At 71.9% G+C, this 48,627-nt stretch carries 39 protein-coding genes and 1 riboswitch; of the genes, 21 read left to right on the plus strand and 18 right to left on the minus strand.

All coding sequences use genetic code 11. The features are described from left to right. Positions 1–31 precede the first annotated feature (31 nt). The 6 genes from purH to BV453_RS02290 all read left to right on the plus strand — a co-directional run bounded on the left by purH (position 32) and on the right by BV453_RS02290 (position 8,759). Positions 32–1,639, plus strand: coding sequence for a bifunctional phosphoribosylaminoimidazolecarboxamide formyltransferase/IMP cyclohydrolase (purH, locus tag BV453_RS02265; RefSeq protein ID WP_249520785.1), 1,608 nt, complete (start codon positions 32–34; stop codon positions 1,637–1,639). 144 nt (positions 1,640–1,783) lie between these two features. After that, a complete protein-coding gene (locus tag BV453_RS02270) occupies positions 1,784–3,292 on the plus strand; it encodes a DNA-3-methyladenine glycosylase 2 family protein (RefSeq protein ID WP_085606839.1) in 1,509 nt (502 codons plus the stop codon). Further along, positions 3,289–3,786, plus strand: a complete 498-nt coding sequence (locus tag BV453_RS02275; protein ID WP_249520771.1) for a methylated-DNA--[protein]-cysteine S-methyltransferase — start codon at positions 3,289–3,291, stop codon at positions 3,784–3,786. The genes BV453_RS02270 and BV453_RS02275 overlap by 4 nt, the downstream gene beginning before the upstream one ends. A gap of 306 nt (positions 3,787–4,092) precedes the next feature. Continuing rightward, a complete protein-coding gene (locus BV453_RS02280) occupies positions 4,093–6,039 on the plus strand; it encodes an ABC transporter ATP-binding protein (protein ID WP_249520772.1) in 1,947 nt (648 codons plus the stop codon). Then, on the plus strand, positions 6,036–7,847 hold the full coding sequence (locus BV453_RS02285) for an ABC transporter ATP-binding protein (protein ID WP_060923216.1): 1,812 nt from the start codon (positions 6,036–6,038) through the stop codon (positions 7,845–7,847). The genes BV453_RS02280 and BV453_RS02285 overlap by 4 nt, the downstream gene beginning before the upstream one ends. A gap of 90 nt (positions 7,848–7,937) precedes the next feature. Continuing rightward, positions 7,938–8,759 carry a hypothetical protein gene (locus BV453_RS02290; protein WP_062766286.1) on the plus strand — a complete coding sequence of 274 codons (822 nt, stop codon included), beginning with the start codon at positions 7,938–7,940 and terminating at the stop codon, positions 8,757–8,759. A gap of 85 nt (positions 8,760–8,844) precedes the next feature. Here the strand turns inward: BV453_RS02290 and BV453_RS02295 are convergent, their stop codons facing one another. Then, a complete protein-coding gene (locus BV453_RS02295) occupies positions 8,845–9,303 on the minus strand; it encodes an N-acetyltransferase (RefSeq protein WP_025103788.1) in 459 nt (152 codons plus the stop codon). Positions 9,304–9,456: 153 nt separating this feature from the next. Between BV453_RS02295 and BV453_RS02300 the strand changes: the two genes are divergently transcribed. Continuing rightward, positions 9,457–11,676 carry an NADP-dependent isocitrate dehydrogenase gene (locus tag BV453_RS02300; RefSeq protein WP_249520773.1) on the plus strand — a complete coding sequence of 740 codons (2,220 nt, stop codon included), beginning with the start codon at positions 9,457–9,459 and terminating at the stop codon, positions 11,674–11,676. 85 nt (positions 11,677–11,761) lie between these two features. Here BV453_RS02300 and BV453_RS02305 read toward each other — a convergent pair whose 3' ends face one another. Both BV453_RS02305 and BV453_RS02310 read right to left on the minus strand, forming a co-directional pair. Continuing rightward, positions 11,762–13,249, minus strand: coding sequence for a L,D-transpeptidase family protein (locus BV453_RS02305; protein ID WP_231729407.1), 1,488 nt, complete (start codon positions 13,247–13,249; stop codon positions 11,762–11,764). Positions 13,250–13,364: 115 nt separating this feature from the next. Then, positions 13,365–13,769 (minus strand): RidA family protein, encoded by a 405-nt coding sequence (locus BV453_RS02310; RefSeq protein WP_025103791.1) that lies wholly within the window; start codon positions 13,767–13,769, stop codon positions 13,365–13,367. A 25-nt stretch (positions 13,770–13,794) separates the two neighbouring features. Between BV453_RS02310 and BV453_RS02315 the strand changes: the two genes are divergently transcribed. The 5 genes from BV453_RS02315 to nagB all read left to right on the plus strand — a co-directional run bounded on the left by BV453_RS02315 (position 13,795) and on the right by nagB (position 21,308). Further along, complete coding sequence (locus BV453_RS02315) at positions 13,795–15,012, plus strand: alanine racemase (protein WP_082758484.1); 1,218 nt, start codon at positions 13,795–13,797, stop codon at positions 15,010–15,012. Then, entirely contained in the window at positions 15,003–18,272 is a 3,270-nt protein-coding gene (locus BV453_RS02320; RefSeq protein ID WP_249520774.1) for a family 20 glycosylhydrolase, read from the plus strand. The genes BV453_RS02315 and BV453_RS02320 overlap by 10 nt, the downstream gene beginning before the upstream one ends. A gap of 79 nt (positions 18,273–18,351) precedes the next feature. Next, positions 18,352–19,539 (plus strand): ROK family transcriptional regulator, encoded by a 1,188-nt coding sequence (locus BV453_RS02325; RefSeq protein WP_025103794.1) that lies wholly within the window; start codon positions 18,352–18,354, stop codon positions 19,537–19,539. Between the two features lie 31 nt (positions 19,540–19,570). Then, positions 19,571–20,536: an ROK family protein gene (locus tag BV453_RS02330; RefSeq protein WP_062766292.1), complete on the plus strand. Its 966-nt coding sequence runs from the start codon at positions 19,571–19,573 to the stop codon at positions 20,534–20,536. After that, entirely contained in the window at positions 20,529–21,308 is a 780-nt protein-coding gene (gene nagB, locus BV453_RS02335) for a glucosamine-6-phosphate deaminase (RefSeq protein ID WP_025103796.1), read from the plus strand. Before BV453_RS02330 ends, nagB begins: the two co-directional genes overlap by 8 nt. Positions 21,309–21,317: 9 nt before the next feature. Here nagB and BV453_RS02340 read toward each other — a convergent pair whose 3' ends face one another. From BV453_RS02340 to BV453_RS02370, 6 genes are all read right to left on the minus strand, one after another. Further along, positions 21,318–21,725, minus strand: coding sequence for an NUDIX domain-containing protein (locus tag BV453_RS02340; RefSeq protein ID WP_025103797.1), 408 nt, complete (start codon positions 21,723–21,725; stop codon positions 21,318–21,320). Further along, positions 21,718–23,082 carry an FAD-binding oxidoreductase gene (locus BV453_RS02345; protein ID WP_249520775.1) on the minus strand — a complete coding sequence of 455 codons (1,365 nt, stop codon included), beginning with the start codon at positions 23,080–23,082 and terminating at the stop codon, positions 21,718–21,720. The genes BV453_RS02340 and BV453_RS02345 overlap by 8 nt, the downstream gene beginning before the upstream one ends. 10 nt (positions 23,083–23,092) lie before the next feature. Beyond that, positions 23,093–23,464, minus strand: coding sequence for a YrdB family protein (locus BV453_RS02350; RefSeq protein WP_025103799.1), 372 nt, complete (start codon positions 23,462–23,464; stop codon positions 23,093–23,095). Positions 23,465–23,473: 9 nt separating this feature from the next. Next, on the minus strand, positions 23,474–25,555 hold the full coding sequence (locus BV453_RS16540; protein WP_283398779.1) for a sigma-70 family RNA polymerase sigma factor: 2,082 nt from the start codon (positions 25,553–25,555) through the stop codon (positions 23,474–23,476). 519 nt (positions 25,556–26,074) lie between these two features. Next, the gene (locus BV453_RS02365; RefSeq protein WP_025103801.1) at positions 26,075–27,247 is read right to left on the minus strand and encodes an N-acetylglucosamine-6-phosphate deacetylase; all 1,173 of its coding nucleotides are present in this window, start codon (positions 27,245–27,247) and stop codon (positions 26,075–26,077) included. Continuing rightward, a complete protein-coding gene (locus tag BV453_RS02370) occupies positions 27,244–28,755 on the minus strand; it encodes a family 20 glycosylhydrolase (protein WP_249520776.1) in 1,512 nt (503 codons plus the stop codon). The genes BV453_RS02365 and BV453_RS02370 overlap by 4 nt, the downstream gene beginning before the upstream one ends. A gap of 117 nt (positions 28,756–28,872) precedes the next feature. After that, positions 28,873–28,957, plus strand: a riboswitch (ZMP/ZTP riboswitch). Between the two features lie 38 nt (positions 28,958–28,995). Here BV453_RS02370 and glyA point away from each other — a divergent pair. Further along, entirely contained in the window at positions 28,996–30,270 is a 1,275-nt protein-coding gene (glyA, locus tag BV453_RS02375; protein WP_025103803.1) for a serine hydroxymethyltransferase, read from the plus strand. Then, a complete protein-coding gene (locus tag BV453_RS02380; RefSeq protein WP_025103804.1) occupies positions 30,267–31,145 on the plus strand; it encodes a bifunctional methylenetetrahydrofolate dehydrogenase/methenyltetrahydrofolate cyclohydrolase in 879 nt (292 codons plus the stop codon). The genes glyA and BV453_RS02380 overlap by 4 nt, the downstream gene beginning before the upstream one ends. A gap of 80 nt (positions 31,146–31,225) precedes the next feature. Here the strand turns inward: BV453_RS02380 and BV453_RS02385 are convergent, their stop codons facing one another. The 8 genes from BV453_RS02385 to BV453_RS02420 form a co-directional block, all read right to left on the minus strand. Next, positions 31,226–31,948: a DUF6882 domain-containing protein gene (locus BV453_RS02385; protein ID WP_025103805.1), complete on the minus strand. Its 723-nt coding sequence runs from the start codon at positions 31,946–31,948 to the stop codon at positions 31,226–31,228. Between the two features lie 22 nt (positions 31,949–31,970). Further along, positions 31,971–33,215: an MFS transporter gene (locus BV453_RS02390; RefSeq protein WP_249520777.1), complete on the minus strand. Its 1,245-nt coding sequence runs from the start codon at positions 33,213–33,215 to the stop codon at positions 31,971–31,973. 81 nt (positions 33,216–33,296) lie between these two features. Further along, positions 33,297–34,100 (minus strand): HpcH/HpaI aldolase/citrate lyase family protein, encoded by an 804-nt coding sequence (locus BV453_RS02395; protein ID WP_249520778.1) that lies wholly within the window; start codon positions 34,098–34,100, stop codon positions 33,297–33,299. After that, positions 34,085–34,870: a fumarylacetoacetate hydrolase family protein gene (locus BV453_RS02400; RefSeq protein ID WP_249520779.1), complete on the minus strand. Its 786-nt coding sequence runs from the start codon at positions 34,868–34,870 to the stop codon at positions 34,085–34,087. Before BV453_RS02400 ends, BV453_RS02395 begins: the two co-directional genes overlap by 16 nt. Positions 34,871–34,879: 9 nt before the next feature. After that, complete coding sequence (hpaD, locus tag BV453_RS02405) at positions 34,880–36,046, minus strand: 3,4-dihydroxyphenylacetate 2,3-dioxygenase (RefSeq protein ID WP_249520780.1); 1,167 nt, start codon at positions 36,044–36,046, stop codon at positions 34,880–34,882. A 30-nt stretch (positions 36,047–36,076) separates the two neighbouring features. Next, entirely contained in the window at positions 36,077–37,576 is a 1,500-nt protein-coding gene (hpaE, locus tag BV453_RS02410; protein ID WP_025103810.1) for a 5-carboxymethyl-2-hydroxymuconate semialdehyde dehydrogenase, read from the minus strand. Beyond that, positions 37,573–38,259: a GntR family transcriptional regulator gene (locus BV453_RS02415; RefSeq protein WP_025103811.1), complete on the minus strand. Its 687-nt coding sequence runs from the start codon at positions 38,257–38,259 to the stop codon at positions 37,573–37,575. Before BV453_RS02415 ends, hpaE begins: the two co-directional genes overlap by 4 nt. Continuing rightward, complete coding sequence (locus BV453_RS02420) at positions 38,256–39,728, minus strand: fumarylacetoacetate hydrolase family protein (protein WP_249520781.1); 1,473 nt, start codon at positions 39,726–39,728, stop codon at positions 38,256–38,258. The genes BV453_RS02415 and BV453_RS02420 overlap by 4 nt, the downstream gene beginning before the upstream one ends. A gap of 143 nt (positions 39,729–39,871) precedes the next feature. Here BV453_RS02420 and BV453_RS02425 point away from each other — a divergent pair, with 143 nt between their 5' ends. Then, positions 39,872–41,251, plus strand: a complete 1,380-nt coding sequence (locus BV453_RS02425) for an MFS transporter (protein WP_249520782.1) — start codon at positions 39,872–39,874, stop codon at positions 41,249–41,251. A 57-nt stretch (positions 41,252–41,308) separates the two neighbouring features. Here BV453_RS02425 and BV453_RS02430 read toward each other — a convergent pair whose 3' ends face one another. Then, complete coding sequence (locus BV453_RS02430) at positions 41,309–42,016, minus strand: IclR family transcriptional regulator (protein WP_126894096.1); 708 nt, start codon at positions 42,014–42,016, stop codon at positions 41,309–41,311. A 128-nt stretch (positions 42,017–42,144) separates the two neighbouring features. Here BV453_RS02430 and BV453_RS02435 point away from each other — a divergent pair, with 128 nt between their 5' ends. The 6 genes from BV453_RS02435 to BV453_RS02460 all read left to right on the plus strand — a co-directional run bounded on the left by BV453_RS02435 (position 42,145) and on the right by BV453_RS02460 (position 48,071). Further along, on the plus strand, positions 42,145–44,016 hold the full coding sequence (locus BV453_RS02435) for an FAD-dependent monooxygenase (protein ID WP_249520783.1): 1,872 nt from the start codon (positions 42,145–42,147) through the stop codon (positions 44,014–44,016). Between the two features lie 80 nt (positions 44,017–44,096). Then, positions 44,097–45,071 carry an ABC transporter ATP-binding protein gene (locus tag BV453_RS02440; RefSeq protein WP_249520784.1) on the plus strand — a complete coding sequence of 325 codons (975 nt, stop codon included), beginning with the start codon at positions 44,097–44,099 and terminating at the stop codon, positions 45,069–45,071. A 1-nt stretch (position 45,072) separates the two neighbouring features. Further along, positions 45,073–45,834: an ABC transporter permease gene (locus BV453_RS02445; protein ID WP_085606807.1), complete on the plus strand. Its 762-nt coding sequence runs from the start codon at positions 45,073–45,075 to the stop codon at positions 45,832–45,834. A gap of 29 nt (positions 45,835–45,863) precedes the next feature. Next, positions 45,864–46,991, plus strand: a complete 1,128-nt coding sequence (locus tag BV453_RS02450; RefSeq protein WP_025103818.1) for a sensor histidine kinase — start codon at positions 45,864–45,866, stop codon at positions 46,989–46,991. Continuing rightward, positions 46,988–47,614, plus strand: a complete 627-nt coding sequence (locus BV453_RS02455; protein WP_036292686.1) for a response regulator transcription factor — start codon at positions 46,988–46,990, stop codon at positions 47,612–47,614. The genes BV453_RS02450 and BV453_RS02455 overlap by 4 nt, the downstream gene beginning before the upstream one ends. A 76-nt stretch (positions 47,615–47,690) precedes the next feature. Continuing rightward, positions 47,691–48,071 carry a VOC family protein gene (locus BV453_RS02460; protein ID WP_025103820.1) on the plus strand — a complete coding sequence of 127 codons (381 nt, stop codon included), beginning with the start codon at positions 47,691–47,693 and terminating at the stop codon, positions 48,069–48,071. Positions 48,072–48,627: the final 556 nt, after the last annotated feature.

Genomic DNA, 48,627 nt, shown 5'->3' on the forward strand with positions numbered 1-48,627 from the left:
CCCCCGACGCCCCCGCACGAAGGAGCCCATCATGGCCGGCCCCCGCCACGACCCCACGCTCTACCGCGATCGCGACACCGTGCCGATCCGGCGCGCTCTCGTCTCGGTCAGCGACAAGACCGACCTGCTCGTGCTCGCCGCCGCGCTCGCCGAGGCGGGCGTCGAGATCGTCTCGACCGGGTCGACGGCGTCCACCATCCGCGACGCCGGCTTCGAGGTGACCGACGTGGCCGCGGTCACGGGCGTCGCCGAGATGCTCGACGGCCGGGTCAAGACGCTGCACCCGAAGGTGCACGGAGGCCTGCTCGCCGACCTGCGCCTGGAGGACCACGAGCGGCAGCTCGCTGAGCTCGACATCGCGCCGTTCGAGCTCGTCGTCGTTAACCTCTACCCGTTCGTGGAGACCGTGGCCTCCGGCGCCGAGGGCGACGACGTGGTGGAGCAGATCGACATCGGCGGCCCCGCCATGGTGCGTGCGGCGGCGAAGAACCACGCCAACGTCGCGATCGTCGTGTCGCCGCAGTCCTACCCGGCGATCATCGCGGCCGTGGCACAGGGCGGCACCTCGCTCGCGCAGCGGCGGGAGCTCGCGGCGCGGGCGTTCGCGCACACCGCGGCCTACGACACGGCCGTCGCGCAGTGGTTCGCCGAGGGCACCCTCAACGACCCGGGCGACCTCCCGGCGCACCTGACGATCCAGGCCGAGCGCCTCGCCACCCTCCGCTACGGGGAGAACTCCCACCAGCGCGGCGCCATCTACACCCGCGCGGGCGGCCACGGCATCGCCCAGGCCACGCAGCTGCAGGGCAAGGAGATGTCGTACAACAACTACGTCGACGCGGACGCCGCCCTGCGCGCCGCCTACGACATGGTCAAGCCGGCGGTGGCGATCATCAAGCACGCGAACCCCTGCGGGATCGCCACGACCGCGCCGAACGCCCTCGACCCGATCGCCAGCGCGCACCTCCGCGCCCATGAGTGCGACCCCGTGTCGGCGTACGGCGGCGTGATCGCCGCGAACGGCACCGTGACGCTGAAGATGGCCGAGAACCTCAAGGACATCTTCACCGAAGTCATCGTCGCGCCGTCGTTCGAGCCCGCGGCCCTCGAGGTGTTCAAGGCGAAGAAGAACCTACGTCTGCTGCAGCTCCCCGAGGACTGGCAGCAGGAGCGCATGGACGTGCGCCTCGTGTCCGGCGGCCTCCTGCTCCAGGACGCGGACCGCTTCCCGGACGACATCGTCTCCGTCGCCAAGAACTGGGAGCTCGTGTCGGGGGAGCGTCCGAGCGACGAGGAGATGGAGAACCTGATCTTCGCGTGGAAGGCCTGCCGGGCCGTGAAGTCGAACGCGATCGTGCTGGCGAAGGACAACGCGACGGTCGGCGTCGGCATGGGCCAGGTCAACCGCGTCGACTCGTGCCGCCTCGCGGTGGAGCGTGCGGGAGATCGTGCCGCCGGATCCGTCGCCTCGTCCGACGCGTTCTTCCCGTTCGCCGACGGTGCCCAGGTGCTCATCGACGCGGGTGTCACGGCGATCGTGCAGCCCGGCGGCTCCGTGCGGGACGAGGAGGTCGTCGATGCCGCGCGCAAGGCCGGCGTCACGATGTTCTTCACGGGGGAGCGTCACTTCTTCCACTGACCGAGACCCCGGTCTTCCGCCGAGGCCCCGGCGTGCGCACGTCTGCACGCCGGGGCCTCGGCGCGTAGGCGGGGTCTCGGGGAAGGAACCGCGATGTCCGATTTCCGCCAGCCGTAGCCGTGCGGGGATGAGAGAGTGGAGGACATGAGCCCCTCCTTCGACGAGCGCTACCGGGCGATCAGCGCTCGGGACACCCGCTTCGACGGGCAGTTCGTCACCGCCGTGCGCTCGACGGGGATCTACTGCCGGCCCAGCTGCCCGGCCCGCACGCCGAAGCCGCAGAACGTCACGTTCTATCCGACGAGTGCCGCGGCGCACGAGGCCGGCTACCGCGCGTGCAAGCGGTGCCTGCCGGAGGCCGCCCCCGGGTCGCCCGCGTGGGACGTCCGCGGAGACACGGCCGCGCGGGCCATGCGCCTGATCGCGTCCGGCGTGGTCGAGCGCGAGGGTGTGCCAGGACTCGCGTCGCGACTCGGCTACTCGAGCCGTCACCTCACGCGGCTGCTGACGACCGAGCTCGGCGCCGGACCGCTCGCACTCGCGCGCGCGCACCGCGCCCACACGGCCCGCATGCTCCTCGTGGGCACCGACATGCCCATCGCGGACGTCGCCTTCGCCGCCGGTTTCCACAGCGTCCGACAGGGCAACGACACGATCCGCGAGGTGTTCGGTCTCACGCCGGGGGAGCTGCGCGCCCGCCGCCGCACGCCCTCCGCGGCCGTACCCGGCACGATCGACCTCGTCCTGCCGTACCGGGGCCCCCTGGATGCGGCCGGGGTCTTCGCGTGGATGGCCGCGCGAGCCGTGACGGGCGTCGAGGAGGCCACGGCGACGTCGTTCTCCCGTCATCTCCGGATGTCGGGCGGCCCCGCGTGGTTCGAGGTGCGTCAGGAGGAGACGGAGCGGCTGCATCTCCGGGCCCGCGTCGCGCAGCTCGGCGACCTCGCGCCGCTGGTGGCCACGGCGCGCCGCATCTTCGACCTCGACGCCGACCCGCTCGCGGTCGACGAGGCCCTGGCCGCGCACCCGCCCCTCGCCCCCCTCGTGGCGCGGACCCCCGGCATCCGCGTGCCCGGGGCTGCCGATCCGCACGAGATGCTCATCCGCGCGATGATCGGGCAGCAGATCACGGTCGTCGCCGCCCGCACCGCGCTCACCGCCCTCACCGACGCGTTGGGGGAGCGGACCCCCGACGGCCTGCTGTTCCCGACGATGTCGGCCATCGCGGAGCACGGGGCGGAGGTGCTGCGCGGCCCCGCCGCCCGGATCCGCGCCGTGACGGGAGCCGCCGCGGCCCTGGCGGACGGGAGCCTGACCCTCACCGTGGGCGATGACGGCCCGACGCAGCGCGCCGCCCTCCTCGCGATGCCGGGGATCGGACCCTGGACCGCCGATTACGTGCGGATGCGGGTGCTCGGCGATCCGGACGTGCTGCTCCCCGGCGACGTGGCTCTCCGTGCCGGTGCCGCGGCCTCCGGGCTGCCCGCCGACCCGAAGACCCTCACCGCCTGGGCGGAGCGCACCGCACCGTGGCGGAGCTACCTCAGCGCGCATCTGTGGCGTGCCGCCCCGATCCGTCCCGCCGGACCGCGGCGCAAATCCGCCGTCCGGCCCGCCCGCGACATCGCATCCGACACCGAGGAGACCTCATGACCGCTCTCATCCAGACCCTCGACACCCCCGACGGTCCCTTCACGATCCTCGCCGACGAGCGCCAGCGGGTGCTCGTGTCCGGGTGGACCGACGACGTCGAGGCGATCCTCGGCCGTCTTCCCGCCCGGGTGCGCCCCGATGCCGTGCGGGAGGCCGAGACGGACGCGGCGGGAGCCGTCGGCGCGTACTACGCGGGTGACGTCGCGGCGATCGACGGGGTCGCGGTCGCGCAGACGGGCACCGCCCTCCAGCTCGCCGGCTGGGCGGCGCTCCGCGGTATCGCGCCGGGGGAGCCCCTGACCTACACCGGCTTCGCGGCCCGGCTCGGCAATCCGCAGGCGGTGCGGGCCGCGGCGTCGATCTGCGCCCGCAACGCCCCGGCGCTGTTCGTGCCCTGCCATCGGGTGCTCCGCACGGACGGCTCCCTCGGCGGCTTCGCGTGGGGGCTCCCGGTGAAGGAGAGCCTTCTGGCGCGGGAGCGCGCCGCCCGCTGACCTCCCGATCCGAGGAGCCCGCCCCGCACGGAGCGGGCTCTTCGGCGTCCCGGGAATTCCCCTTGCGCTCAGCTGGTTCACAGGAATAGGCTGATGGGCTGTCGCGCCAACCGGACGACCTCGCCGAGCCCTTGAGGAGGACACCATGACCACGATCGCCACCGCGCGGATCGCCACCCTCGGCTCGACCCCGGCGCGCCCGCTCTCCTAGAGCCTCCGCCCCTCTTCTGCACCGGATGCCGGGCTCCGTGAGCCCGCTCTCGCATCCGTTCCCCGCTCTTCTCCCCTTCGACTCCTCTGAGAGACATGTCTTCCTCGTCTTCCGCGCAGAACCCGTCCCCCTCGTCCTCCCTCTCCACGCCCGCCGCGCTGTGGCGGCTCAAGCCGTTCGTGAAGCCCGTCATCTGGCGCCTCGCCGGCGGTGCCGCCAGCGCGCTCGCGGCCGCGCTCATCGCCCTGATGATCCCCATCGTGCTCGAGCAGATCATCGGCGGGCCGGTGCAGTCCGGAGCGCTCGACGCGATCATCTGGGGAGCGCTCGCCGTGTTCGCCCTCGGCCTCGGCGAGGCGCTCATGGTGTGGCTCCGCCGGCAGTTCGTGCTCTTCCCCGCCACGCAGGTGGAGTACCGCATGCGCACCGAGCTCTACGCGCGCCTGCAGACGCTTCCCGTCGCGTTCCACGACCGGTGGCAGTCCGGGCAGCTGCTGAGCCGCATGATGCAGGACATCGGCCTCATCCGCCGGTGGCTCGCCTTCGGCCTCGTGCTCCTCGTCGTGAACGTGCTGACGATCCTCATCGGCTCGGTGCTGCTGTTCCGCTGGCACTGGCTGCTGGGCACGATCTTCCTCGTGACGGCGGTCCCGCTGTGGATCCGCGGCTACCTCTTCGAGAAGCGCTACGGCGCGCTCACCCGCCGCAGCCAGGACCAGGCGGGCGATCTCGCCACCAGCGTCGAGGAGAGCGTGCACGGCATCCGCGTGCTCAAGGCGTTCGGCCGCGGCACGCACGCCCTCCGCCGCTTCAGTCGTCAGGCCGAGACGCTGCGCGAGACCGAGATGAGCAAGGCCGGGGCCATCGCCTCGATCTGGTTCTGGCTCGACCTCATGCCGCAGATCGCCTTCGGCCTCAGCCTCATGTCGGGCATCTGGCTCATCTCGCAGGACGCGATCACGTCGGCGGAGCTCTTCGCCTTCTTCGCGATGGCCGTCGTTCTGCGCTGGCCGATCGAGTCGATCGGCTTCCTGTTCTCGTTCATGCTCGACGCGCGCACGGCGACGGACCGCGTCTTCGACATCTTCTCGGAGACGAACACCATCACCGATCCGGAGAACCCGGTGCACATCGAGAACCCGCGCGGCGAGCTCGCGTTCGAGAACGCGCACTTCCGGTACCAGGACGCGGCCGCCGACGAGCGGGACCTGCTCGACGGGATCGACCTCGTGCTGCGGCCGGGGGAGACCATGGCGCTCGTCGGGCTCACCGGCAGCGGCAAGACGACGCTGACGACGCTGCCGACGCGGCTGTACGACGTGACGGGAGGCCGGGTCACGCTCGACGGCGTCGACGTGCGCGACCTGACGCTCGCCGAGCTCCGGGAGCACATCGCGATGGCGTTCGAGGACGCGACGCTCTTCTCGGCGTCGGTCCGTGAGAACGTCCTGCTCGGACGCGCCGACCTCGACGTGCACAGCCCCGAAGCCGAGCGCGTCCTGCGCGAGGCGCTCGACGTGGCGCAGGCTTCCTTCGTCGACACGCTCCCCGAGGGTGTCGAGACGGTGATCGGCGAGGAGGGACTGAGCCTGTCCGGCGGACAGCGCCAGCGGCTCGCCCTGGCCCGCGCCGTGGCCGCCAACCCCCGCGTGCTCGTCCTCGACGACCCGCTGTCGGCACTGGACGTCGACACCGAGGCGCTCGTCGAGGAGGCGCTGCGGCACGTGCTCGCCGACACCACCGCGATGATCGTCGCGCATCGTCCGTCCACCGTGGCTCTCGCCGATCGCGTGGCGCTGCTCGAGGACGGCCGGATCACCGCCGTCGGCACGCACGCCGAGCTGCTCCGGACGAGCCGGCACTACCGGCACGTCATCTCCAGTCTGGAAGCCGAGGAGGCCGCCCGCACCGGGGCCATCCCGATCATCCGCGACGAGCAGGCCGAGATCCACGAGACCGTGCAGGACGGCATCCGCGAGGAGGCCGATGACGAGGCGCCGGGAGGCGCCCCCCGATTCGCAGGAGAGGAGGTGCAGCGATGAGCTCCCTCACCGGAACCCAGGACGAGGACCGCTCCCGCCTCACCACGGAGGAGAGCAGGGCGATCCGCCGCCGCTCGCTGCGGCTGCTCGGCTCGCTCGTGCGTCCGCTCAAGCCGCAGATCGTGCTCGCCGCGACCGTGCTCGTCATCTCGACGGCGCTGCAGGTGGCGGGGCCGATCCTCATCAGCATCGGCCTCGACCGGGCGCTCCCCGCGGTGCTCGACGACGCCGACTGGATGCCGACGTTCGTCGTCGGCGGCATCTACCTGCTCGCGGGTGCTCTCGCCGCCGTGCTCATCGCCTGGTACGTCATCATCGCGGCGAAGCTGACCCAGGCCGTCCTGCTGGACCTGCGCAAGCGCATCTTCCTGCACACCCAGCGCCTGAGCCTGGAGTTCCACGAGTCGTACACCTCGGGGCGGATCATCTCGCGCCAGACGAGCGACCTGGACTCCATCAAGGAGCTCCTCGACGGCGGCCTGAACGAGCTCGTCTCCGGCGTGCTCTTCGGTGTCTTCACCTTCATCGCGCTGTGCGTGTGGGACTGGCAGTCCGGTCTCATCCTCGCGATCGGCGGCGTGCCGCTGTTCTTCCTCATGCGCTGGTTCTACTCGCGCTCGCAGCTCGTGTACCGCGAGTCCCGGGTGATCAGCGCGAAGGTGATCGTCCAGTTCGTGGAGACCATGACGGGCATCCGCGCGGTCAAGGCCTTCCGGAAGGAGCCGCGCAACGACGAGGCCTTCCAGGGCGTGGCCGGCGAGTACCGGGACGTGAACCGTCGCTCGATGCTGCTGTTCGGCACGTTCGAGCCGGGCCTCATGGGCGTCGCGGCGCTCGTGCTCGGGGTCGTCGTGCTGTGGGGCGGCATCCGGGTCTCGGAGGGAGCGCTCACGGTCGGCGTGCTGCTGTCCGCCGTGCTCTACGTGCGCAACTTCTTCGCTCCGATGCAGGAGATCGCGATGTTCCTCAACTCCTATCAGTCCGCCACCGCCGCACTGGAGAAGGTGTCGGGCGTCCTGGAGGAGGTCCCGACGGTGCCGGACCCCGAGAAGCCGGTGGACCTCTGGGAGTCCCGCGGGCACATCCGCTTCGACGAGGTCACGTTCGCGTACAACGAGGACAAGACGATCCTGCCGAACTTCTCGCTCGACATCCCGGCCGGGCAGACCATCGCGCTGGTCGGGACGACGGGGGCGGGCAAGTCCACGCTGGCCAAGCTCATCTCGCGGTTCTACGACCCGTCCGCGGGGACGGTGACGCTCGACGGCGTCGATCTGCGGTCGCTGCACCCGAAGGATCTCCGCCGGGCGATCGTCATGGTCACGCAGGAGGCGTACCTGTTCAGCGGGACCGTCGCCGACAACATCGCGCTCGGGCGCCCGGACGCGACGCTGGACGAGATCCGCGAGGCGGCACGGGCGGTGGGCGCCGACGCGTTCATCTCGGCGCTGCCGGACGGGTACGACACCGACGTGAACAAGCGCGGCGGTCGTGTCTCGGCGGGGCAGCGCCAGCTCATCTCGTTCGCCCGCGCCTTCCTCGCCGACCCGGCGGTGCTGATCCTCGACGAGGCGACGGCCTCGCTGGACATCCCGTCCGAGCGGCTGATCCAGGACGCGTTGCAGACGCTGCTGGCCGACCGGACGGCGATCATCATCGCGCACCGGCTGTCGACGGTGGCGATCGCGGACCGTGTGCTCGTGATGGAGCACGGCCGGATCATCGAGGACGACACCCCGGCCGCTCTGATCGGCGGCACCGGGAAGTTCGCCCAGTTGCACGCGGCCTGGCAGGAGACGCTCGTCTGACGCGCTGACGCGACTGAGGCCCCGGCATCCGCACGGATGCCGGGGCGCTGCGTCCGGGCGCGGGCGCGCCGCGGTCGGTAGCATCGAAGGATGGACCCCTTCCTCCTCGTCGCGGAGTGGTGGTGGCTCGCGCCGACCGCCGCCGCCGGGGTGACCGCGGGCGCGATCGGGGTGCGTCATCGCAACACCCGCAGCGGCCGCCGACTGGAGTACGACGCCGCGCGGCACGACCTCCGTGAGGCCCAGCAGCGCGCGGTGGTCCGACGGACGGCTCTGAAAGTGGCACGAGCCGACCTCGCGAGGGTCTCCGCCGAGCGGGCCGCGCAGCGCGCGAGCGCCGAGCAGGTGGCCGGCGCCCGGCGCATGCTCAAGGAGCGTGAACGCGATGCCAGGGCGGCGGCGGCCGACGTCCGCGCCCGACGAGTCCGGCTGAACGCGGCTCGCGCCGCGATCCCCGCCGGCTCCGCCCCGCGGCCGCTGGAGCGGCTGTATGCGGAGCACGAGGCAGTGACGGCGCGGTGGATGCGATACGAGACCGACCCCGCGCTGCAGATCACCTATCCCGAGATGACGGACGTGAAGCGCCCGGAGACGGCCGCCTACCTCCGGGCCGCCGGCGCGGCGGTCGAGGCGCGTCGGCAGACGACGGGCCGCGTGACCGCCGCCGAGTACGCGGCCTACCGCGACGCCGTCGCCGAGCTGGAGCGGGCGTTCGAGGCCGCCGAGCACGCCGCGAAGGTGCAGACGGGGGAGGCGCCGCCGACTCCGGCCTGGCAGGACGCTGCGCAGGACATGCTGCACCGGTCTGCGGAGGCCATCGACCGGGCGGCCGGAGCTGCCGCGTCTGCGCTCGCCGCGTGGAACAGCCGTCGGGGGAAGGGCACGCCTCCCGGCGACAGCGGTCAGCGCTGAGAGGGATCGAGGTCGCGCCGCCCGGCGGAATCCGAGGGCGACGGAGTCTCGATGGGGGAGGGGATTCGAGACCCCGCCGCCGGTCTCAGGAGGGGACCCGGATCTCGGCGATGACCTCGCCGTAGGCCGTCTCCCCGACGGGGGTGAAGCCGACGCGGCGGAAGAACGCCTCCGGGCCGTCCTCGCCGGCTTCGTAGATGACGTTGACATGGTCGACGCCGCGGTTGCGTGCTTCGTCGATGAGACTCTCCACGGCGAAGCGGCCGACGCCGCGACCCTGGTCGTCCGCGTCGACGTTGATGCGCCACAGCACGGAGCGGAAGTGCTCCTCCGGGGCCTCGTCGTCGAAGTTGGCGCTCACGAAGCCCACGACCTCGTTGCGGTCCAGGATCACCCGCTGCCAGGAGGTCTGCGGGTTGATGACGGTGGCCGCGATGCCGTACGAGACGGGGGCGAGGAACTGCTCCTGTCCGGGCTTGAGCGACAGGTTGTTCACGGCGACGATCGTCGCGGCGGAGAGTTCGACCATGCGCAGTTCGGACATGTCCCCAGGCTAGCCCCTCCGGTCACCGCATTCATCACTCGGGAGGACTTTTCACGGACCGGGCGCCTCCCTCGGGGCCGCCGCTTCGGGGCCGACCCCGCTCAGGTATCTTGGTATCGAGACAAATAGACCTCGTGAACGGAGAACCTCCCGGTGACCGACGACGCCATCATCTACACCTACACCGACGAGGCACCGGCACTGGCCACCGCCTCGTTCCTGCCGATCGTCCAGGCCTACACGGGCCAGGCGGGCATCGAGTTCGAGACGCGGGACATCTCTCTGGCCGGCCGCATCCTCGCCGCCTTCCCGCAGAAGCTCGCCCCCGAGCAGCAGGTCGGCGACGCGCTGGCGGAGCTGGGCGGCCTCGCCACCCTCCCCGAGGCCAACATCATCAAGCTGCCGAACATCTCGGCGTCGATCCCGCAGCTCAAGGCGGCCATCGCGGAGCTGCAGCAGCAGGGGTACGACATCCCCGACTTCCCGGACGAGCCCTCGTCGCTGGAGGAGAAGGACATCCGCGCCCGCTACGACCGCATCAAGGGCTCCGCCGTGAACCCGGTGCTGCGCGAGGGCAACAGCGACCGCCGGGCGCCGCTGGCGGTGAAGAACTATGCCAAGAAGCACCCGCACCGCAACAAGCCGTTCGCGGAGGGCTCCAAGACCCGCGTCGCCACCCTGGGCCACGACGACTTCAAGCACAACGAGCGCTCGTGGGTCGCCGCTCACGACGACGTCCTCTCCTTCCGCCACACCGCGAAGGACGGCACCGTCACGGTCCTCAAGGAGGGGCTCAAGGTCCTCCCGCGCGAGATCATCGACGCGACCTTCCTGTCCGCGAAGGAGCTGGACGCGTTCCTCGCCGACACCCTCGCGGAGGCCAAGGCCGACGACGTGCTCTACTCGGTGCACCTCAAGGCCACGATGATGAAGGTCAGCGACCCGATCATCTTCGGTCACGTCGTGAAGGCGTTCTTTAAGGACGTCTTCGACCAGTACGGCACCCAGCTCGCCGAGGCCGGGCTCAGCGCGAACGACGGCCTCGGCTCGATCCTCGCCGGCCTGGCCACCGTCGCGGGTGGCGAGGAGATCGCCGCGGCGTTCGACAAGGCCATCGCCGAGGGGCCGCGCCTGTCGTACGTGAACTCCGACAAGGGGATCACGAACCTGCACGTGCCGAGCGATGTCATCGTCGACGCATCCATGCCCGCCCTCGTCCGCAACGGCGGGAAGCTCTGGGGCAAGGACGGCGAGGAGGCCGACACGATCGCGGTCATCCCCGACTCCTCCTACGCGAGCGTCTACCAGGCCGTGATCGACGATGTGATCGCGAACGGCCCGCTCGACCCCGCCACCATCGGCACCGTGCCGAACGTGGGTCTCATGGCGCAGGCGGCCGAGGAGTACGGCAGCCACGACAAGACGTTCGAGATCGCGGCGGACGGCATCGTCCAGGTGCTCGACAGCGAGGGCACCGTCCTCATCGAGCACGAGGTCGGCAAGGGTGACATCTGGCGTGCGACGCAGACCAAGCACATCCCGGTCATGGACTGGGTCAAGCTCGCGGTCGGCCGCGCCCGCGCGACGGGTGCCCCGGCGGTGTTCTGGCTCGACGCGAACCGCTCGCACGACGCGCAGATCATCGCGAAGGTGCACCAGGGTCTCGCCACGCTCGACACCAAGGGCCTGACGATCACGATCCTCGCGCCGGAGGAGGCGACGCGGTACACGCTCGCCCGCATGCGTCACGGTCTGGACACCATCTCGGTGACCGGCAACGTGCTGCGCGACTACCTCACCGACCTGTTCCCGATCCTCGAAGTCGGCACGAGCGCCAAGATGCTCTCCATCGTGCCGCTGCTCGCCGGCGGCGGACTGTTCGAGACGGGTGCCGGCGGCTCCGCGCCGAAGCACGTGCAGCAGCTGGTCGAGGAGAACTACCTGCGCTGGGACTCGCTGGGCGAGTTCTTCGCGCTGGCCGCCTCCCTCGAGCACTTCGCCGACCGCACGGGCAACGAGAAGGCCCGCGTGCTCGCGGAGACGCTCGACGCCGCGACCGGTACCTTCCTCGAGGAGGACCGCTCGCCCGGCCGCGCTCTCGGCACGATCGACAACCGCGGAAGCCACTTCTACCTCGGCCTGTACTGGGCGCAGGAGCTGGCCAAGCAGACGAAGGACCCGGAGCTCGCCGCCGCCTTCGCGCCCATCGCCGAGAAGCTCGCCGCGAACGAGGAGACGATCGTCTCCGAGCTGAACGCGGTGCAGGGCTCCCCGGTGGAGATCGGCGGCTACTACCGTCCGGACGAGAAGCTCGTCGAGGCGGTCATGCGCCCGTCCACGACGCTCAACGAGATCGTCGACGCCCTGCGCTGAGACGACGAGAAGGGGGCGGATGCTGCGGCATCCGCCCCCTTCTGCTGTCTTCCCCAGCCGGGTTCGCCCGGTGCAGGGCTCCGGATCAGTTGTAGACGGAGACCTCGAGGCCCACGGGGGACCAGTCGTAGACGTACTTGGCGAGGTCGATCGGCAGGTTCACGCAGCCGTGGCTCATCCGGTTGCCGAAGTTGTTGTGCCAGTAGGTGCCGTGGAAGCCGATGTTCGGGGCGAACCACGTGATCCAGGGCACGTCCTCGGTGCAGTACGGCGCGCCCTCGTAGCAGCCCATGTCCTGGATGGCGGTGTGCGCGAACACCTTGAAGTTGCCGGTCGGCGTGGGCGTTCCGGGAAGACCGGTCGACACCGCCCAGGACTGCACGACCTTGTCGTTCTCGAACAGGTAGGCGCGCTGCGTGCTGAGGTTGATCTCGGCGCGGCGGAACAGGTTCGTCGTCTCGAAGGGGGTCTCCGTCACGGAGAGGGCGAAGACGCCGTCTCCCGCGGCGAGTTGCGTCGCGAAGTCGTCGGCGATGTCCGCGGTGTCGCCGAGGGCGCGTCCGGTGGCGCCCTCCTTCTCGGCGCGCAGCACGTTCCCCGCGGAGTCCACGATGTTGGTCGCGTTGACGGGGGCGCGGTCCACCGCGGCGGGCAGCGTGTCCACCGTGGCCTGGATCGCCTCGGGGTCGGCCTCGATGCGGAGCTGGCCGTCGTCGTCGACCACGGTCAGCCAGGAGGCCGCGACCTCGGGGGAGACCGGGACGGTCCGCTCCTCGCCGACGTAGAAGCCGATGGTCGAGAGCATGGTGTTGAGCGTGGTCGCGGTCGCCGTGGCGTCGTCGTCGGACACGGCGGGCGCGGCCTCGGCCGGACCACCGGGGTACTCGAACGTCGTGCGGCCGTCGCCCACGGCCTCGACGAAGGCCGCGTTCAGTGCGGTCACGTCGATGCCCGTCCCGGGCGTGGACGGCGTGACGGCGTAGGTGCCCTTCGCGGCGTCGAAGACCACTCCGGCGTCGACCGGGTCGACGAAGCTGCCGGGGACGGCGCTGCGGAGCGCCGCGGCGGCGGTCTCCTGGTCGAGCACGATGTCGGCCGGCACGGGGTCGCCCATCCACGCGCCGAGGTTCCACATCGGGTGTGCGGCGAACGCGGCGTCGGCGAGCGCGGTGGCATCGGCGGTGGCGCCCAGGTCGGCGCCCGTGAGCACGGCGTCGTCGCCCTCGCCCGTGAGGGTCACCTCGGTCTGCGCGAGGCGGGAGCTGATCGCGTCGGCGGCGGCCCCGGGGGTCATCCAGCCGACCGGGATGCCCGCGACGGTGGTGCCGGGGGCGATGAGGATCATCGAGGCGGCGCCGGCGCCGAGCGCGACCACGCCGAGGCCGAGACCGATCCACAGGCCGAGGCGGCGCTTCTTCGGGGCGGGCTCGACGGGAGCCCAGGCCAGGGGCTGCTCGCCGGTCTGCGGCGGGGCCGTGTCGGTCGCCGCCTCCGGCGTCAGGACGCTCGTCGGTGTCGCATCGTCGGGCTGTGCCCCCGTCGCAGTGCCCGGCGTGGAAATCAGATCGGTCACGAACTACACCCCCCGCAGTCTCGACGTGTCCTGTCGTCCATGGTACGGGATGGCTGGTAACGGGGAGGCAACGGTCCTGATAAGGTGCCTCCCCGTTCGCCAGGGGTGTCGGGGGTCAGTCGACGACGGCGAGTCCGTCGATCTCGACGAGCATCTCCTCGCGGGGAAGTCCGGTGAAGACGGTGGTGCGGGAGGGCAGCACGCCGCTGGTCGTGTGGGCCTCGACGAACGCGCCGTAGGCCTCGTTCATGATCGGGAAGTCCTCGCGCTTGGTGAGGTACACGCGCAGCATCACGACATCGTCGAACGTGGCGCCGGAGGCCTCCACGATGGCCTTGACGTTCTCGAGCGTGCGGGTGGTCTGCGCCGCGACGTCGCCCGGGTACAGGTACTCGTTGGTCTGCGGGTCGACGGGGCCCTGGCCGGAGACCTGGACGATCGGGCCCTTGCGGACGCCCTGCGAGAAGGTGTGCGCGGGAGCGGGGGCGGCGTCGGTGGAAACTCGTGTCTTCGCGGTCATGCCGCCAGCCTAGTAGCCTTGTTAGATGCCTCTACAAATTCCGGATCCCGTCCTCGGCGCCTGGGCGAAGGGGTTCCCGGCGCACGCCGCGGGGCTGCGTCTGTCGGAGGTCGGCGCGGCCGGTCTGCACCTGTCGGACCTCGGCACCCCGGTGCTCACGGTGCACGCCGACGCGATCGCGCACAACGAGGACACGGTGTTCGGCTGGGCCGCGCGCGAGGGCGTCCGCCTCGCCCCCCACGGCAAGACCACCATGGCGCCCGCGCTCTGGCAGCGGCTGCTCGACGCGGGAGCCTGGGGGATCTCGGTCGCCACACCCTGGCAGGCCCGCGTCGCCGTCGACGCCGGTGTGCCCACGGTGCTCATCGCCAACGGGGTGACGGACGGCGCCGCGGCCCGGGAGCTCGGAGCGATGCTCGCGGCCGACGAGGGCCTGCGGATCCTCTGCGGCGCGGATTCCCTCGCCGGTGTCGCGATCCTCGCCGACGCCCTCGCCGGCGCCCCCCGACCGCTGGACGTGCTCGTGGAGCTCGGCGGCGCGCAGGGCAGGACGGGCGCGCGCACGGTGGCGGAGGGTGAGCGCATCGCCGCGGCGATCGCGGCCGCCCCTGGTCTCCGCCTGGCCGGGGTGACGGGCTACGAGGGGCCCTTCGGTCCCGATCGCTCCGCGGCCTCGGTCGCCGCGGTGGACGGCTTCCTGGCCACGCTCGTCGAGCTGCACAACCGTCTCGACTACCCCGACGGCGTCCGCCCCGTGCTCAGCGCGGGGGGCAGCTCCTTCCCCGATCGCGCCGCCGCGGTCCTCGGCGCTGCGGGAGGGGACGCCGAGGTCGTGCTGCGCTCCGGTGCGTTCCAGATCCACGACGACGGCTTCTACTCCCGCATGTCGCCGTTCGGTCCGCTGACGGACACCGCCCCGCTGCGCTCTGCGATGCACGCGTGGTCACGGGTGGTCTCGCAGCCCGAGCCCGGCCTCGCCCTGCTCGACGCCGGGCGGCGAGACGTGCCGTTCGACATCGACCTCCCGGTGCCGCAGTCGGTCGCCGGCGCCGTGACCGCCCTGAACGACCAGCACGCCTTCCTCCGACCCGCCGACGGGGCGACCGTCGCGGTCGGCGAGGTCGTGCGGCTGGGTCTCTCGCATCCGTGCACCGCGTTCGACAAGTGGCGCGTCGTCGCCGTGATCGACGACCCCGACGCCGAGGACCCCCGGGTGATCGACGCGGTGGCGACATGCTTCTGAGCGCCGAGAAGGCCGCGGCCGGCCTGGTGCGCGTCTATCGTCGGGCGACCGTCGTCGACGGTACCGGTGCTCCGCGCGTCGTCGCGGACGTTGCGGTGGAGGGGGCCAGGGTCGTCGCCGTCGTCCGCGACGGCGACGGGACGACGCTCGAGCTGCCGGACGGCGCGGTCGAGGTCGACGCGTCCGGCCTCGTCCTGGCGCCCGGTTTCATCGACATGCACGCGCACAGCGATCTCGCGGTGCTCCAGGGGGCCGCGCACGACGCCAAGATCCGTCAGGGGGTCACGACCGAGGTGCTCGGGCAGGACGGCCTGGGCTACGCGCCGCTGGACGAGGCGACAGCCGCCGTCATCCCCGCGCAGATCGCAGGCTGGAACGGGCGGCCGTCAGTGGTCCCGTGGCGGTCGATGGACGACCTCCTGCGGGCGATCGACGCTGCCGCGGTGGCCAACGCCGCGGTGCTGGTGCCGCAGGGCAACCTCCGGATGATGGTGGTCGGACACGACGACCGCCGGGCGACCCCTGCCGAGATCGCGGCCATGGCCGACCTGCTCGGGAAGGCCCTCGACGCGGGGGCCTTCGGCATGTCGAGTGGCCTGACCTACACCCCGGGGATGTACGCCGACACCGCGGAGCTCGAAGCCCTCTGCCGGGTGGTGGCGGAGCGCGGCGGCTACTGGGCGCCGCACACCCGCAGCTACGGGCGGGCGGCGCTGGACGCGTACCGCGAGGCCATCGAGATCGGCCGCCGCACCGGGTGCCCGGTCCATCTCACCCACGCGACCATGAACTTCGCCCCGAACCGCGGTCGCGCCGCCGAGCTGCTGGCGCTCGTCGACGCGGCGACGGCCGACGGCGTCGACGTGACCCTGGACACCTACCCCTATCTCCCGGGGGCGACGACCCTCGCCGCGCTCCTGCCGAGCCGGCTGGCGGCGACCGGCGACCTGCTCGGCGTCCTGGCAGCCCTCGACGCAGAGGGGCGCGAGGCGGTCCGGGTCGAGCTGGAGGAGATCGGCTGCGACGGGTTCCACGGCGAGGCGGCGGACTGGTCGGCGATCCAGATCTCCGGGACCGCCCACCCCGATCTGGCCGGGCTCGTCGGCCGGACGATCGCCGACATCGCGGCGGAGACCGGGCAGTGCGCCGTCGATGTCGTGATCGACACGATCCTCGCCGATGCCGGCGCCACGGGTGTGCTCATGCACATCGGCGACGAGGACAACGTCCGCGCCATCATGCGGCACCCCCGGCACTCCGGCGGCAGCGACGGCATCCTCATCGGCGCGCGCCCGCACCCGCGCGGCCGTGGCACGTTCCCCCGTTACCTCGGGCACTACGTCAGGGAGCTGGGGGTGCTGAGCCTCGAGGAAGCGGTGCGTCATCTCTCCGGCAACCCGGCCGCCCGCCTCCGCCTCGACCGCAGCGACGCACCGCGCGGCGTGATCCGCGAGGGCGCCACCGCCGACCTGGTGCTCTTCGACCCGGAGACGATCGCAGCCGGAGCCACCTTCGACGACCCGCACGGCGCGCCGCAGGGCGTGCATGAGGTGCTCGTCGGCGGTGTGCCGGTCGTCATCGACGGCGACCCCACGGGCGCCGTCGCCGGCCGTGCGCTGCGGATGCCTCCGTCCGCGCCGCGGGCGACGGTGCCGCACATCCCCGCAGAGATCGACTCCCTGGCTCCTGGCTTCCGGTGGACGCCCTCGACCCCGATCCTCGGCGCGCCGGAGCTGGCGGCCGCGGTCGCACGGCTCGGCGGCGGGGGAGCGGACGACACCCTGCCCGCGATCCGCCTCGTGATCGACGAGGAGCTGGGCGCCGCGGCCTCCGCCGCGGGGCGCCACGGTGCCGAGGCCTTCCGGGTGACCGTGACGGCCTCCGGGATCGAGATCGCGGGGGCGACGCCGGAGGGGGTCTTTCGCGGCGCGACCACGCTCCGGCAGCTCCGCGACCCGGATCACGACCCCGCCCTCCCCGCGATCATCCCGGCCGGGCGCTGGGAGGGCGCTCCCGCCTCCGCCTGGCGCGGTGCGATGCTCGACGTGGCGCGGCACTTCCGCCCTGCGGAGGACGTGCGTCGCCTCATCGACCTGCTCGCCGACCACCACCTCAGCATCCTGCATCTGCACCTGACGGACGATCAGGGCTGGCGCTTCGAGGTGCCCGGCTACCCGCGCCTGACCGAGGTCGGCGCGCGGCGCGAGGCCACCCAACGCGGTCACGGACCGGAGGCCACGGTCGAGCCCGGCGTGCACGAGGGCTTCTACACCTCCGCCGAGCTGCGCGATCTCGTGCGCTACGCGGAGGAGCGCTTCGTGACGCTCGTGCCAGAGGTCGAGCTGCCGGGACACATCCAGGCCGCGCTCGCCGCCTATCCGGAGCTCGGCAACTGCGACGTCGGGACGCCGCCCACCGGGCCGTGGGAGCGCTTCGGCGTGAATGCCCGCACCCTCGCGCCGACTCCGGAGGCGCTGGCCTTCGGCCGTGCCGCCATCGACGCGCTGTGCGACGTGTTCCCGTCCGCGTGGATCGGGATCGGCGGGGACGAGGTCCCGGTGACCGAGTGGGCGGAGAGCGCGGCCGCCGCCGCGCGCATGCAGGAGCTGGGGCTGGCCACGGCGCACGACGTGCAGCCGTGGTTCACGGCGCAGTTCGTCGACCACGTCCGCCGCCGCGGTCGGACCGCGCTGGCCTGGGACGAGGTGCTGGAGGGCGACGTGCCCGACGGCGTCCGCATCCTCGCCTGGCGCGGACCGGTCGCGATGCGCGAGGCGCTGCGCCGGGGGATCCCGGTCGTGGGGTGTCCGGATCTGGAGGTCTACCTCGACTACCCGCAGTCGGAATCGACCGAGGAGCCCATCCGCGTCGGTCCGCCGCTGACCATCGAGCGCGCGTACTCCTTCCAGGTCGTCGAGGGGGCGGTCGGCGGGCAGGCGAACGTGTGGACGGAGCACCTGCCGAGCAGGGACCGGGTCGACTTCGCGATGTTCCCGCGTCTCGCCGCGATCGCGGAGCGGCTCTGGGACGGGGGAGAGCCCGCCCCGTTCGCCGACTTCGCGCGGCGGCTGCCCACGCACCTGCGGCGCCTCGCCGCGGCGGGGGTGCGGTATCGTCCGCTGGACGGTCCGTCGCCCGAGCAGCGGCGCCCGGGGGTCCCCGGCAAGCCCATGACCGTGGAGACGCGGGAGGCGATCGTCGCCGGCCTCGTCGAGCGCCTCCTCCGCCGGGCCGCTGACGAGGATCCGCGGTCGGCGTGATGTCACGTTTCGGTAACCCTGCCCGCGGAATCGCGCGGAACAGTTGCACAATTCCTGTTCGTAAGGTCTACTAACAAACATGTCCGTTTCGGATGATCAGCGCCCCGCGGCGACGACAGACTTCGTCGCCGCGAACGCGCACGCCTTCGGCCCCGCGCGGCATCTCCGTTCGCGCACCAAGGTGCTCCCCGAGCACGCGCGCGGTCATAACCGCGCCCTCGTGCTGCAGACGCTCTATCACTCGGGGGCGATGAGCCGCGCCGACCTCTCCCGAGAGACCGGCCTCACGCGCGTCACGATCTCCGACCTCGTCGCGGAGTTCATCGCCGACGGCATCGTCGTCGAGATCGGCGTCCGCGAGGCGGTGGGCCCCGGAAAGCCGCCGATCCTCATCGACATCGACCGCGTGGGGCATCAGATCATCGGACTCGACCTGTCCGGTCCGACCGCCTTCGAGGGGGCCGTGCTCAGCCTCGACGGCGACGTGCTGGAGCGGCGTCAGGTGCCGCGTCCCGCGACGCCCGACGGCGATGCCGCGTACGACGCCCTCCGCGGCCTCGCGCAGACCCTCGTCGAGATCGCCACGCAGCCGGTGCTCGGCGTCGGCATCGGCACCCCGGGTGTCGTGCGTCCGGACGGCCTCGTCCTCAGCTCGCCCAACCTCGGCTGGACCGACTTCCCGTTGGAGGCGAAGCTCAGCGCCGAGCTCGACCTCCCCGTGCTGGCGCGCAACGACGCCAACGCCGCGGTGCTCGCGGAGTACACGTTCGGCGAGGCGGAAGCCGACTTCATGCTGATCAAGATCGGCCGCGGCGTGGGTGCCGGGCTCATCACCGGCAGCCAGCCGCTCCTCGGCAGCCGTTTCGCGGCGGGGGAGATCGGTCACGTCGTCGTCGGCACGGACGGCGGCCCCCGCTGCGCGTGCGGCAAGATCGGCTGCCTGGAGGCGTGGCTGAGCGTGAGCCGCATGCAGGAGGCGATCGACGCCGACCCGGCCGCGCGCGAGGAGATCCTCCGCGACTCCGGGACCCGCATGGCGATCGCGATCGCCCCGATCGTCGCCGCCCTCGACCTGTCCGAGGTCGTGCTCTCCGGACCCGCCGAGCTGCTGGACGGCACGCTCATCGACGCGGCCGTCGAGACGCTCCACGCCCGCACGCTCGAGGGCGTCTTCGAGGACGTCATGGTGCGGCTCACCCGCCAGGACGACATCGTGCTCCGGGGCGCCGCGGTGATGGTGCTCTCCGGGCAGCTGGGGGTGTCGTGATCTTCGCGACCATGACCGGGAACGGCATCCGATGATCGTCCCCGCCTCCGCCGACCGCGCCGGTCGGCCCCTTCGCGTGGGCCTCGACGTCGGCGGCACGAAGATCGACGCCGTCGCCGTCGACCCGGCGGGGACGATCCTCGCCCGCCTCCGCCGCCCGACCGGGTGGGGAGAGGACGCCGTCGTCGACAGCATCGTCTCGACCGTCGCCGCGCTCGCCGAGGAGAGCGGGCTGCCGCTGTCCGCCGTCGGATCCGCCGGCATCGGCATCCCCGGCCTCGTGGACGCGGAGACCGGACGTGTGCTGCACGCCGTGAACCTCGGCGTGGAATCCCTCGACCTCGCGGCGCGCGCCGAGCAGGCGCTGGGCGTCCCCTTCCGGGTAGAGAACGACGTGAAGGCGGCCGCGCTCGGCGCCGCCGTCCTGAGCGACGTCGCCGGATCGATGGCCTACCTGAACCTCGGCACCGGCGTCGCGGCCGGCATCGTCATCGACGGCCGCATCTGGCGCGGGGCGCGGGGGACCGCGGGCGAGGTCGGGCACCTCTCCGTCGACCCCCGCGGGCGTCTGTGCGGCTGCGGACAGCGCGGCTGCGTGGAGACGTTCTGCGGCGGCGGGGCGCTGGCCAAGGCCTGGGGACGCCCCGGCGCGCTCCCGGTCAAGGACATCGTGGAGGCGGCCGACGCCGGCGATCCGCACGCCCTCGCCCTGCAGGCGGACCTCTTCTTCGGGGCCGCGGCGGCCGTGCGCGTGCTCGTGCTCTCGGCCGACGTCGAGACGGTGGTCATCGGCGGCGGTCTCACCGCGCTCGGCGGTCGTCTCGCGGACGGCATCCGCGCGGCCCTGCATGCGGGTGCCCAGGCGTCACCGTTCCTGAAGTCCCTGCGGCTGGATGAGAGAATCGAACTGCTCCCCGCGGGTTCCCCCGCCGCCGCTTTCGGCGCCGCTCTGGTGGGCGCATCCATTTCTGAGAAGGAGATCGTTCCGCATGGCTGAGGTCGTCATCGTCGAGAATGCCGAGGCCGCCGGGGCCCTGGTCGCCACCGAGATCGTCGAGCTCATCGACCGCCGCCCCGACGCGGTGCTCGGACTCGCGACCGGCTCCACGCCGCTGCCGGTGTACCAGGCTCTCCGCAGCCGCCTCGCGGGCCGGGACGTCTCGCAGGTGCGGGGCTTCGCACTCGACGAGTACGTCGGGATCGACCCCTCCCACCCGGAGAGCTACCGCTCGGTGATCACCCGCGAGGTGGTGGAGCCGCTGGGCCTCGACCCGGAGCGCATCCACGTGCCGAACGGCGCGGAGGCGACCATCCAGCACGCGGGTGAGGACTACGACGCGGCCATCGCCGCGGCCGGCGGGGTCGACCTGCAGATCCTCGGCATCGGCACCGACGGGCACATCGGGTTCAACGAGCCCGGGTCCTCCTTCGCCTCCCGCACCCGGGTGAAGACCCTGACGGAGCAGACCCGCGAGGACAACGCCCGGTTCTTCGACTCGATCGACGACGTCCCGATGCACTGCATCACGCAGGGGCTGGGGACCATCCTGGAAGCGCGTCACCTCGTGCTGCTGGCGTTCGGCGCGGGCAAGGCCGAGGCCGTGGCCGGTGCGGTCGAGGGGCCGCTCACGGCCCTGCTGCCTGGTTCGGCCATCCAGCTGCACCCGCACGCGACCATCGTCGTCGACGAGGCCGCCGCGTCGAAGCTGCAGCTCGCCGACTACTACCGCTACACGTTCGCGAACAAGCCGGCCTGGCAGGGCATCTGATCCGAGGCGCTAGCGCGCTCCGGCCGGCCACGCGAGCGGCAGCAGATGCTCGACGCTCAGCGGGGCCAGCGGGAGCGCCGCGGCGTCCTCCGGGGTGATCCAGCGCAGCTCGGCGAGCTCGGCCTGCACGCGGACCCCGTCGGGATCGATCGAGGCCGAGAACGCGTCGGCCACCACGCGGTGCCCCGGCTCGTTGGCGGCCGCCGACACGAAGCGCCCCAGGGGCCGGAGGTCGGCGTCCGTGAGCTCGAGCCCGAGCTCTTCGTGCAGCTCGCGGATGAGGGTCTCGACGGGGGATTCGCCCGGCTCCGGCTTGCCCCCGGGCTGCATGAAGCGGGTGGTGCCGTGCTTGCGTACGACGAGGACCCGCCCCTCCGCATCGACGATCACGGCCGCGCTCACGTGGATGTCAGGCATCGAGAGAGAAGACCTTTCCGGGGTTGAGGATGCCGAGGGGGTCGAACACCGCGGCGATGTCGCGCTGGAGGCGCCATTGGTCGTCGCCGAGCTCGTCGGCCAGCCAGCGCCGCTTGAGGACGCCGATGCCGTGCTCGCCGGTGAGGGTGCCGCCGAGCCGGATCGCGGCGCGGAAGAGCTCGTCGGCCGCCGCCCACACCTGCGGCGGGGTCTCCGGACCCTCGAAGATGAAGTTCGGGTGCAGGTTGCCGTCGCCGGCGTGGGCCACGGTCGGGATCACCATGTCGAACTGGCGCTCGATCCGGGCGATCTCGTCGAACATCGCGGGCATGGCGCTCCGCGGCACCGAGACGTCCTCGATGAGGGTGGTCCCCAGCGACGCCATCGCGGCGTGCATCGACCGCCGGATCGCCAGCAGGCGATCGCCCTCGACGGGGTCGTGCGAGACCACGGGGACGCCCTCGTGGGCGCTCAGGATCGCGGCGATGGCGTCCGCCTCCGCACGCGCGGCCGGGCCGTCGGTCTGAATCGTCAGCTGTGCGGCGCCCGGGGTCGGCGCGGGGAGGGCGAGCAGGGCGTGGACGGCGGCGAGGCTCGCGGCATCCATGAGCTCCATGATCGCGGGCTGGATCCCCGCGGCGGTCACGGCCGCGGAGCCTGCGGCCGCCGCCCGGACGCCGGGGAAGGTCGCCGTCACGGTGCAGGTCTCGCCCGGCACCAGGCGGCGCAGCTTGAGCGTGGCTCCGACGACGACGCCGAGCGTTCCCTCCGACCCCACGACGAGGGCGGTGAGGTCGAGCCCGGTCACGCCCTTCACGCTGCGGTGCCCGAGGTGGAGCAGGCGTCCGTCGGCGAGGACGAGATCGACGCCGAGGACCGCATCGCGGACGACGCCGTACTTCGCGCAGAGCAGTCCGCCGGCTCCGGTCGCGATGTTGCCGCCGACGGTGGAGATGTCACGACTGGCGGGGTCGGGCGGCCACCACAGTCCCTGGGCCGCCAGGTGCGCGTTGAGGTCGGCATTGAGGATGCCGGGCTCGACCACGGCGAGGAGGTCGTCCGGCCGCACCTCGACGACGGCGTCCATCCGGCGGAGGGAGAGGACGATCTCCCCCTCACCGGCGTTGGCGGCCCCGGCGAGCCCGGTCCCGGCACCGCGAACGACGACGGGCGTGCGCGTGGCCGTGGCGATGCGCAGGGTCTGCTGCACGTCGTCCACGCTCTCGGCATGGACGACGGCCAGGGGGAGGCCCACCGCGGCATGACCGGAGCGGTCGGCTCTGGCCTCGCGCCGCGCCTGCTCGCTGACGTCCACGCGCGCCCCGAGGGCGTCGCGGAGCAGCGAGACGACGCTCACGACCGTGCGCTCATGCCAGCGCGCGGCGTCCGCTGAGGACCCCGGCGACGACGGCCACCAGCGCGAACGCCGTGCCGATGAGGGCCTGGCCCATGGACCACCACGCGATGGTCACGCCGACGTAGATGAAGAGCTCGACGACCGCGCGAAGGAAGGGGTGCACGCGGAGCACCGGGCGCGGGGAGAGGAACAGCGCCCACAGCAGGAGGGCGACGACGGGGGCGCCGACGCCGATCACGATGTTCCACGGCAGGTCCCAGCTCGCGAACCCCCACAGGGCGAGCGAGGCGATCGCCGCGATGAGGACGACGACGCGCACGATGTCGAGGGCCGTGAGGGCCGGACGGTCGACGCCGGCGACAGGGGCGGAATCCGGGGTCATACGACCAGTCTATTCCGCGGGCGGGGCGTCCTCGGCCGGGGCTTCCGTCGCGGCGGCGTCTGCGGTCGGGGCATCGGTGGCCACGACCTCGGCGGGGGCGGCGTCCGTCGGTGCGGATTCCGCGGGTGCCGGTTCGGCGGAGGCGGCGTCGGTCGGGGCCGCGACCTCGGCGACGGGGGCCACGGTCTCGGCGACGGGCGCTTCGGGCGCCGGCGCCTGCTCGGCCTCCTCGATGACGACCGCCGGCTGCTCCTCGGCCGCCGTCGCCGCTGCGCGCTCGTCGGCGCCTGCCTCCTGGGGTTCGAGCGAATAGAGCGAGGTGGTGGCCGACGGGCCGGCCTCGCCGGACGGCAGCACGTAGCGGAAGGTCACCGGCACGAGGCTGGCGAACAGGAACTGGTCGAGGGAAGCCCGCAGCTGGACGATCCCGGTGCCGTCCTCGCCGAGGACGACGCTGTCGCCCTCCTGGCCGCCGAGCAGCGCCTGCACGACGGTGCCCGGCGCACCGGAGACCGGCACGACGTAGTACCAATGCAGGTCCTCGCCGAGCCAGAAGTCGGCGGTGCTCCACGTGGGCGGATCCGTCGGGATCGCGGGGTCCACGGGATCGACGGGGTCCACGGGATCCACGGGGTCGACCGGGTCCACGGGGTCCACCGGGTCCACCGGGTCCACAGGGTCCACGGGATCGACGGGATCGACCGGGTCCACGGGATCGACCGGGTCCACCGGGTCCACCGGGTCCACGGGATCGACGGGGTCCACCGGAGCGACGGGCGGCACCGTGGCCTCGGGGAGCGCGGGGACGACCACGGGCGCGGCGGGAGCCGCATCGGGTCCGGCCTCCGAGGACACCGGCGGGGCCGTCTCGTCCTCCGCCGGGGGAGACGGCGGCTGCGTGGCATCCGGCGTCTCGATCACCACGGGCTCGTCGAGGTCGAGGGAGGAGTCGGGAGCGATGTCGGTCGTGATCGACGACGGGTCGGTGTCCGAGGCGCTGGGCAGGGAGGTCGCGGGGTTCGCGCCCGCGAGCCCGGGGACGATGGCCGCCGCGGCGACGACTCCGGCCACCACGAGGGCCGCCGACCCGGCGCCGACGACGGCGCCCATGCCCGTGAAGACGCCGCCCGTGCTCGCGCCCGTGCCCGCACCGCCGGCGGAGCCGGCTCCCGAACCCGCGGCGCCGACCCCGGAGGTGGCCGCCGCGGCCTGTCCGATGCCGCCGTCGCCGACGAACACCGCACCGGGGATGGTGGACGCCGCGCCCGCCACCGCCAGGACCGGTGCACCGCCCTGGAGGGCGGCGAGGTACCCGGAGGCGCCGGTGGCGCCGAGGACGAGCGGGAGCAGCACGAGGGCGAGGCGCTTGGAGACGTCCTTGGCCTCGGCGGCGACGATCATGCAGCGCGCGCACTCGTCGAGGTGCAGCTCCAGGCGACGGTGGTCGCGGGTGGCGAGGTTGCCGCGCGAGTAGGCGCCGAGATGCTCGATCGTCCACTGGCACTCGGAGCCGGGGCTCGCGCTGCGCAGGTGCGCCTGGATCCACGCCTCGCGGAGCCCTTCGCGGGCCCGGAAGGCGAGCTGCGACACCGCGCCGGCCTTCATGCCGAGGAGCGGAGCCACCTCCTGGGGCTTCATCTGCTCGATCTCGGTGTACCAGAGAACTTCCTGCCACCGGGAGGGGAGGCTGCGGAACGCCTGGGCCGTGAGGCTGCGGTCGAGCGCCTCGTTCGTGGCGTGCTCGGTGCTGTCCGGGTCGGCGACCGTGTCGAGTTCGTCGATCGCGGTCTCGCGGCGTGCTCGTCCCCAGGCGGCCGCCGTGTTGCGGATGCTCGTGAAGAGGTAGGCGCGGAACGAGCCGTTGGGGCCGCCGCCCTTGAGGATCGCCTGGTAGATGCGGGTGTAGGACTCCTGCACCAGGTCGTCCGGATCGATCGAGGAGGTCACCGAGCGTGCGACCGCCATTCCGGACGGGTAGTGCCGCCTCCAGAGTTCCCCGAACGCCCCCTTGTCGCCGGAGCGGACGCGGAGGATCAGGTCGGCATCGCCGATGGTGTCGTCTGGTGTGGTGTTCTCTCGGTGCACGGTCATCCATCTGGTCCCGGGGCACACAACCGTCCCCAGGAGGAGAGACGCGAGAAGGCGTCTTTCATTACGCGGTCCCTCCATTGTCTCGCGAAATCGGCATGCTGGCCAGCCCCAGGACGGACTCGGAGCCGATGCTCGGGATCGGCTCCTCGAGCGCGGTGACGACGCCCGCGGAAGGGAGCGGCGAAGAATTCTCAAACTTTTTCGGAGAACCGCGTAATGAACCGGGGGCACCCTCGTCTCTTCCGGTAGAGACAGCCGAAATGGACTCCACCGGGGGGCGGAGTTCCGGCGCTGGTGCGGGGGGTACTGCACCAGTGGGCGGGTCGGGATCCTCGGGGGAGGAGCTCCCGGCCCCGCCCGCTCGAGCGGGAGGGAATGGGCCGCCGATCTGGGGAGAACGGCGGCCCACCACTCCCACACCTGCGAGACGCACGTCACCGATCTGGGGAGTCCGGTGACACCGTCTCGTCCGATCGACCGGAGACCGCAGTGCTGCGCGTCGCGCGGAGCGCTGTCGTCCTAGGCGGGCAGCGCCGGTCCCGTCCAGACCCGCGCGACGCGCAGCTCCGCGTCCAGGAGCACCGCATCGCCGAGCAGGCCGGGGCGCAGCGCGCCGAGGTGGGCGTCACGTCCGATCGCGCGGGCCGGGGTCTCCGTGAGCGCCCGCACGACCTCCGGCAGCGGCACGTCCGCCGCCACCGCCCGCTGCAGCGCGATGTCCTGGGTCAGGGTGGAGCCGGCGATCGAGCCGGTGTCGTCGGCGCGGGCCACGCCGTTCTCGACGGTGACCTTGACCGCACCGAGGTCGTACTTGCCGTCGGCGCTCCCGGCCGCGGCCATGGCGTCGGTGATGAGCGCCACGCGCTGCGGCGCCGCGTCGAACACGAGCTTGACGACGTGCGGGTCGAGGTGCACGTCGTCGGCGATGGCCTCCAGGATCACCCGGTGGTCGGCGGCCGCAGCCAGCACCGGTCCGGGCGCGCGGTGGTGGATGCCGGGCATCGCGTTGAACGCGTGGGTCAGCAGCGAGGCACCGGCCTCGAAGGCGGCGACGGCCATCGCGGCGTCGGCGTCGGTGTGCCCCACCGCGGCCGCGGCACCCGCCGCGACGATCTGACGGACCGCGTCGATCCCTCCGGGGAGCTCCGGCGCGATGGTGACCTGACGGACGGTGCCTTCTCCGGCATCCAGCAGACGGGCCACGTCGGCCGGGACGGGGTGCCGCAGCAGCGAGGGCTCATGGGCGCCGTGGTGCCCGGGGTCGAGGAACGGGCCCTCCAGGTGCGAGCCGAGGACGTCCGGGTCGGTCCTGGTCAGGGTGGCGATCAGGGCGACGCTGCGGGCGAGGTCGTCGATCGTGCCCGTGACGAGCGAGATGACGGCCCTGGTGGTGCCGTGCTCGCGGTGCAGATCCCGCCCGGTCCGGATGGCGTCCACCCCGTCGTCGTACGCCGCACCCGCCCCGCCGTGACCGTGGATGTCGACGAAGCCCGGCGTGAGCAGCGCGCCCGCGCCCGCCACGGCGGTCGCGTCCACGACCTCCGTCGCGGGCTCCCAGTCCGTTCCGGTGCCGCGGGACGCCACGACGCCGTCCTCGATGCGCACCCAGCCGTCCTCGACGATCTCCCCGCGATCGACGAGGCGGGCGGAGTGGATGACGAGGGAACCGGTCGCGGAGGAGAGGGTCTTCAACGGGCGCTCCAGGGGATCTCGGGGGCGGGGTGGAAATCGACCCCCTCAGCCTTCCACAGCGGCGCGAGGGCGCCGACCCGGGCGCGGAAGGACTCCCACGTGCGGCCCTTGCCCTCGCGCGGCGACCAGGCGATCTCGGCCTGCGCGGCGGCACGGGGGAACACGAGCTGCTCCACCTCATCGAGCGTGCGGGTGGTCTCGGACCACAGCGGCGCCTCGATCCCCAGGATCGCCTCGTCCGGCACGTCGAGGACGGCGGTCGGCTCCCACTCGTACGCGCGGCGGACGTCGATGATGGCGGCCCAGGTGAGTCCGAGCGGGAACTCGGCCGTGTACTTCATGTCGAGATAGGTCGCATCCGCCGCCGACATGATGAGGGCTCCGCCGCGCTCGACGAAGTGCGCGGCCTCCTCGGCATGCGTGCCCGTCGGCGTCGTCATGCCCCAGTACTGCCCGATCGTGCCGCGGGCGATGCCGGCCGCCGACCCCATCTCGTGCCACGCGACCGGGGTCTTGCCCTCCTCGACGACGATCGCCGTCGCGCGCTCCGCGAAGAGGTCGAAGTCGGCCTGGGGCGTGCCGAGGGACTCGTCGCCGCCGATGTGGATGTAGGGCCCCGGGGTCATCTCGGCGAGCTCGCGGACGACGTCGCGGACGAACCGGTACGTCTCCTCCTCGTGGATGCGCACGCTGGAGTGCCCGACGCCCCAGCCCAGGTAGGGCTCTCCGGCCACGGGGAGCGGCTGGCCGAGCTGCTCGGACTGGGCGACCAGCGCGTCGTTCAGCACCGGGGCCTCGACCAGCTCCGGATAGGCCACGCCGATCGCGTGGGTGTGGCCGGGGAGGTCGACCTCGGGGATCACGATCATGTGGCGCGCCGCCGCGTACGCCACAATCTCGCGGTAGTCGTCCTTGGTGTAGAAGCCGCCGGGGGCGCCGTCGGCCGCGGTGGCGGCGGCGCGCTCGGTGAGCAGCGGCCAGGAATCGATGTGCACGCGCCAGCCCTGGTCGTCGGTGAGGTGCAGGTGCAGGTGGTTGAACTTCAGCGCGCTGGTGCTGTCGATGAACCGCTTCACGTCGTCGACCCCGAAGAAGTGCCGCGCCACGTCGAGCATCACGCCGCGGCGGGCGAAGCGCGGGGCGTCGGCGATGTCGGCGCGGAGCAGCGCCCAGCCGGCGTCGTCCTCCCGGAGCAGCTGCAGCAGCGTCTGGACCCCGTAGAAGAGCCCCGCCTCATCGGCGCCGATGAGGATGGCGCGGTCGCCGACCTCGAGCGTGTAGCCCTCCGGCGCGGACGAGGCCGCGTCGACGAACAGCTCGATCTCGGCGGGGCCGGAGTCCACCGCGGTGAGGCGGAGGCCGGTGCGGCGTTCGACGGCGTCGATCAGCTGTCCGGCGGCGGGGGAGGTGCCGAGCACGCGCGTCGTCGCGGCGAGCGGCAGACGTCCCTCCCTGGCCTTCGCGGACACCGGAGCGGGGACGAGGGGCAGATCAAGAGGTAGGACCATGAACAAAACCTAGCCAACGAAACGCCGCAGGGGAACAGGGGGATCGAAACGATTCTGCAGACGGTGGGCACGATGCCCGAAACGACCGCGTGCGCGGCGTCGCGCATCGGCTATGCTCGTAACCGTCGCGACTGGCGTCTGGGTGGACAACCACCGGGGAGCGACTGACCACGGAATTCGACCGCGCGCCTGGGCCGATAGGAACACCCTTTTCGAATCCGTCGTCAAAAGGAGCACGTCATGACCGACCGTTACTTCAACGCCCCGCTGTCCGAGGTCGACCCGGAGATCGCCGAGGTCCTCGATCGCGAGCTGAAGCGTCAGCAGACCTTCCTCGAGATGATCGCCTCGGAGAACTTCGTCCCCGTCTCGGTCCTGCAGTCGCAGGGCTCGGTGCTCACCAACAAGTACGCCGAGGGCTACCCCGGCCGCCGCTACTACGGCGGCTGCGAGGAGGTCGACGTCGCGGAGGAGCTCGCCATCTCCCGCGCCAAGAGCCTGTTCGGCGCCGAGTTCGCGAACGTCCAGCCGCACTCCGGTGCGTCCGCGAACGCCGCGGTCCTGCACGCGATCGCCCGCCCCGGCGACACCCTGCTCGGCCTCTCGCTCGACCAGGGCGGCCACCTCACGCACGGCATGAAGATCAACTTCTCCGGCCGCCTGTACGACATCGTGGCCTACGGGGTCGACGCCGAGACCTCGACGATCGACATGGACGAGGTCCGCCGCCTCGCCATCGAGCACAAGCCCAAGGTCATCATCGCCGGGTGGTCCGCCTACCCGCGGACGATGGACTTCGCCGCGTTCCGTGCTATCGCCGACGAGGTGGGCGCGATCCTCTGGGTCGACATGGCGCACTTCGCCGGCCTCGTCGCCGCCGGCCTGCACCCCAACCCGGTACCGCACGCGCACGTCGTGTCCTCCACCGTGCACAAGACCATCGGCGGCCCCCGCTCGGGCTTCATCCTCACCAACGACGCCGACCTCGCCAAGAAGATCAACACCGCGGTCTTCCCCGGCCAGCAGGGTGGTCCGCTGATGCACGTGATCGCGGCGAAGGCGACCGCCTTCAAGCTCGCCGGCACGCCGGAGTTCAAGGAGCGCCAGGAGCGTGTGCTGCGCGGGGCGAAGCTCATCGCCGAGCGCCTGTCGCAGCAGGACGTGAAGGACGCCGGCATCGCCGTGCGCTCGGGCGGCACGGACGTGCACCTCGTGCTCGTCGACCTCCGCGACGCCGAGATCGACGGCAAGCAGGCGGAGGACCTCCTGCACGACATCCACATCACCGTGAACCGCAACGCCGTGCCGAACGACCCGCGTCCGCCGATGGTGACCTCGGGCCTGCGGATCGGCACGCCCGCGCTCGCGACCCGCGGCTTCGGCGACGCCGAGTTCACCGAGGTGGCCGACATCATCGCCCTCGCGCTGCTCCCCGGTGCCGACATCGAGGCGCTCCGCGCCCGCGTGGACGCGCTCGCCGCGGCCTTCCCGCTCTACCCGGACCTGCAGCAGTGACCGCGGTCGTCCTCGACGGCAAGGCGGCGGCGGCCGAGATCCGCGCCGAGCTGACGGAGCGGGTCGCTGCGCTGAAGGAGAAGGGCGTCACCCCCGGCATCGCCACGGTGCTGGTGGGAGCCGACCCCGCCTCGCAGCTCTACGTGGGCATGAAGCACCGGCAGTCCGAGGCGATCGGGATGAACTCGATCCAGCGCGAGCTGCCGGCTGACGCCACCCAGGCCGACGTCGAGGCGCTGATCGACGAGCTCAACGCCGATCCCGCCTGCCACGGGTACATCGTGCAGCTGCCGCTGCCGAAGCACCTCGACACCGACGCGATCCTGGAGCGGATCGATCCGGCGAAGGACGCGGACGGGCTGCACCCGACCAACCTCGGGCGCCTCGTCCTCAACGTGAACGCGCCGATCCACACGCCGCTGCCGTGCACCCCGCGCGGGGTCATCGAGCTGCTGCTGCGCAACGACTACGACCTCAAAGGCAAGCACGTCGTGGTCGTCGGTCGGGGTGTCACGATCGGGCGTTCGATCGGGCTGCTGCTGACGCGTCGCGACCTCAACGCCACGGTCACGCTGACGCACACCGGCACGGTCGACATGCCGCGTTACCTCCGCGAGGCCGACGTGATCGTGGCGGCGGCCGGCGTGAAGCACCTCATCCGCGCCGAGGACGTCAAGCCCGGAGCCGCGGTGCTGGATGTCGGCGTGACCCGCGAGACCGACCCGGAGACCGGGAAGAACCTCGTGTTCGGTGACGTCGCTCCCGAGGTCGCCGAGGTCGCCGGTTACCTGTCGCCGAATCCGGGAGGGGTGGGGCCGATGACCGTCGCCCTGCTCATGACCAACGTCGTCGAGGCGGCCGAGCGGACGGTCTGATCTCCGCACCGCGTCGCAGATTCACGCGAACGCCGCAGGGATCCCGGGGATCTCTGCGGCGTTCGTGCGATTCTGCGGACTCAGCCCTGGCCGTGCAGCGAGCTCTCCACGCCGCTGATCCGGGCCTGCTCGTCGAAGCGGATCGTCGCGGTGCCCGAGGCATCCGTCACCGTGGCGCCGGAGAAGGACTCGTCCGTCCAGGTGAGGGTCCAGCCGGCGAGACGCGCGAGGTCCCAGACCGCCGTGCGGGCGTCGGGGAGGGGCGTCTGCGCGAGGGTGCGGGGCAGGGCCACCACCGTGTCGGCGACCGTGAGCGGGGCGAGCGGGGCGTCGAGCAGGAACACCGCGCGGGTGCCGCCGTCGACGGGGGCCGAGTAGTAGGGGGAGCGCCCGGTGAGCTCCACCGCCACGCCGCCGATCGTGTGCGCCGCGCGGGCGATCCACTCCGCATCGCCCGAGGCATCGGCCGGGAACGGGACCTCGGGGGCGGTGAGCTCGGCGATCCCGTGCTGCTCGCCGTACGCGCGGAGCTGCGCCGCGACACCCTGGGGGTCGCCCTGGGGGTGCGCCCATGCCCACAGCAGCGAGCGCGGGCCGGGGGCGATCGTGGCGATGAGGTGCGCGCGGGTCACGAGCTGCCGGGTCGGGTCGTCGTTCGCGGTGAAGGTCAGCGTTCCCGCCGCGAGGTCGGCGTCCCACCGGTGCTCGCCGAGCGCATCGGCGGCCGCGGAGAGGGCGTCCTGGCGGAGCGCGGTGAAGAGGGCGGCACGGTCGGCGAGGGGCTGCAGCGGGGGGAAGGTCATGCCCACAGTCTCCCCGGGATTGCTATGAATCCGCCACTCCCGCGCGCTCCGCGACGGCCGCCGCGGGCCGCCCCATCCGCCACACCGTGGGGACGAGCAGCGTCACCAGAGCGATCGCCGCATAGAGGACCGCGGAGGTGGTGAGCACGGTGGCCGGCTCCGCGTGCGTGATGAGCCAGCCGTACACGAGCGTGCCGATGGGCATCACGACGAAGCTGCCGAGCATGTCGTAGCTCGCGACCCGCGAGAGCTTCTCCCCGGGGATGTTCTCCATCATCGCGAGGTTCCAGCCGGTCGCGAAGACCTCGGCTCCGGCCCCGGCGACGAACGCGGCCATCGCGAGCATGACCACGGCCGGGTGCACGCCGAGGAGGGTGAGCGGCAGGGCGAACGCCGCCATCCCGATCATCCCGTAGCGCAGGGGCCGGCGGAGCGGGAACCACATCAGCAGCAGGGTCATCACCAGGACTCCTGCGCCCTCCGCGCTCACGACCCACCCCCAGCCGGAGATGCCGAGGCGATCGTCGTTCTTCGCGATGTACGGGCCGACGACGCCCCAGGCGCCCACGTGGATCGCGTTCATGATCATGAAGGCGAGCACGATGGTCCACAGCCAGGAGCGGCTCCAGAACTCGTGCCACCCCACCCGGAGGTCGTGGAACATCGTGGTGCCGCCGGAGGCCGCGGGCGGCGGGAGCTTCACGAGCGCGAGGACCGGGACCGCGAGCAGCCACCCCGCCGCCTGCACGACCATGGCCCACGCGGGTCCTGCGGTGGCGACCAGGACGCCCGCGACGACCGGGCCGCCGATCGTGACGGCCGAGCGGACGAACGACAGCATCGCGTTCGCCTGCTGGAGGTGCGCGGGGGTGGTCAGCTGCGGGATGATGCCCTGCATCGCGGGGAGCACGAACGCGGACGAGGCGCCGTTGATCGCGGAGAGCACGGCGAGGAGCGGGACCGTGGCCGTGCCCGTGAACAGGAGAGCCGCCATCGCTCCGACCGACAGGATGTCCACGACGTAGCAGGACTGGATGATGAGAGCGCGGGGGAGGCGGTCGGCGACGACGCCCCCGAACAGGACGAACACGATGTTGCTGATCGTGAAGGCGGCCAGCACGATCGCGAGCGACCGGGCGTCGTTGTCGATCTCGAGCACCGCGAACGCCAGGGCGATGGCCGACATCGAGCCCGTGACGAGCGTCAGGGCGCGCGCGAGGAAGAACCACCGGAAGTTGCGGTCCTGCATCGCCGCCAGTCTGTGCACCGGCTCATCCTTCCCGGCCGCTTCGAATCGCGCAAATGGCCCCATTCCGGCCGCGGATGGAGCCAGGTGCGCGACTCGAAGTCAGTAGCTGGGGCGGCCGGAGGCGTCGGAGCGGGGGAGGAAGCGGGCGGCGAGGGCCTCGGAGGCGCGGGCGAGGAGGGCGACGTCGGCGCCCACGGCCACGAAGTCAGCCCCCGCCGCGAGATACGCGTCGGCGGCGGAGGGGTCGAACGCGTTCACCCCCACGGGCTTCCCGGCGGCACGCACTGCGGCGAACACCGACTCCACGGCGGCGACCACGTCCGGATGTGTCTGCTGTCCGAGCAGGCCCATCGACGCGGACAGGTCGGAGGGGCCGACGAACACCGCGTCCACCCCGTCGACCGCGGCGATGTCGGCGGCGGCCCCGACCCCCGCGGCCGTCTCGATCTGCACCGTGAGCGACACGTGCTGCGCCGACTCCTGCAGGTAGCGGTCGACGCGGTTCCAGCGGGCGCTGCGGGCGAGGGCGCTGCCGACGCCGCGGACGCCCTCGGGGGGATAACGGGTCGCGGCCACGGCAGCCCTGGCCTCGTCGGCGGACGACACCATCGGCACGATGAGGTTCTGCGCGCCGAGGTCGAGCACCTGCTTGATCGCGACCGCATCGTTGAAGGGCACCCGGACGAGCGGGGCGACCGGATAGGCCGCGACCGCCTGGAGCTGGGTCAGCACGGACTCGAGCGTGTTCGCCGAGTGCTCCATGTCGATGAGCAGCCAGTCCAGCCCGGAGCCCGCGGCGACCTCGGCGAGCAGCGGGCTCCCGGAGCACACCCACATCCCCACGAAGGGACGATCGGACGCGGCGAGCTGCGCGCGGAAGGACGGGTCTAGACGAAGCGGCATGTGATGGTCCCCATCGGTCCGTAGTCGCACAGCACCTCGTCGCCGCGCGACACCCACATCGGGCGTGTGAACGATCCTGCCAGGATGATCTCGCCCGCCTCCAGACGCGCGCCGTGCTGATGGAACTTGTTCGCGAGCCACGCGACCCCGGTGGCCGGATGCCCGAGCACGCCGGCGGCGACACCGGTCTCCTCGACCTCCCCGTTGCGGGACAGCACGCCGGGCACCCAGCGCAGGTCGATCTCGTCCGGGCGCTTGCGCACCGTCCCCAGCACCATCGCCCCGTACGCGGCGTTGTCGCTGATGGTGTCGACGATCGTGCGGCCCTCGAGCTCGATGTGCGAGTTCAGCACCTCGAGGGCCGGCACGGCGTAGTCGATCGCGGCGAGGGCGTCTTCCAGTGTGCAGTCGGGGCCCTCCAGCGGTTCCTTGAGCACGAACGCCAGCTCGACCTCGATGCGGACGTTGGAGAAGTGATCCGTGGGGATCTCCGCGCCCGACTCGTACACGGTGTCGTCGAACATGACGCCGTAGTCGGGCTCGGTGATCCCCGTCGCCTGCTGCATGGCCTTCGACGTCAGGCCGATCTTGCGCCCGACCAGCCGGCGGCCCGCCGCGACCTGCGAATCCCGCCACACGCCCTGGATGGCGTAGGAGTCCTCCACGGTCGCCTCCGGGTACCGCGCGGTGATGCGCGGGATCACCCCGTGCGTGCGGTCGGCTTCCGCGAGCTCCGCGGCGATCTGCGCGATGGTCTCCTCAGGCAGCATGAGCGTCTCCTAGAGCTGGTGGCCGAGCTTGTACTCGCCCTGCTTGTACTCGGGCATCGAGGTCTCGCCCTCGTCCGCGCGGGTGTAGGAGAAGCCGTCGGCGCCGATCGTCACGGCCATCTCGCTGGAGTCCGTGCGGGCGACGACGGGCTGCGGGTTGCCGTCGAGGTCGAGCACGAGCGAGGCGTCGGTGTACCAGGAGGGCACCACCGGGGTGCCCCACCAGTCGCGGCGCTGGTTGTCGTGCACGTCCCACGTGACGACCGGGTTGTCCGGGTCGCCGGTGTAGTAGTCCTGCGTGTAGATCTCGACGCGGTGGCCGTCCGGGTCGCGCAGGTAGAGGTAGAACGCGTTGGAGACGCCGTGCCGGCCGGGGCCGCGCTCGATGGCGTCGGAGCGGCGCAGCGCCCCGAGCTTGTCGCAGATCGCGAGGATGTTGTGCTTCTCGTGCGTCGCGAAGGCGACGTGGTGCATGCGCGGACCGTCGCCGCCCGTCGCCGCGGTGTCGTGCACGGTGGGCTTGCGGCGCATCCACGCGGCGTACACGGTGCCCTCGTCGTCCTGGATGTCCTCCGTCACGCGGAAGCCGAGGTCCTGGTAGTGGCGCACCGCGCGCGGCACGTCGGGGGTGACCTGGTTGAAGTGGTCGAGGCGCACGAGCTCGCCGGGGGTGTGCAGGTCGTACCGCCAGGACAGGCGCTCCACGTGCTCGGTGGCGTAGAAGAACTCGTACGGGAAGCCCAGCGGATCGACGACGCGCACGGAGTCGCCGATGCCCTTCACGAAGCCGTTCTCCTGACGACGGACGTCGCAGCCGAGCTCGGTGTAGAACTCCACGGCGCGGTCGAGGTCCTCCGCGGCGCGCACCCGGTATGAGAACGCGGCGACCGCGGCGAGGGGCCCCTGACGCAGCACGAGGTTGTGGTGGATGAACTCCTCGGTCGAGCGCAGGTAGATCGCCTCGTCGTCCTCCTCGGTCACGTACAGGCCCAGGATGTCGACGTAGAACTGCCGCGAGGCGGCCAGGTCGGTCACGACGAGCTCCATGTACGCGCAGCGCAGGATGTCCGGCGGCGTGCTCTTCGGCGTCGCGACGGGGTTGTCGCTCTGGATCGGGGCCTCCTGGCTCACGTAGTAGCCGGAGGAGGTGAGGGTCTTGGCGGTCTTGTCGGTCATGTCAGCGTCCTTGCTTGTGTCCGGCGGGCGTCAGTTCTTGCCGAACGTCGGGTTGTGCGGGGTCGAGGCGAGCGTGATGTGCACGCTCTGCTGGTCGGTGTAGAAGTCGATGGAGCGGTAGCCGCCCTCGTGGCCCAGGCCCGACGCCTTCACGCCGCCGAACGGCGTGCGGAGGTCGCGGACGTTGTTGCTGTTCAGCCACACCATGCCGGCCTCGACGGACTGCGCGAACGTGTGGGCGCGCTTGAGGTCGTTCGTCCAGATGTAGGCCGCGAGGCCGTACTTCGTGTTGTTCGCGAGCGCCAGCGCCTCCTCGTCGGAGTCGAACGGGGTGATCGCGACGACCGGGCCGAAGATCTCCTCCTGGAAGATGCGGGCGTCGGGGGCCACGTCGGCGAACACCGTCGGGGCGACGAAGTTCCCCTCTTCGAAGCCCTCGGGACGACCGCCGCCGGCGACCAGACGGCCCTCGGTCTTGCCGATCTCGACGTAGGACATCACCTTGTCGTAGTGCTCGGGGTGCACGAGAGCGCCGACCTCGGTCTCGGGGTCGTGCGGGTAGCCGACCTTGACGCGCTGCGCCTGCGCGGCGTAGCGCTCCACGAACTCGTCGTAGATCGAGCGCTCCACGATGATGCGGGACCCGGCGGTGCAGCGCTCGCCGTTGAGGGAGAAGACGCCGAAGATGGTCGCGTCGACGGCGGCCTCCAGGTCGGCGTCCGCGAAGACCACGGCGGGCGACTTGCCGCCGAGCTCCATCGACAGGCCCTTGAGGAACGGCGCGGCGTTGCCGAAGATGATCTGCCCCGTGCGGCTCTCGCCGGTGAAGGAGATGAGCGGCACGTCGGGGTGCTTCACCAGCGCGTCGCCGGCGTCTTCGCCGAGGCCGTTGACGAGGTTGAAGACGCCCTGCGGCAGGCCCGCCTCCTCGAAGATGCCCGCCCACAGCGAGGCGGAGAGGGGCGTGAACTCGGCCGGCTTGAGGACGACCGTGTTGCCGGTGGCGAGCGCGGGGCCGAGCTTCCAGGACTCGAGCATGAACGGCGTGTTCCACGGGGTGATGAGCCCGGCGACGCCGATCGGCTTGCGGTTGACGTAGTTCATCTGCTTGCCCGGCACCTTGAAGGCGTCGTCGGCCTGGGCGACGATCAGGTCGGCGAAGAAGCGGAAGTTCTCGGCGGCGCGGCGGGCCTGACCGAGGGCCTGCGTGATCGGCAGGCCGGAGTCGTACGACTCCAGCTCCGCGAGCCGGGCGTCGCGCGACTCCACGATGTCGGCGATCCTGTGCAGCACGCGCGAGCGCTCACGCGGGAGCATCCGCGGCCAGGGACCTTCGTCGAAGGCGCGCTTGGCGGCGGCGACGGCCCGCTCGATGTCGGCCTTCTTGCCGGCGGCGGCCGTCGTGTAGGTCTGGTTCGTCACCGGATCGAGCACGTCGAACGTGTCGCCGTCGATCGAGTCGACGAAGGCGCCGTCGATGTAGTGCTGGATGTGGTCGGGCAGGTCGGCGGGGATGCGGGAGTCGGTCATGATGCTTCTCCTTCGGCGGGGACGGAACGGGTGTGCAGGGCGTCGAGGAACGCGTCCCTCGTGCGCCACCGGTGGTTGCGGGCGGCGAGCTCGATCTCCAGCGGCTCGGCGCCGTCGCGGATCAGCTCGAGGATCTGGGTGTGCTCGTCGACCGAGTGGTGGGCGCGGCCGGGCACGTAGGCGAAGGTCGAGTCGCGGATGCCGGACAGCCGGGCCCAGCCGCGGTGCACGAGGTCGAGCAGGTGCGGGTTGGGGCACGGCTCGAACAGCACGGAGTGGAACTGCCGGTTGAGCTCGGTGAACGTGTGCGGGTCGAAGTGGTCGAGCAGGCGGCTCATGCGCTCGTTGACCTCGGCGGCCTGCGCGAGCGCGTCCGCGTCGAGCAGGGGAGCGGACAGCGCGGTGGCCGCCCCTTCGACGAGTCCGAGCGTCTGCATCGTGTGGGCGTACTCGCCCTCGTCCACGAGGGTCACGCGGGCGCCGACATTGCGCTCGAAGGTCACGAGCCCCTCGGCCTCCAGGCGGCGGATCGCCTCGCGCACCGGGACCACGCTCATCCCCAGCTCCTCGGCGATCGGACCGAGGACCAGGCGGTAGCCAGGGCCGTAGGTGTGCGCCGAGATGCGCGCGCGGATCCAGGCGTACGCCTGCTCCGACTTGCTGGCGCTCTCGACCGTGCTCACTTCCGCTCCGCTCCGGTGCCGGTCGCCTGCTCGTAGCGGGCGCGCCATTCGGCGTTCATCGGGAAGAGGCCGTCGACCGGGTGCCCGGCGGCGACCTGCTCGGCGATCCAGGCGTCCTCGATCTCCTGGGCCACGGCGTCGGCGGCGACCTCGGCGGCGAGAGCCGGCGGGATCACGATCACGCCGTCGCTGTCGCCGACGATGATGTCGCCGGGCTGCACGGTGGCACCGCCGCACGAGATCGTCACGTCGACGTCCCACGGCACGTGCTTGCGGCCGAGCACCGAGGGGTGCGCACCCTGCGAGAAGACGGGAAGCCCGATCTCGGCGACGGCCTGGAAGTCGCGGACACCGCCGTCGGTGACCACTCCCGCCGCGCCGCGGGTCTGCGCGCGCAGGGCGAGGATGTCGCCGAGCGTGCCGGTGGACGCGTCGCCGCGGGCCTCGATGACGATGACCTCGCCTTCGGCGACCGCGTCGAACGCGCGCTTCTGGGCGTTGTACCCGCCGCCGTGGGTGCGGAACAGGTCTTCGCGGAACGGCACGAAGCGCAGGGTCTTGGCGGTGCCGACGATCTTCGTGCCCGGGAGGTTGGCGGAGACCCCGTCGATGAAGCAGGAGTGGTGTCCGCGCTTGCGCAGCTGGGCCGAGAGGCCGGCGGTGGGGGCTTCGAGGAGCTGGGCGCGGAGCTCGGGGGTGAGCGTGGGCGCGGTGTCCTCGGCGGGCAGGCCGGCGAGCTCGCGGGAGCCCCAGGCCTCGGTGCGCTGGAGGTCGTCCACCGCGGGGAGCGAGCCGAGGTCGCCGTCGAAGGGGACATCCCCCTGCGTGACCGTCGTGACCAGGCGGCCGGACGTGGGGGCGCCGGGGGCGTCCGGGGCGTCGACCTCGATCTCGACCACGTCGCCGGGGACGATGACCGACGAGCCCGCGGGAGTGCCCGTGAGGATCACGTCGCCGGTCTCCAGCGTGAAGTGCTGGGAGAGGTCGGCGACGAGCTGGGCCAGCGGGAAGATGAGGCCGGCGGTGGTGTCGTCCTGGCGGAGCTCGCCGTTCACCCAGGCGCGCACGCGGAGCGCCGCCGGGTCGACCGTGCGGGCGTCGATCAGCTCCGGACCGAGCGGGGTGTACCCGTCGCCACCCTTGGAGCGGACGTTGGAGCCCTTGTCGTTGGCGCGCAGATCGTAGAGACCGAGATCGTTCGAGGCGGTCACCCACTGCACGTGGTCCCAGGCGTCGGCGAGGGCGACCCGGCGGGCCGGGGCGCCGATGATCAGCGCGATCTCCCCTTCGAACGCGAGCAGCTCGGTGCCGGCGGGGCGCTCGACGGTGCCGCCGGAGACCCCGACCGAACTGGCCGGCTTGAAGAAATAGGAGGGGTGGGCGGGGCGTCGACCGCGCTGGTCGGCCCGCGAGGCGTAGCTCAGGTGGATCGCGATGATCTTCCCCGGGCGGGCGATGGTGTCCGTCACGGATGCGCCTCCTCGCGCTGGTCAGGACGCGTTGTGCGTCGTATCCGAAATCATATATCATCGTCTCACCCCTCGGCAAGCAGATCGGATTCACGTCCGGGCGCGCCGTGACAACGCGGTCACAAGCACAAAGGAGACACCCCATGAGCGGGCAGTCACAGGGTGGGTTCACGCCCACCGGAACCATCGCGACGGCGGCCGACCGGCGTCGTGTCGTCTTCGCCACCGTCGTCGGGACCACCGTCGAGTGGTACGACTTCTTCATCTACGCCACGGCGGTCGGGCTGGTCTTCGGACAGCTCTTCTTCGCACCGCTCGGCGCCAACAGCGCTCTCGTCGGCTTCGCCACGGTCGGTGTGAGCTTCCTCTTCCGGCCCCTCGGCGCGTTCCTCGCCGGCCACTACGGCGACAAGCTCGGCCGCAAGGCCGTGCTGATGTGGACGCTGATCCTCATGGGGGCCGCGACCGCCCTGATCGGTCTGCTCCCCACGCACGAGACCATCGGCGTCATGGCGCCGGTCCTCCTCGTGCTGCTGCGCATCGTGCAGGGCATCTCGGCCGGCGGCGAGTGGGGCGGCGCGGTGCTGATGGCCGTCGAGCACGCCCCGCGCAAGAAGCGCGGCATCTTCGGCGCCTCCCCGCAGATCGGCGTGCCGCTCGGCCTGCTGCTCGCCTCGGGCGTCATGGCGCTGATGACCGCGATCGCTCCGGGGGACCAGTTCCTCGCCTGGGGCTGGCGTGTGCCGTTCCTGCTGAGCGTCGTGCTGATCCTCGTGGGCTACTACGTCCGCCGTCGCGTGGAGGAGAGCCCGGTGTTCGCCGAGCTCGCCGAGCGCAAGGAGAAGGCGAAGATGCCGATCGTGCAGCTCTTCCGCAAGCACCTGCTGCTCGTCATCATCGCCGCCCTCGTCTTCGCCGGCAACAACGCCGTGGGCTACATGACCACCGGCGGCTACATCCAGGGCTATGCCACGAACCCCGAGGGGCCCATCGGCCTCGAGCGCGGGCCCGTGCTGTGGGCGGTCACCGGATCGGCCGTCACCTGGCTGCTCACCACGCTGCTGGCCGGCTGGGTGTCCGACCGCATCGGCCGTCGCACGACCTACCTCATCGGCTGGGTGCTCCAGCTCGTCGGCGTGTTCACGCTGTTCCCGCTCGTCAACACCGGCGAGGTGGGGCTGCTGTTCGCCGGTCTCGCGATCCTCACGATCGGCCTGGGCTTCACCTACGGGCCGCAGGCGGCGCTGTACACCGAGCTGTTCCCCGCGAGCATCCGGTTCTCCGGCGTCTCCATCTCGTACGCGATCGGCGCGATCGCCGGTGGCGCCTTCGCGCCCACGATCGCGACGTTCATCGTCGATCAGACCGGCTCCACCGAGGCGGTCACCTGGTACCTCGCGGGCATGACCCTCCTCGGCCTCGTCGCCACGCTCCTGCTGCGCGACCGCTCGGGCATCCCGCTCGGTCCGGACCACGAGGAGGAGCAGTCCGTCAGCCCGATCCGCGGGCTCGCGAAGGTCTGACCTCCCTGCCACGAGAGCGCGCGTCCCTGAGGGGCGCGCGCTCTCGTGCGTTCCGGCTCAGCCCTCGAGGGCCTCGCGGATGAGGTCGGCGGAGCGCCGGAGGCGCGCGGCGATCTCCCCGTCGTCCAGGTCGGTCGCGACGTGCACGACCGCGATCGCGGCGGGACGCTGGCCGCGCAGACGCAACGGGACGGCGACCGACTGGACCGTGGGGATGACCTCGTCGTGGCTCGTGGCGTAGCCGCGCGCGGCGGCGCTGTCGACGTCGGCGCGCAGGGCGGGGGAGATGGCGACGGGAACCTCCGCGCCGTCGAGCTGTGCGAGGATCGCCTTCCCGGGGGCGCCGACCGTGACGGAGTGCCGCGCGCCGGGCCGCTGGGCGACGCTGGCGACGGCGTGCCGCGGCTCGACGCTGGCGAGGGTGATGCACTCGGCCCCGTCCAGGACGGCGAGGAAGCAGGTCATGCCGAGCTCGTTCGCGATGGCGGTGAGCTCCGGCAGGGCCTCGGCCTGGAGGTCGTGGGCGACACCGGCGGCGAGGGCGGCCATGCGGGCGCCGAGGCTCACGGCGCCGCTCGCGTCGCGGGTGACGAGACCGTGATCCTCGAGGGTGCGGAGGAGCCGGTAGGCGATGGAGCGATGCACTTCGAGGCGGCCGGCGATGTCGTCGATGGTCAGCGCGCCGCGGGCGTCGGCGAGCACCTCGAGGATGCGGATGCCGCGGCTCAGCGTCTGCGAGGCGGGGGCGGCGGGGCGCTCGGACATGGCTCTCCTTGCGATGCGCGAGGCACCGGTCTAGGCTGTGTTCAATAGTAGAACACTGTGTTCGAATATAGAACACGGTGTTCCTGGGCGCAACACCCGACGAAGACGTCCGGAAGGAATCGACGACGATGCAGTTCCACCACCACGGCTATGTGTCCGGAGACCCGCGCGTGCAGGACGCCGCCGGCACCGGGATCGACCGCCCCGCCGCCCTGCCCGACGAGGTCGACGTCCTCATCGTCGGCTCCGGGCCCGCGGGCATGCTGCTCGCGGCACAGATGTCGCAGTACCCCGACATCACGACCCGCATCATCGAGAAGCGAGAGGGCCGCCTCGTCCTCGGACAGGCCGACGGCATCCAGCCCCGCAGCGTGGAGACCTTCCAGGCCTTCGGCTTCGCCGAGCGCATCATCGCGGAGGCCTACAACATCGGCTGGATGAACTTCTGGGGCCCCGACCCCGAGCACCCCGATCAGATCGTGCGGACCACCCGCACCGCCGACTACGCCTACGACATCTGCGAGTTCCCGCACCTCATCGTCAACCAGGCCCGCGTGCTGGACTACTTCGCCGAAGCGGCGGCCGACGGCCCCGGACGGATCGTGCCGGACTACGGCGTCGAATTCCTCGGGCTCACCGTGCACGAGGAGGGCGAGTACCCGGTCGAGGTGCGCGTCCGCCATGTCGGCGAGGCCGACGAACGCGTCGTCCGGGCGAAGTACGTGGTGGGCTGCGACGGCGCCCGGAGCGGCGTGCGTCAGGCGATCGGACGCACGCACGTCGGCGCGAGCGCCGCGCACGCCTGGGGCGTCATGGACGTGCTCGTCAACACCGACTTCCCGGACTGGCGCACGAAGTGCGCGATCAACTCGAAGGCCGGCAACATCCTGCACATCCCGCGGGAGGGCGGCTACCTCAGCCGCATGTACATCGACCTCGGCGAGGTCGCGGCGGACGACGACCACCGCGTGCGCCAGACGCCCATCGAGGAGATCATCCGGCGCGCCAACGCGATCCTCCACCCCTACACGCTCGATGTGAAGCAGGTCGCCTGGCACAGCGTCTACGAGGTCGGCCACCGTGTGACCGACGGCTTCGACGACGTCGACCCCGGCGCCGACCGCAGCCCGCGCGTCTTCCTCACCGGCGACGCCTGTCACACCCACAGCGCCAAGGCCGGCCAGGGCATGAACGTGTCGATGCAGGACGGGTTCAACCTCGGCTGGAAGCTCGGTTCCGTGCTGAGCGGCCGTGCGCCCGAGTCGCTGCTGGCCACGTACGGCGCCGAGCGTCGTCCCGTCGCGCAGCAGCTCATCGACTTCGACCGCGAGTGGTCCAGCCTCATGGCGCGCAAGCCCGAGGAGATCTCCGACCCGAACGAGCTGGCCACGTACTACCTGGCGACGGCCGAGTTCCCGTCCGGGTTCATGACCCAGTACACGTCCTCCATGATCACCGGCACGGACGCCCACCAGGCGCTCGCCGTCGGGTACCCGCTGGGCAAGCGCTTCAAGTCGGCGGAGGTCGTGCGGGTCGGGGACGGCAACGTCGTCCACCTGGGACACCACGCGAAGGCCGACGGCCGGTGGCGGGTCTACGCGTTCGGCGACCGGACCGGGGAGGCCCTCGCAGCGTGGGCGGAGGCCGCCGCGCCCGTGTTCGCACGGTTCACCCCGGCGGACGCCGACGCCGACGCCGTGTTCGACGTGAAGGCCGTGTATCAGCAGCCCTTCGAGGAGGTCGAGGTCACGACGACGCCCGAGCTCTTCCAGCCGAAGACCGGCCCGCTCGGACTCACCGACTGGGAGAAGGTCTACGCGGCCGGCCCGAGCAAGTGGTGCGGCACGGACATCTTCGAGGCGCGGGAGCTGTCCCGTGACGGCGTCGTGATCGTCGTGCGCCCGGACCAGTACGTCGCCGCGATCCTCCCGCTGGACGGGGTGGACGGCGTGGACGAGCTGGCGGGCTTCCTGGACGGGGCGCTGCTTCCCGCGCGCTGAACCTCGGCATGACACGTGTCATGCCGAGGAGATGACACCGCCCTCCGGACGGCCGCGCGCTCCGGCGCGAGGCTGGAGGCATGAACGAGACATCCGTGCAGGAGGCGGCACCGCGCGTCGCGTCGTCCTCCGCGTCCCCCGCCGTCGATGACAGACCCGTGGCGCTGGAGCTGATCGACGTGCGCAAGCACTTCGGCACCGGCGAGCGCCGCGTGCCGGCCGTCGACGGTGTCGACCTCTCCATCCGGCGCGGCGAGGTGGTCGCCCTGCTCGGCCCCAACGGCGCGGGCAAGACCACCACGCTCGACATGCTCCTCGGGCTCACCGCCCCCAGCAGCGGGACCGTGCGCGTGCTCGGGGCGGCTCCGGAACGGGCCACCGCGAACGGGGCCATCGGAGCCGTGCTGCAGACCGGGGGGCTGCTCGGCGACCTCACCGTCGGCGAGACCGTGCGGCTGATCGCCTCGCTGTACGGGCGGGAAGCCCTCGCACGCGTGCCGGAGGTGATGCGCCGTGCCGACCTCGCCGGTCTCGCGCGCCGCCGGGTGTCCAAGTGCTCGGGCGGCGAGCAGCAGCGCGTGAAGTTCGCGCTCGCGATGATCTCCGATCCCGACATCCTCGTGCTCGACGAGCCGACCGCCGGTATGGACGTCACCGCGCGGCGCCACTTCTGGGACGTGATGCGTGCCGACGCGGACGCGGGGCGCACGATCGTGTTCGCCACGCACTATCTGGAGGAGGCGGAGCAGTTCGCCCGCCGCACGGTGGTCATGCATCGGGGCACCGTTGTCGCGGACGCGCCCACCGCCCTGCTCCGTGCGAGCCTGGGCGAGCGTACGGTCTCGGCCACCGTGCCCGCCGTGTCGGACGCGCTGGTCGCCGCCCTGACCGCCGCGGAGGGCGTGACCGGTGTGCGCGTCGACGGGGACCGCCTCAGCCTCCGCGCCACCGACTCCGACGCCGCCGCCCGGCTGCTGCTCGACGGGGGAGCGCGCGACCTGGAGATCGCCGCCCCCACGCTCGAGACCGCCTTCACCGCCCTCACGGAGGACTGACATGACCACGACCGTCTCGCCCACCATGCTGCGCATCGAGGGGCTGCGCCAACTGCGCAACCCCTACACGCTCGCCTTCACCCTCGCCATGCCCGTGGCCATGTACCTGCTCTTCGGTGCGGGCATGGGGTACGGCACGCTCTCCGCCGGCAACGGCAACGTCTCCTTCTCCGTGATGGTCTCGATGGCGGCCTACGGCACCGCGGTGGCGATGAGCTCGCTCACCTCGCTCGCGGCCACCGAGGCCAAGCAGGGGTGGGGAAGGCAGCTCGCGATGACGCCGCTGACGACCACCGGGTACGCCCTGACGAAGCTGCTCACCGCCGTGTCGTTCGCCGCGCTCGCCCTCGTCGCGGTGTTCGTCGCCGGGCTGCTCACCGGCGCGGAGGCGGACGGCGCCTGGCGGTGGGTCGTGACCGCCGCCCTCATCCTCGGCATCGGCCTCATGTTCGGCCTCTACGGGCTCGGGGTCGGCCTGTTCTTCGGCTCCGACTCCGCCGCCGCGCTCGCGTCCATCTCGATGACCTTCTTCGCCTTCTTCGGCAACGTGTTCATGCCGCTCGACGGCGTCATGCTCGACATCGCCCGATTCACCCCGTTGTACGGCTTCGTCGCCCTGAGCCGTTGGCCGCTGACGGAGGGCGTGCTGACGACGGGGCAGACGGATGAGCTGTGGATGCTGCTCCTCAACGTCGCGGTCTGGCTCGTCGTCTTCGCGGTGCTGGTGACGGTGGGCGTGCGGCGCTCGCGGTCACGACGGTGAGCGCCCCGGCGCGACAGTAGGTTGGACGGATGACGATGCAGGAAGGCCGGGAGGCGGACGCCCGATCCGGGACGGGCAAGGACCCCTGGGCGCGGTTCGGCTGGCTGATGGCGGTCGTCTGGCTCGTGTTCCTGATCTATCCGGTCCTTGCGTTGCTCGCCTCCGCCGCTCCGCCGGCGTGGGTCGTCACGGGGTGGGTGGCGCTGGTCGCGTTCATCGTCCTCTATGTGACGGGGTTCCTGCACGGCATGCGCGGCGGAGGCGGCCTCGGTCGCACCCCCTCGCGGCGACAGTGGATCACGTTCGCCGCGCTCATCGCGTGCGCGCTGGTCACGATCCCCGCCGTGGGCGGGTCGGCGCTGAGCTTCCTGCCGTTCATCATGTCGTTCGCCTCGTACGGACTGACCCGTGCTTGGCACTGGATCACGACCATCGCCGCGCTCGTGGTGGCGGCCGGCTGCGTCTTCCTCATCCCCGACAACCTCTCCTACCTTTCCGTCCTCGCGATCGTCGCCCTCCTCGGCGTCGTGAACACGGTCTCGACCTGGCTCATCGTGCGCTCGGCGGAGGCGGAGCGGCTGGGCAGGGAGCTGGCGACCAGCGAGGGGCGGGAGGCCGTGGCGCGCGACGTGCACGACCTCATCGGCCACTCGCTGACGGTCGTCGGACTCAAGGCCCAGCTCGTGCGGCGGCTGATGGACTCCGACCTGGAGCGCGCCAAGGCCGAGCTCGCCGACATCGAACGTCTGACCGCGGAGGCCATCGCCGGAGTGCGGCAGACCGTCGCCGGTGCGCGGGCGACGACCCTCGTCGAGCAGCTCGCGTCGACCGAGGACTCGCTGCGCGCCGCGGACATCGCGCTCGTCGTGGACGGGACCCCGGACGCCCTCTCGCCGGTCCAGGCGATCACGGCGAGCTGGATCCTCCGCGAGGCGACGACCAACACGCTGCGGCACTCCGGTGCCGCGGCCGTCCGTGTGCGCATCGCTCCGGGCGTGCTCACCGTGGAGGACGACGGTGTCGGGCCCGCGTCCGCGACCGGGCATCGCGAGGGCAACGGCATCCGGGGGATGCGGGAGCGCGCGGCGGCGGCCGGCGCCGGGTTCGCCGTGCGGCCAGGCGAGGCGGCGGGCACGCGGGTGGAGGTGACGTGGTGACGGCGGCCCCGACGGTTCCGATCCGGCTGCTCATCGCCGACGACCAGGCCCTCGTCCGCGGGGCGCTCGGGGCCCTGCTCGACCTGGAGCCGGATCTCGAGGTGCAGGGCCTGGCGGCGGACGGCGCGGAGGCGCTGCGCCTGGCGGAGGAGCTGCAGCCGGACGTGTGTCTGATGGACATCCAGATGCCGGGGGTGGACGGCGTCGAGGCGACGAAACGGATCCGCGCGGCCAGCCCGCAGACGCGCGTGCTCGTGGTGACCACGTTCGCGCGACCCGGGTACCTGCGCGCGGCGCTCGACGCCGGGGCGAGTGGGTTCGTGGTGAAGGACACCCCGGCCGAGGAGCTCGCCGCGGCCGTGCGCCGCGTGCACGCCGGACTCCGGGTGCTCGATCCGAAACTCGCCGAGGAGAGCCTGTTCGAGGGAGCCAACCCGCTGAGCGACCGGGAGCGGCAGGTGCTGCGGCTGGCCGCCGACGGACGATCCGCGGCGGCCATCGCGGCGGAGGTCTTCCTGTCGGCGGGCACGGTGCGCAACCACCTCTCCGCCGCGATCGGCAAGACCGGCGCCGAGAACCGGGCGCAGGCGGTGCGGATCGCGTCCGACAAGGGCTGGCTCTGACGCCTCTGGCGGGTGTCGGAGGCCGCGCGTACTGTGAGGGCCGACGGGTGACGGAGCCCGACAGGAGGAGTGCGTGATGGACTGGAAGATCGAACTCATCTTCGTGCCGGTCAGCGATGTCGACCGGGCGAAGGACTTCTACGTGAAGATCGGTTTCCACGCCGACCATGATCAGGTGCCGTACGAGGGCCTGCGCTTCGTGCAGATGACCCCGCCGGGATCGGCCTGCTCGATCGCCTTCGGCACGGGGCTGACCAGCGGCTTGGAGCCCGGGCAGCAGAACACCATCCAGGTGGTCGTCCCCGACGCCGACGAGGCTCTCGCGCACCTGAGGGGTCTCGGCGTGGAGGCCGAGGGCGTGGACGAGCAGGACTGGGGCCGTTTCGTGCGCTTCGACGACCCGGACGGCAACACCTGGACCCTGCAGGAGCTCCCGGACTACAGCGCCCAGGGGTGACGACGGTCCCCGGGCCGGGTCTAGGGATGGGGTCGGGTCCGGTTCGGATTCGTCCCGGGTCTGGTTCGGTTCCGGGGGCTGGGGGTCCTGTGCGGTCACAGATGCACGACCTCGGGACGCATGCACGACCGGCGACAGTGTCTGGTCGTGCAGATGGAACGGGGTAGTGCATCTGTAGGCGGGCTCGGGACGCGGGTCCCCGTCGGGGCGGAGACGTACGACCTGGGGACGAGTGCACGACCCGGGTGACGGATGCACGACCAGGGGACGAGTGCACGACCCGGGTGACGGATGCACGACCGGGTGACGGATGCACGACCGAGGGTGGGTATCGGTCGTGCGGGCGGAACCGGGGCGTGCGGGCCGAACCGGGGACGTCCGCGCGGAACCGCGTCGTGCGGGTGTGCCTGAGCCCGGGGGTAGGTCCGGAGTCGGGAGACGGGTGCACGACCGGGCGACGGACGCACGACCTGGGATGTGTATCGGTCGTGCGGGCGGAACCGGGTCGTGCAGGCGGTCCGGGATCAGGGAGGTCCGGGGGGTCAGGGGAGGCGGG

The organism is Microbacterium sp. ER1 (genome assembly GCF_023383675.1).
In the GTDB taxonomy this organism is placed as follows: domain Bacteria; phylum Actinomycetota; class Actinomycetes; order Actinomycetales; family Microbacteriaceae; genus Microbacterium.

Excerpts from the sequence above, each read along its gene's own strand:
- purH (WP_249520785.1), top strand. The coding sequence starts at position 32 with ATGGCCGGCCCCCGCCACGACCCCACGCTCTACCGCGATCGCGACACC.
- BV453_RS02270 (WP_085606839.1), top strand. The coding sequence starts at position 1,784 with ATGAGCCCCTCCTTCGACGAGCGCTACCGGGCGATCAGCGCTCGGGAC.
- BV453_RS02275 (WP_249520771.1), top strand. The coding sequence starts at position 3,289 with ATGACCGCTCTCATCCAGACCCTCGACACCCCCGACGGTCCCTTCACG.
- BV453_RS02280 (WP_249520772.1), top strand. The coding sequence starts at position 4,093 with ATGTCTTCCTCGTCTTCCGCGCAGAACCCGTCCCCCTCGTCCTCCCTC.
- BV453_RS02285 (WP_060923216.1), top strand. The coding sequence starts at position 6,036 with ATGAGCTCCCTCACCGGAACCCAGGACGAGGACCGCTCCCGCCTCACC.
- BV453_RS02290 (WP_062766286.1), top strand. The coding sequence starts at position 7,938 with ATGGACCCCTTCCTCCTCGTCGCGGAGTGGTGGTGGCTCGCGCCGACC.
- BV453_RS02295 (WP_025103788.1), bottom strand. The coding sequence starts at position 9,303 with ATGTCCGAACTGCGCATGGTCGAACTCTCCGCCGCGACGATCGTCGCC.
- BV453_RS02310 (WP_025103791.1), bottom strand. The coding sequence starts at position 13,769 with ATGACCGCGAAGACACGAGTTTCCACCGACGCCGCCCCCGCTCCCGCG.
- BV453_RS02315 (WP_082758484.1), top strand. The coding sequence starts at position 13,795 with ATGCCTCTACAAATTCCGGATCCCGTCCTCGGCGCCTGGGCGAAGGGG.
- BV453_RS02320 (WP_249520774.1), top strand. The coding sequence starts at position 15,003 with ATGCTTCTGAGCGCCGAGAAGGCCGCGGCCGGCCTGGTGCGCGTCTAT.
- BV453_RS02325 (WP_025103794.1), top strand. The coding sequence starts at position 18,352 with ATGTCCGTTTCGGATGATCAGCGCCCCGCGGCGACGACAGACTTCGTC.
- BV453_RS02330 (WP_062766292.1), top strand. The coding sequence starts at position 19,571 with ATGATCGTCCCCGCCTCCGCCGACCGCGCCGGTCGGCCCCTTCGCGTG.
- nagB (WP_025103796.1), top strand. The coding sequence starts at position 20,529 with ATGGCTGAGGTCGTCATCGTCGAGAATGCCGAGGCCGCCGGGGCCCTG.
- BV453_RS02340 (WP_025103797.1), bottom strand. The coding sequence starts at position 21,725 with ATGCCTGACATCCACGTGAGCGCGGCCGTGATCGTCGATGCGGAGGGG.
- BV453_RS02350 (WP_025103799.1), bottom strand. The coding sequence starts at position 23,464 with ATGACCCCGGATTCCGCCCCTGTCGCCGGCGTCGACCGTCCGGCCCTC.
- BV453_RS16540 (WP_283398779.1), bottom strand. The coding sequence starts at position 25,555 with ATGACCGTGCACCGAGAGAACACCACACCAGACGACACCATCGGCGAT.
- BV453_RS02370 (WP_249520776.1), bottom strand. The coding sequence starts at position 28,755 with ATGGTCCTACCTCTTGATCTGCCCCTCGTCCCCGCTCCGGTGTCCGCG.
- glyA (WP_025103803.1), top strand. The coding sequence starts at position 28,996 with ATGACCGACCGTTACTTCAACGCCCCGCTGTCCGAGGTCGACCCGGAG.
- BV453_RS02385 (WP_025103805.1), bottom strand. The coding sequence starts at position 31,948 with ATGACCTTCCCCCCGCTGCAGCCCCTCGCCGACCGTGCCGCCCTCTTC.
- BV453_RS02395 (WP_249520778.1), bottom strand. The coding sequence starts at position 34,100 with ATGCCGCTTCGTCTAGACCCGTCCTTCCGCGCGCAGCTCGCCGCGTCC.
- BV453_RS02400 (WP_249520779.1), bottom strand. The coding sequence starts at position 34,870 with ATGCTGCCTGAGGAGACCATCGCGCAGATCGCCGCGGAGCTCGCGGAA.
- hpaD (WP_249520780.1), bottom strand. The coding sequence starts at position 36,046 with ATGACCGACAAGACCGCCAAGACCCTCACCTCCTCCGGCTACTACGTG.
- hpaE (WP_025103810.1), bottom strand. The coding sequence starts at position 37,576 with ATGACCGACTCCCGCATCCCCGCCGACCTGCCCGACCACATCCAGCAC.
- BV453_RS02425 (WP_249520782.1), top strand. The coding sequence starts at position 39,872 with ATGAGCGGGCAGTCACAGGGTGGGTTCACGCCCACCGGAACCATCGCG.
- BV453_RS02430 (WP_126894096.1), bottom strand. The coding sequence starts at position 42,016 with ATGTCCGAGCGCCCCGCCGCCCCCGCCTCGCAGACGCTGAGCCGCGGC.
- BV453_RS02435 (WP_249520783.1), top strand. The coding sequence starts at position 42,145 with ATGCAGTTCCACCACCACGGCTATGTGTCCGGAGACCCGCGCGTGCAG.
- BV453_RS02440 (WP_249520784.1), top strand. The coding sequence starts at position 44,097 with ATGAACGAGACATCCGTGCAGGAGGCGGCACCGCGCGTCGCGTCGTCC.
- BV453_RS02445 (WP_085606807.1), top strand. The coding sequence starts at position 45,073 with ATGACCACGACCGTCTCGCCCACCATGCTGCGCATCGAGGGGCTGCGC.
- BV453_RS02450 (WP_025103818.1), top strand. The coding sequence starts at position 45,864 with ATGACGATGCAGGAAGGCCGGGAGGCGGACGCCCGATCCGGGACGGGC.
- BV453_RS02460 (WP_025103820.1), top strand. The coding sequence starts at position 47,691 with ATGGACTGGAAGATCGAACTCATCTTCGTGCCGGTCAGCGATGTCGAC.